This is a genomic window from Methylobacterium longum, from assembly GCF_022179385.1.
Classification (GTDB): Bacteria; Pseudomonadota; Alphaproteobacteria; order Rhizobiales; family Beijerinckiaceae; genus Methylobacterium; species Methylobacterium longum.
Genome location: NZ_BPQS01000016.1, coordinates 57,672 through 112,979 on the forward strand (window position 1 = coordinate 57,672; position 55,308 = coordinate 112,979).

The following is a 55,308-nucleotide window of genomic DNA, read 5'->3' on the forward strand; positions in this document are numbered from 1 at the left end:
GGGCCGCGCAGGACAGCACGCCGACCACCAGATGGGCGAGCGCGAGGGAGGCGAGGTTCGGGGCGAGGCCCACGGCCAGCAGGGCCAGGGCGAGGCCGAGGCACTGCCCGACGATCAGGGCGCGGCGCGGCAGAGCGTCGCCGAGCGGCACCAGCCCGACGATGCCGAGCCCGTAGCCGACCAGGGCCGTGGTCGGCACCCACAGGGCGGCGCGGTCGCCGAACTCGGCCACGATCAGGCCGAGCAGCGGCTGGTTGTAGTAGATGTTGGCCACGGCCCCGCCGGCGATCAGCGTGAGGCCGAGCCGGGCCTTCGCGTCGAGGCTCGTGCTCACGGCTGGATCGGGGGCAGGCCAGCGCGCCGCCGTGGGAGGGCCATGGTCGGGTCCATATGCGGGAGGGAACGGCAGGGCCCCGAGCGATACGGGCAGAGCGCGCCGCCCGGCAAGCTGCGGCGATGCATCCCTGCCGCCCCGGGCTGCGCCCCTTCACCGGCGTCGCCGCAGCACCATATGCCGTCGATGCGGTCCGCACCGGCCCCCATGCGGGCGGTGCCGAGACGTGCCGCAGGGCACGGACCCCGGGCGTCGGGGCGAGCGAGGTTCCGCCGGAGATACGGACGACGCGGCGGTTTCGTTCCGTGCGGACGCATCCGCCACCGTCGCAACAGGGAGTACGGAATGCCGAACTACCGCGTCGATTTCGCCAAGGAAATCCTCGGTGTGCCCTTCACGATCGGGTCCGTCGAGATCACCCGGGCCCGGGACCCCGAGCGCGCCCGTCGCGCGGCCGAGCTCCGTTTCGCCCGCCAGCACGGAATCGGCGATTGGCGGGAGCGGGCCGACCTCGCCACCGTGGCCGAGCGGCTCTGATCCGCACACGGCGCCGTCACACGCCCTTCGTGCCGGTCCCTTAGGCGAAGACCTGCGATCCGCGACCGGTCAAGCTCTGGTCGCGGCGGCCGCGCCGCCGTAGAGTGGCGGCGGAACCGGATCCGGCCTCCGCCCGCGGGCCGGTGGCTCCCGGAATCCGATCCAGCACGCTCCCGATCGACGAGCCGGCGTCGGGGAGCCGAAGGCGCTTCAGGTCCGGGCCGGCGGGGTCAGTGCAAGGGTCATGGCGGCGATCTCCTTCTTCGGCGACCTGCTTCAGACCATCAGCGAGCGCGGCCGCGACCTGATCGGCATCGGGCGCGGCGACATGGCCTCCCGGGCCAGCGCCAACGACCTCGTCAAGCTCTGCGAGGACCTGATCTCCCGGCGCGGCGAGGCCTCCGGGGTGGCGCTGGCCCGCCTGATCCTCGACCGCTACGCCAGCTTCGGCCAGGTCGAGCGCCACGTCTTCCTGCGGGCCATCGCCCTGGACTTCGACGCGGACCACGCGGCGGTCGACGCCGCGATCGCCGCCTACCGCGCCACCCCCTCCCGCGCCCGCCTCGGCACCCTGCACGAGGCCGCCGAGCCGCGCAGCCAGGAATTGATCCGCCGCCTCAACCTCGCCCGCGGCGGCACGCTCAGCCTCGTGCGGATGCGCGAGGACCTGTTCGACCTGCGCCGGTCGCTCCGGTCCGGCGAGACGGCAGATCCCGCCCTGCTCGACGCCGTCGACAGCCTGGACTGCGACTTCGAGCACCTGTTCGCCTCGTGGTTCAACCGGGGCTTCCTGGTGCTGCGCCACATCGACTGGACGACGCCGGCACACATCCTGGAGAAGATCATCCGCTACGAGGCGGTGCACGCCATCGCGGACTGGGACGACCTGCGCGCCCGGATCGAGCCGCCGGACCGGCGCTGCTTCGCGTTCTTCCACCCGGCTCTGGCCGACGAGCCGCTGATCTTCGTGGAGGTCGCGCTGACCGACCAGATCGCGCCGGCCATCGCTCCGATCCTGTCGCAGGCGCGCAAGCCCCTGCAGCCGCAGGCGGCCAACACGGCGGTGTTCTACTCGATTTCGAACTGCCAGAAGGGGCTCGCCGGCGTCACCTTCGGCAATTTCCTGATCAAGCAGGTGGTCGAGGATCTCACCCGCGAGATCCCCACGCTCAAGACCTTCGTGACGCTGTCGCCGGTGCCGGGCTTCTCCGCGTGGCTGGCGCGGGAGCGCCGGGCCGACAGCCCGCAGGGGCTCCTGCCCGAGGACATCGAGACCCTGCGGGCGCTGGACGATCCGGACTGGGCGGCCGACAAGACCCGGGCCGAGGCCGTGCGGAAGGCGCTGATCCCGGCCGCCGCGGCCTATTTCCTGCGCGCCAAGAACGAGCGCGGGCGCCCCCTCGACCCCGTGGCCCGGTTCCATCTGGGCAACGGCGCGCGCCTCGACCGCATCAACTTCCTGGGCGACACCTCGAAGAAAGGGCTGGGACAGTCGCATGGTCTGATGGTCAACTACCTCTACGACCTCGCGGCCATCGAGCGGAACCACGAGACCTACGCCAATCTCGGCACCGTCGTGGCCGCACCGGCCGTGACCCGGGAGTTGCGTGCCAAGCTGCCGCCGCCGCGGGCCGTGGTGCTCGCCGAGGCGTAGAAGCGGCGCCGGCCGGAATCGCGCCGTCGAGCCTTCACCGTCGAGACTTCGCCAGCCCGACTTCGCCGTCAGCCCTCCGCCGTCAGGCGGGCGGCGAAGGCCAGGGTGATGCGCCGGGCCAGGGCCTCGGCGGCCTCGCCCTCCAGGGGAACCCGACGGTCGAGGATCAGGGCCGCCAGCCCGTGCACCAGCGACCAGGCGGCGAGCGTCAGGTCCTCGGCCGGCATTCCCGAGCCGGCCAGCGCGGCCGCCCGCCGCTCCAGGATCCGGTAGGCCTCGGATCCGACCGGGTCCCGGCACGGCCTCGTGAACATGAGCCGGAACAGAGCCGGGTGCCGGCAGGCGAAGGTCACGTAGGCCGCCCCCTGCGCGGCCAGCGCCTGCGCGCCCTGCGCGCCGGCATCGGCCGCCCCCAGCACGGCCGCGAGGTCGGCGAAGCCCCGGGCGGCGACCGCCTCCAGCAGTTCCTCCTTGTCCGCGAAGTGGCGATAGGGGGCCATCGCCGAGACGCCGCAGGCGCGGGCGGCCGCGCGCAGCGACAAGGCCGCCGCGCCGCCGGTTTCCAGCAGGTCCAGGGCCGTCGAGACCAGGGCCGCCCGGAGGTCGCCGTGATGGTAGGCCCCGTCCCGATCGGATGTTGACACTGTAAGCATCCGGATTCATGTTTACGGTGCATACAAACCTGGGAGACCGCGTCATGCAAGGTGCCCCCGTCCGCCGGTCCGTGGATCTCTCCGCCTATCCCGATCTCGTGGTGATCTATCTCGGCTTCCGGGACTCCCGCTGGCGCGGCCTGCGCGCGCTGGTCGGCCTCGGGCGCGGCATTGCGGCCTCGGTTCGGTCGCGGCCGGACGGTCTCCTGGCCCACGAGACCCTGGTCTTTGGGCTGACCCATGTCGGCATGCGCCAGTACTGGCGCGACCTGGAAAGCCTGGAGCGCTTCACCCGCTCGGAGCCGCACCGCACGTGGTGGCAGGATTTTTCCCGGGATTCCAAGGGCTCCGGCTTCTGGCACGAAGCCTATGGCCGGGGCGGCATGGAGGCGATCTATGTCGGCATGGCGGCGCCGACCGGTCTCGGCCTGTTCGCCCCCGAACGGGTACCGGAGGGGGCCTTCCTGTCGTTGCGGCAGCGGCTCACCGCCTGAAAGGGCTCGCCGGATGGCCCCTCGGGCGGCTATGGGTGCGTGAGACCTAGGCCCGCGACAGCTTAAGCCTCACGATGACGAACCACCTCTTCTCCCTGATCCGGGACGGCGTGCCCGATCCCGCCAAGACCGCGATCGAGACGCCCGAGGGGCGCCGCTACACCTACGCGGACCTGATCGCCCGGTCCGGCGCCTACGCGGCGGCCCTGCGGGCAGCGGGCGTGCAGCCCGGCGACCGGGTGGCCGTGCAGGTGGAGAAGAGCCCCGAGGTCATCCTCCTGTATCTCGGCGTGGTCCGGGCCGGGGCCGTGTTCCTGCCGCTCAACACCGCCTACACGCCGGCCGAGATCGGCTACTTCCTGGGCGACGCCGAGCCCGCATTGTTCGTCTGCGACCCGGGCCGGCGCGACGCGCTGACCGAGGCCGCCGCGGGCGTCCGCACGATCTGGACCCTCGACGGGGCGGGCGGCGGCAGCGCGGCCGACGCGGCGGATCGGCAGGGTAGCGGCGGCGGCGCCTTCGCGGACGTGGTCCGGGGCCCGGAGGATCTGGCGGCGATCCTCTACACCTCGGGCACGACCGGGCGCTCGAAGGGCGCCATGCTGACGCACGACAACCTCGCGTCGAATGCCCGGACCCTCGTCGCGTATTGGCGCTTCACCGCCGACGACGTGCTGATCCACGCCCTGCCGGTGTTCCACACCCACGGCCTGTTCGTGGCGATCAACACGGTGCTGGCCAGCGGCGGCTCCATGCTGTTCCTGCCCCGCCTCGACCCCAAGCTGATCCTGAGCCTGATGCCCCGGGCCAGCGTGCTGATGGGCGTGCCGACCTTCTACACGCGGCTCCTCAAGGAGCCCGGCCTCACCCCGGAGGCGGCCAAGGGCATGCGCCTGTTCGTGTCGGGCTCCGCGCCGCTGCTCGCCGAGACGCACCGGGAATGGCAGGCCCGCACCGGCCACGCCATCCTCGAGCGCTACGGCATGACCGAGACCAACATGAGCACCTCGAACCCCTACGCGGGCGACCGGGTCGCCGGCACGGTGGGCTTCCCCCTGCCGGGGGTGTCGCTGCGGGTGGTCCCGCCCGAGGGCGGGCCGGCCCTGGGCCCGGACACGGTGGGCATGATCGAGGTGAAGGGCCCGAACGTGTTCCAGGGGTACTGGCGCATGCCCGAGAAGACCGCCGCCGAGTTTCGGGCCGACGGATTCTTCATCACGGGCGATCTCGGCAAGGTCGACGCGCGGGGCTACGTCCACATCGTCGGGCGCGGCAAGGACCTGATCATCTCGGGGGGCTTCAACGTCTACCCGAAGGAGGTCGAGACCGAGATCGACGCGCTGCCGGGGGTGATCGAATCCGCCGTAATCGGCCTGGGCCATCCGGATTTCGGCGAGGCCGTCACTGCCGTGGTGGTGGGCGGCGCGGGCTGCCCGGACGAGGCCGGCGTCCAGGCCGCCCTGGAAGGCCGGCTCGCCCGGTTCAAGTGCCCCAAGCGCGTGCTCTTCGTGGACGAACTGCCGCGCAACACCATGGGCAAGGTGCAGAAGAACCTCCTGCGGGAGGCGCATGCGGCGCTCTACCGGGACTGACCGGCCCGGTCCGCCGCAGGGTGCGCGAGCGCGCGGCGCAAGCCTGCGCCGCGCGACCCCGGATCGCGCGCACCGGCGTGACCGCGATGCGGACGTCCGGCGCCGAGCTCGGCCCTCAAATCAGAGGTTGTGCGCCGTCCGCTCGTCCTCCGGCGGCTTGTGGCCGTCCGGATCCGCCACCTTGCGGGCGGCGGCGTTGAGGTTGTCCGGATCGAGGGCGGTCTGGACGAACTCGCGACCGATGTTGGTCACTTCGCGGGCGTAGCGCAGGCCCTGGTCGCGGACCTCGTCGGCCCAGGGGCCGATGTTCTGGTCCTCCTGGCGGGTGCGCGGCAGCAGCGCGCCGAGCAGCAGTCCGGCCGCGACGCCGACAACGCCGACGAGGAGCGGGTTGTCATCCACGAAGCGCTCGACCGCGGTGCGGCCGCGGTTGAGGCCCTCGAGCCCCTGGCTCGTCAAGTCGTCCAGCGCCCGCATGTTGCGGCGGTGGAGGGCACTCCCGCGCTCCCGCGCGTCGTCGTAGACCGCGGAGGCGCGGTCCCGCGCCTGATCGGCCGCGCCGCCGAGACGGTCGCTGATGTCGTCGGCGAGATCCGACACGCTCCGGCGCGCCTGTCCGGCGAGGTCTGCGGCCCGGTCGCCCGCCGCCCGGACACCGTCCCTCGCGGCATCCCCCGTCCCGCCGCCCGACGAGCCGCCGGACGACAGCGGTGCGGTTCCCTGCGGAAGCGGGTCGTGCAGGCCGCGCGGGTCGGGACGGAGGGTGAAATCACCGGCCGCCGCGCCGGGCGCACCCGGATCGCCGAGGCCGGCCGCGTCCGGCCGCAGGCTCCTGTCGCTGGAACCGTGCGGCATCCCCGCCTCGGCGGCGAGCTGTTCGGGGATGCTGGAGGAGGGGGTGGTGCCCGGCTTGTCGGTCATGACGCTATCCTCGGATGTCGGTCGTCGGCGGCGCGCGGTCCGCGCGGGCGGCGCCGGTCTTCCCGGCCTGTGGGCCGGACTCAGGTCGTCGGTCTCAGATCCCGCGTGTCAGATCTCGGTCGTGTCGAGCGGATCCCGGGCCGGGCGCACGGTCGGGAGGTCGGGGTCGTATCCGCGGGCCGCGCCGGTGTTCAGGGTCGGCACGCGCTCGGCCGAGACCTGGGTGCGCCGGCGCTGGGCATCGCGCGCCATCCGGTTGAACAGCAGACCGACGCCGGCCGCGATCAGCAGCACCGGAACGGGGTTGCGGCGCACCGCGTCGAGGGCGCTGTCATAGGTGGTGTTCAGCGCCGGCACGCGCCGGGCATTGCCCAGCATCTCGTCCACGAGATTCGGCACGGAGAGCCGGCCCTGGATGCGGTCGATCGTATCGTCGAGCCGAGCGCGACTCTCCTCGATCTCCTTCTCGAGGTCGTTCATCGTACTCATCCGGATACGCGCTCCGAGAGGGCCTGGGCATCCTGACGGACCTGACGCGTGGTGCGCGTCGGGGCCAGGGTCGAGAGGGAGAGGACGCTGCGGGCCCACAGCGCCATCCCGAGGGCGAGAACCAGCAGCACGCCGCCCACGATCAGGGCCGAGAGCCACTCGGAGCCCACGATGGTGGCGAGCCACTTCACCAGGGCGCCGATCAGGACCAGCAGGGCGACCACGGCGAACACCGCCGAGCCGACCATGCAGGCGAGGCCGACGATGAGCTGGCGGACGTTGCCCGCCATCTCGGCGCGGAACAGCGCGATCTCCTTGCGGGCGAGTTCGTTGGTCTCCCGCAGGGCATCGCCGATCAGGCTCTGGATGCTGGAAGCACCGGGGGAGGCGCCGGCAGAGGTGCCCGCCTGCCGCGGATCAGGACCCTGGGCCATGGCGTCAGGCCCGGAAGCTGTCGCGGGCGTCGCCGTCCGCCGCTTCGGGCGGCAGGCTCGACGACTTGATGAAGCGGGCGGCGATCAGACCGGCCACGAAGGTGCCCACCGCCACCGCCACCGGTGCCCGCCGGGCGAAGGATTCGGCCTCGCTGTAGAACTCGCCGAGGCTGCGCCGCTCGATCGAGGAGCCGAGCTGCTCCAGCCCGTCGGCGGCGCTGTCGAAGAAGGCGCGCACGTTCGGCTTGTCGCCGAGGTCGCGGCCGGAACTGCGGATCGTCTGGGCCAGATCGTGAACCGACTGCGCGGCGTCGCTCTTGCGCTGCTCGACATAGGTCTGCGCCTGCAGCCGCGCCGCGTCGAGGAGCCCGCGCCCGCGCTCCGCTGCCACGTCGGCCAGCCCCTCGACGTCGCCCTGCAGGCCGCGCCACTGAGCGCGCTCGTCCGCAGCCCCGTGCGGCGTCTCGTGGAGCGGATCCGCGAGCGGGTCCTTGTGCGCGTCCTGCGGGAACTCGTTGCCGGCCATCTCGAAAGCACTCCTCGCGGCGCGGGGACGAAGCCGCTCGCGGCGACCGCGGCCCCCGCGATGGCTGAGTAACCGATTGGGCTGCCACCGGTTCCGGCACCGTCTGCGCCCTCGAAGACCGCGCGGCACGCCGCTCAGTCCACGTTCAGGCACGGTCCGGCAGAACTGCCAGGCTTGCGCGCCGCGCGCGCCCCGGATTTCCGTTCGGACCGATCGGAGGCCGCGGGCGCGCGGCGCCGGAACGGAGCCGAAGCGCCTGTCCCGGAACCGCAGGACCGCGACTTGACCCGCGCCCGGCTTCACGCTTGGGTTGCCCCGAGACACAACAAAGGATCGCGCAGGGTCCCCGCGCGTTCTGACATATAAGTGAAGTCCCGATGCAGGCGCGGCGAGATCCTCGACCAGACCCGCGCCCCTGATCCGGAGCCGACCCGAGTGGCACGCCTTGTGATCGTATCGAACCGCGTCGCCGTCCCGGAAGAGGGCGGCAAGGCGGTGGCGGCGGGCGGCCTGGCCGTCGCGGTCAAGGAAGCCTTCACGGCTTACGAGGGGCTGTGGTTCGGCTGGAGCGGCACCATCACGGAGGAGCCCTCGGAGGAGCCGACGCTGATCGACCGGGACCGGGTCCAGTATGCGGTCGTCGACCTCTCGCCGCAGGACCATCTGGAGTATTATGCCGGCTTCGCCAACCGGGCGCTGTGGCCGATCATGCACTACCGGCTCGGTCTCGGCGCCTTCTCGCGCTCGGATTACGCCGGCTACAGCCGCGTCAATCGGACCTTCGCGCGGGCGCTCGCCAAGCTGGTGGAGCCCGACGACATCATCTGGGTCCACGACTACCACCTGCTGCCGCTGGCCGCGGAGCTGCGCGGCCTCGGGCTCGACAACCCGATCGGCTATTTCCACCACATCCCGTGGCCGGCCGCCGACGTGTTCAACTCGCTGCCGGCGAGCGGCGAGCTGCTGCGCGCCATCGTCGACTACGACCTGATCGGCCTGCAGACCGAGGCCGACGTCCAGAACCTGCAGCGCAACCTCGTCGACACCCAGCGGGCGATCCCCCTCGGCGGCGGCTCGCTGATGGTCGACGGCCGCCGCACCCGGATCCGCGCGTTCCCGATCGGCATCGACGTCGCAGGTTTCAAGGAGGCCGCCGAGAGGGCCAACGCCAACAAGGTCGTGCGCGAGACCATCGCGGGCCTGCGCACCCGCAAGCTGCTGATCGGCGTCGACCGGCTCGATTATTCCAAGGGCGTGCCCGAGCGGATGGAGGCGGTGGAGAGCTTCTTCGCCTCCAATCCCGACCAGCGCGGCAACGTCACCTACATCCAGATCACGCCCAAATCCCGCAGCGAGGTGCCGGAATACGAGCAGCTCGCCCGCGACGTGAACGAGAAGGTCGGCGAGATCAACGGCTCGCTGGGCGACCCGGCCTGGACGCCGATCCAGTACATCACCAAGGCCTATCCCCGCCCCGTCCTCGCCGGCCTCTACCGGGCGGCCCGTGTCGGCCTCGTCACGCCCATGCGCGACGGCATGAACCTCGTCGCCAAGGAATACGTGGTCGCCCAGTCCGAGGACGATCCGGGGGTGCTGGTCCTGTCGAAATTCGCCGGCGCCGCCCGGCAGCTGCCCGAGGCGCTGCTGATCAACCCCTACGACCGGTTCGAGGTCGCCGAGGCGATCCGCGCCGCGCTCTACATGCCGAAGGCGGAGCGGCTGGCGCGCTGGAAGCCGATGGTCGAGCGCATGACCCGCGAGGATGTCGACTGGTGGGCCCGCAACTTCCTGGCGGAACTCGAGAATTTCCGCACGGTCGAGCGCGAGCCCCCCGCCGCCGCCGCGGCCGCCGAATAGCCGGCGCCGCCCGCTGCTTCCGCCCGCCGCCACCCGCGTGACCGGACGCCCCGCATGATCGCCGTCGATGACGGGGTGCCGGCGCCCCTCGGCGCCCATTTCGACGGGCGCGGCGTCAACTTCGCCCTGTTCTCCGAGCACGCCACTGCGGTCGACATCTGCCTGTTCGAGCCGGGGGAGCGGCACGAGACCCGCACGGTCCGGCTGCCCTGCCGGACCGACGACGTCTGGCACGGGTACCTGCGCGGGGTGCTGCCGGGCCAGCTCTACGGCTACCGGGTGCACGGCCCCTGGGATCCGGCCTCCGGCCACCGGTTCAACGCCTCGAAGCTCGTCCTCGACCCCTACGCCCGGGAGATCCGCGGCAGGATCCGCTGGCACGACGCGCTCTACGGGCACCGCCGGGGCCGGGAGGACCGGATCGACCGGCGCGACAGCGCCGTCTACATGCCGAAAGGCGTGGTCACCGCCCCCGAGGTGCCCGACCTCGCCCTCAATCCGGTGCGCCGGCCGCTCGCCGAGACGGTGGTGTACGAGGCGCACGTCAAGGCGCTGACCCGCACGCATCCCGACATCCCCGAGGCGGAGCGCGGCACCTACGCGGCGCTCGCCCACCCGGCGATCATCGAGCACCTCGTCAAGCTCGGCGTCACCGCCCTGGAACTCCTGCCGATCCAGGCCTTCGCGGACGACCGCTTCCTGGTGGAGAAGGGGCTCGTCAATTTCTGGGGATATCAGCCCGTCGGCTATTTCGCGCCGGATCCACGCTACCTGGGGGAGGGCGGCCTCGGCGGCCTCAAGGCGGCGGTCCGGGAGCTGAACGCCGCCGGGATCGAGACCTGGCTCGACGTGGTCTACAACCACACTGCCGAGGGCGACCATACCGGTCCGACCCTGTCGTTCCGCGGCATCGACAATGCCAGCTACTACAAGCTGGACCCCGCCGATCCGCGCCGCAACCTCGACTGCACCGGCTGCGGCAACACCTTCGACGCGAGCCACCCGCGGGTGATGCAGCTCGTCCTCGATTCCCTGCGCCACTGGGTCACCGCCTACGGCATCGCGGGCTTCCGCTTCGATCTCGCCTCGAGCCTCGGGCGGGCGCCGATCGCCTTCACGCCGCAGGCGGCCTTCTTCCAGGCGGTGGCGCAGGATCCGGTCCTCGCCCGGATCAAGATGGTGGCCGAGCCCTGGGACATCGGGGAGGGCGGCTACCAGCTCGGCGGCTACCCGCGGGGCTGGAGCGAGTGGAACGACAAGTTCCGCGACGCCACGCGCGGGTTCTGGAAAGGCGATGCCGGCACCCTCGCCAAGGTCACCCAGGGCCTGACCGGCTCGCGGGAGGTCTTCGCCCCGTCGGGGCGCTCGCCGCTGGCCAGCGTCAACTTCATCGCCAGCCACGACGGCTACACGCTGGCCGACACGGTGTCGTACGAGGCGAAGCACAACGCGGCCAACGGCGAGGACAACCGCGACGGGCATAACCACAACGTCAGCCGCAACTACGGGGTCGAGGGCGACACCGACGATCCGGCGATCCTGGCGCTCCGCGCCCGCCAGACGCGCAACATGCTGGCCACCGTGATGCTGGCCCAGGGCGTCCCGATGCTGCTGATGGGCGACGAGCGCTCCCGCAGCCAGGGCGGCAACAACAACGCCTACGCCCAGGACAACCCGACGAGCTGGATGGACTGGGACACCGATCCGGATCCGCGTCTCACGGACTTCGTCGCCAACCTGCTGGCCCTGCGCCGGGCCCAACCGGCCCTGCGGCGGCGGCGCTTCTTCACCGGCGCGCTGATCGATCCGGACGAACCCCTGCGCGACGTGCACTGGCTCGCGCCGGAAGGCACCGAGATGGAGGGGCGCCACTGGTCCGACGACGGGCTCCAGGTGTTCGGGATGCAGATCGGCAACGACGGCGATCCGGGCGACCGGCTGCTGATGCTGTTCAACGCCGGAGAGGGGGCCTGCACGTTCCGCCTCGCCCCGGTGATCGGCGGGCCGTGGATGCCGGTCTTCGGCACGGGGGCGCCCGACGGCGCGCTCCCGCCGGATGGGGCCTCGGCCTGCGCGGCCGGCGCCGCCGTGCCGCTGCCCGGCCGGACGGTGCTGGTGCTCACGGCCCCCGGGACCGAGCACGGGAGCCGGGGCGGGTAGGGGCCCGGGCCGGGAGGACCGTCGTCGGAGCGCGCGCAGGTCCGGCGCGGGCATCGGCCGCGCCTTCGGGGCACGATCCCTCCCCATCCCGGGATGCCCGCCTCAGCGGGACCCGATGGCATCCCACAGGCACCGCCCGCGGCCGGAGGGCTCCGTCAAAACCTCCTCCGAGGTCTCCTTCGAGGTCTCCTTCGGGGTCGCGGCCGCGCTTCGGCCCGTCGGGTGGGCCGTCGAGGGCGCGCGTGCACGCGACGCGGGTTCCCGGCGGATGGCCGGACCGGGGGCTCTCGCGTCCCCGGCGAGGGAGATCGCGCGCGCAGATCCCGTCGCCCCCGCCGCGTCCCCATTGCCACACGCCCATCCCGCCATAGCTGCGCTGCGGGAACCGGAACGAGCCCGGGGCCTTCTCCCACCACTGGTAGATCCTGCCGCGCTTGCGCCCCGGTGCGCGCGGCCAATGACGAGGACGGTGGCCCGATGCGGCGCGCCCACAGCATGGAATTCGGGGCCGAGATGGTCGAGGGCGGCGTCCGCTTCGCCCTCTGGGCGCCCACCGCCAAGAGCGTCGACCTCGTCGTCGACGGCATCGACCATCCCCTGCCCGAATCCGGCGGCGGCTGGCGTCGCACCGCCCTGCCCGGGGTGAAGCCCGGCGCCCGCTACGGCTTCCGCATCGACGGCGACCTCGTCGCCCCCGACCCCGCCTCGCGCTTCCAGCCGGAGGACGTCTCGGGCCTCAGCGAGGTCATCGACCCGCGCGCCTTCGAATGGTCCGACGAGACCTGGGCCGGGCGGCCGTTCGAGGAGGCGGTGATCTACGAGTGCCATGTCGGCACCGCGACGCCGGAGGGCACCTATGCCGGCCTGCAGGCGCGGCTGCCCGACCTCAAGGCGCTCGGCGTCACCGCCATCGAGCTGCTGCCGCTCGCCGACTTCAAGGGCTCGCGCAACTGGGGCTACGACGGCGTGCAGCCCTACGCCCCCGACGGCGCCTACGGCCGCCCGGACGATCTCAAGCGCCTGGTCGACGCCGCCCACGGGCTCGGGCTGATGGTCTATCTCGACGCGGTCTACAACCACTTCGGACCGGCCGGGAACTATCTCCACGCCTACGCCAAGACCTTCTTCACCGAGCGCCACCAGACCCCCTGGGGCGCGGGCATCAACTTCGACGGCAAGGAGAGCGGCGCCACGGTGCGGCAGTTCTTCATCCAGAACGCCCTGTACTGGCTGGAGGAGTACCGCTTCGACGGCCTGCGCTTCGACGCCGTCCACGCGATCCTCGACGATTCGCCCCGTCACTTCCTGGCCGAACTCGGCGAGACGGTCCGGAAGGTCTTCCCGGACCGCCAGATCCACCTGATGCTGGAGAACGAGGCCAACCAGGCCCGCTGGCTGGAGCGCGACGCCGCCGGCCGGCCGAAGATGCACGACGCCCAGTGGGCCGACGACCTGCACCATTGCTGGCACGTCCTGCTGACCGGCGAGGATGCCGGCTACTATAAAAGCTTCGCCGACAAACCGGTCGCGCACCTCGCCCGCTGCCTCGCCGAGGGGTTCGCCTACCAGGGCGAGCCGTTCGCGACCCTCGATAACCACCCGCGCGGCGAGCCCTCCGGGCACCTGCCGCCCTCCGCCTTCGTGACCTTCCTGCAGAACCACGATCAGGTCGGCAACCGCGCCTTGGGCGAGCGGCTCAACCATCTGGCCGATCCGAAGAAACTCGACCTCGCCCGGGCCGGCCTCCTGCTGGCGCCGCAGATCCCGATGCTCTGGATGGGCGAGGAATGGTCGGCCTCGGCGCCGTTCCTGTTCTTCGTCGACTTCGCGCCGGACGAGGACCTGAACAAGGCGGTGCGCGACGGCCGGCGCCGGGAGTTCAAGAGCTTCGCGGCGTTCGCGGACGACACGTCGAAGATCCCCGATCCCACCGAGCGGGAGACCTTCGAGGCCTCGAAGCTCGACTGGTCCGAGCGGGGGCGCTCGCCCCACCGGGAGGTGCTGGCCGAGACGACGCGGCTCCTCGGGCTGCGCCGCGACGTGGTCGTGCCCCTGGCGAAATCCGGCTACGACGGCGCCGCCGCCACGATGCCGCGCGCGGACGTGGTCGACTGCACGTGGCGCTTCGGCGCCGGCACCCTGCGCTTCGTCGCCAATGTCGGGGCGGAGCCGTTCGCCCTCGATTCCAACGGCGCCCGGGTGGTCTGGACCAACGCGCCTGACGGGACCGGACGCGACCTGCCCCCCTGGACCGGCCTGTTCCTGACGGAGTCCCGCTCGTGAGCGCCCTGGAACAGCTCGCCGACTTGGTCGGCGTCGCGGCCGGCTACACCGACGCCTTCGGCAAGCCCGTCGAGACGCCGCTGGAGGTCCGTGGCGGCCTGCTCGCGGCGCTCGGCTTCGCGGTCGATGACGCGGCGGCGGTGGCCGAGAGCCTCGAACGGGTCGAGAGCCTGCGCCGCGGCCTGATCCCGCCGCTCCTGCCCGTGGAGGCCCGCCGCGCCGCGCGCGTCCCGGTGCGCCTCCGCGACGGCGCGCCCCACACCCTGGTCTGGCGCCTCGTGGACGAGCGCGGCACCGCCCGCGAGGGGCGGGCCAACCCGCACGGGTCCGAGCCCGGCTTCGAGCTGCCGCCGCTGACCCCGGGCTACCACCGCCTCACCGTGCAGGCCGGCCAGACCCGCACGGAATCCTGGGTGATCGCCGCGCCGCAGCGCTGCTGGCGCCCGCGCCCCTACACGGAGGAGGGCGCCTCCGACTGGGGCATGGCCGCCCAGCTCTACGGCCTGCGCTCGGGCACCAATATCGGCATCGGCACCTACGCGGATGCCGGCGAGGCCGCCCGGGAGGCGGCCTTGCGCGGGGCGGCGTTCCTGGGCCTCAGCCCGGTCCACGCCCTGTTCGGCTCCGACCGGACCAAGATCTCGCCCTACTCGCCGTCCTCGCGCCTGTTCCTCGAGACGCTGTTCATCGCCCCGCGCAACCTGCCGGGGCTCGCCGGGTCCCGGGCCGAGGCGCTGCTGGACGAGCGCGCCGACGCGATCACGGCGCTCCGCGAGGCGGCGCTGGTCGACCACCAGGGCGTGCACGACGTGCTCGACCCGGTGCTGCGCGCCCTCTGGGCGGAGTCCCCGGCGCGGGCCGGCACCGACGCGGGCTTCGAGCGCTTCCGCCAGGAAGGCGGCCAGGATCTCGAAGCCCACGCCGTGTTCGAGGCGCTGTCCGAGCATTTCCGCCAGCAGGGCGCCCAGTGGCTGGGCGACTGGCCGGAGGCGTTCCGTCGCGCCGGCACCGGGGCGGTGCGGAGCTTCGCGGCGGAGAACGCGGAACTGGTCGGCTACCACGCGTGGCTGCAATACCTCGCCGACCGGCAGCTCGCCGAGGCCTCCGCGGCGGCGCTCGGCGCCGGCATGCGGGTCGGGCTATACCGCGACCTCGCGGTCGGCGCCGACCGGGGCGGCTCCGAGATCTGGTCCCATCCCGAGCGCTTCGCCGACCGGGTGTCGATCGGCGCGCCGCCGGACCTGCTGGCCCCCAAGGGTCAGAACTGGGGCCTGCCGGCCTTCGACCCGCTGGCGATGGAGCGTGACGGGCTCGCGGCCTTCCGCGCCCTGGTCCAGGCCAACATGCGCCACGCCGGCGCGATCCGCATCGACCACGCCTTCCAGCTCGCCCGCCTGTTCCTGATCCCGCTGGGCGCGGGCGCCCAGGCCGGCGCCTACGTGGCCATGCCGTTCGAGCCGATGCTGGCGGTGCTGCGGCTGGAGAGCCACCGCAACAAGTGCCTCGTCATCGCGGAGGATCTCGGCACCGCCCCGGAGGGCTTCTCCGACGCGCTGATGCGGGCCGGGGTGCTGAGCTACCGGATCCTCGCCTTCGAGCGCGAGGCCGAGGGCCGGTTCAAGCCGCCCTCCGCCTATCCGCGGGACGCGCTGACCGCCATCACCACCCACGACCTGCCGACCTTCGTGGGCTGGTGGCGCGGCGTCGACACCGACACCCGCCAGTCGCTCGGCCTCTACGACCAGGATCGGGCCGAGACCGAGCGGGCCGAGCGCGTGGTCGAGCGCCGCCGCCTCGCCGAGGCACTGGCGGCTGAGCAGCTGCTCCCCTCCGCCGAGCCGCCGGATGCCGCGCCCTTCGAGGCCGCCGCCCGCTACCTCGCCCGCGCGCCCTCGATGCTCACCGCCGTCCAGTACGAGGACGTGGTCTCCGAACTCGCGCAGGCGAACGTGCCGGGCTCGACGGAGGGCTACCCGAACTGGCGGCGCAAGCTCGACCGGGACCTCGTGGACATCGCCACCCCCGGCGGCCCGCTGGCGAAGCTCGCGGCTTCCCTCTCGGCGGAGGCGCGGGGTCCGCGCTCGGGCGCCGCGCGGCTCGCCTCGCCGCCGCCGCGCTCGACCTACCGGCTGCAGTTCCACAAGGACTTCACCTTCGCGGATGCGGGCCGGATCGTCCCCTACCTGCACCGGCTCGGGATCAGCCACGTCTACGCCTCGCCCCTCCAGAAGGCGCGACCCGGCTCGACCCACGGCTACGACATCGTCGACCACGGCGCGATCAACCCGGAGCTCGGCGGCGAGGACGGCTTCATCCGCCTCTCCGAGACGCTCCACGCCCACGGGATCAAGCTCCTCCTCGACATCGTCCCGAACCACATGGGGGTCGGCGGCGCCGACAACCCGTGGTGGCTCTCGGTCCTGGAATGGGGCTCCCTGTCCCCGTTCGCCGACGCCTTCGACATCGACTGGCAGCGGCTCGGGGCCGGGCGCAACCTCGTGATCCCGTTCCTCGGCGACCGCTACGGCGAGGCCCTGGAGAAGGGCACGCTGGAGCTGAGGTTCGACCCCGAGACGGGCGCCTTCAGCGTCTGGCACTACGAGCACCAGCTACCGATCCGGCCGCTCAGCTACCCGACCATCCTCAACCGGGTCATCGCCGCCATCGGGGCCGTGGACGACGACACCACCGCGGAGCTGCTCGCGATCTCCGAGCGCCTGCGGGCCATGTCGATCGACACCGACGAGACCCGGAGACGGGGCTTCCCCGAGGAGGCCGAGGGTCTGAAGCGCCGCCTGGCCGAGATCTACGGCGTGTCGCCGCTGATCCAGGAGGCCACCGCCAGCACGCTGGCCCTGCTCAACGGCTTCAAGGGCCGCCCGGACAGCTTCGGGCCGCTGCACCGGCTCCTGGAGGCGCAGGCCTACCGGCTGGCCCATTGGCGGGTGGCGTCGAGCGACATCAACTACCGCCGCTTCTTCGACGTGAACTCCCTGGCCGGCCTACGGGTCGAGCTGTCCGACATCTTCCACCGCTCGCACGAGACCGTGTTCCGGCACGTCCGCGAGGGCCGGATCGACGGCTTGCGCATCGACCACATCGACGGGCTCGCCGACCCGCTGGGCTACGCGCGGGCGCTGCAGGCGGCCGTCGGGCCGGGCTTCTACGTGGTGGTGGAGAAGATCCTCGAGCCCGGGGAGCGGCTGCGGCCCTGGCCGGTGGCCGGGACCACGGGCTACGACGTGCTCAACCAGCTCGACGGGATCCTGGTCGACAAGACCCGGCGCGGGAAGGTCGAGCGCCTCTACACCTGGGCGACGGGCTTCGACGAGCCCTACGGCTTCCAGCTCCGGGCCGCCAAGGCCGAGATCCTGGAGATCAGCTTCGCCAGCGAGCTGGAGGTGCTGACCACCGACCTCAAGGAGGTCGCCGACGCCGACCGGCGCACCCGCGACTTCACCGTCAACGCGCTCCGCCGGGCGCTGATCGAGGTCATCGCGCGCTTCCCGACCTACCGGAGCTACCTGCCGCCGGAGCTGGAGGATGGGGATGTCGAGCCCGAGGACGTGCGCCTCATCGAGGGCGCGGTCGCCAAGGCCAAGCGCTGGTCGAGCCTGCCGGACCGCTCGGTCCACGACTTCGCCGCCGACGTCCTGCTCGGGCGCATCGAGACGGTGGGTCCGGGCCGGCCGGACCCGCGGGTGGTCCTGCGCTTCCGCCGCCGGTTCCAGCAGCTCACCGGCCCGGTCATGGCCAAGAGCCTGGAGGACACGCTGTTCTACCGGTACAGTTGCCTGCTCGGTCTCAACGAGGTCGGCGGCGATCCGGGCGAGTACGGCATCGACGCGGAGCATTTCCACGACCTGCAGACCGCCCGCGCCCGCGACTGGCCGAGCGCCATGATCACCACGGCGACCCACGACACCAAGCGCGGCGAGGATGCCCGCACCCGGCTGCTGGCCCTGTCGGAGATCCCGGAGGAATGGGCCAAGGCCTGGGACCTGTGGCAGCGCACCGCCGGTCCGCATCTCGCCCGCATCGACGGCGAGCCGGCCCCCGACGCCAACGACCAGTGGATGTTCTTCCAGGCGATCCTGGGCGCTTGGCCGCTGGACCTGCTGGAGCGGGGGGAATCCGGTGCGATCGCGGAGTTCCGCGACCGGCTCATCGCCTACGGCGAGAAGGCCATGCGCGAGGGCAAACGCCGGTCGAGCTGGGTCAACGTCGACGAGGTCTACGAGGGCGCGGTCCGGAAGCTGTTCACCGCCCTGATCGCCCCGGGCTCGGAGTTCCTGACCGAACTCCGGCCCTTCGCCCGGCGGCTCGCCCATCTCGGCATGCTGGCGAGCCTCGGCCGGACGGTCCTGAAATGCACTCTGCCGGGCCTGCCTGACACCTACCAGGGCACGGAGGTGTGGGACTTCTCCTTCGTGGACCCCGACAACCGCCGCCCGGTGGACTACCCGGCGCTGGAGCGGATGCTGGAGACGGGCGGGGCGCCCGCGGCGCTGCTGGCGCACTGGCCGGACGGGCGGGTCAAGCAGGCGACCCTCGCGCGGCTGCTCGCCGAGCGGGCCGAGCGCCCGGACTTCTACGCCAGCGCCGCCTACGAGCCGGTCACGGCGACGGGGATGCGGGCCGCCCACGTCATCGCCTACCGGCGGACCGATCCCGTCCAGGAGGGTGGCGACCTGTTCGTGGCGGTGCCGCGCCTGGTGGCCGGCTTCGTCGGCGAGGCGGGCTGGTCGGGGGAGGCCTTCGCGGGCACCCGGGTCGAGTTCGGGGCGGGCACGCGCTGGCGGGACCTCGTCTCGGGGCGGATTGTGGCGGGGGAGGGCGCCGATCTCGGCGAACTCCTGCGCGACCTGCCCTACGCGGTGCTGCGGCGGGACCTTTGAGGGCAGCCGGATCCGCCTCTCCCTCCCACCCCCGGTTGGGGGTGGCGGCCCTCGCCTCCGCGCGGGTCAGCAGAGGAGGGGGCGGGTTCAGGAAGGGGCGCGATCCGCAGGGAAGGCACAGCCCCAGCCTGCGCCGTCGCTCCCCGTGCCCGGCCCGCGTCGCGGGCCATCCGCCCCCGGAGAGGGGGGAGGCCGGGCACGGGGCAAGCGCGCCCCTCCGCAGGCTTGTCATGCAACGCTGCTGAGACAAGTCGGACCGCACCGCGAGGCACGCCCGGGCTGTTCGGGCGTTACGACACAGGAACGGGAGCCAGAAGCCAGCATGAACGCACCGACCAAAGCCGCTGCGACGACCGGGGCCGAGGCCGTCCTGCCGGCCGGGCTGGCGCCCCGCGCCGCGGGGCCGCGGATCTACAACCTGTTCCCGCTCCTGGTCGGGCGCGTCTCGGACTGGACGGCCGAGCTGCCGCGGATCGCCAGCCTCGGCTTCGATTGGATCTACCTCAATCCGTTCCACCAGACCGGCGGCTCGCGCAGCCTCTACGCGGTGGCCGATCCGGAGCGCCTCGACGAGCGCTTCCGCGATCCTGACGGCACGCCGGACGACGATCAGATCCGCGGCTTCTGCGCCGCCGCCCAGGCGGCCGGCCTGTCGGTGATGACCGACCTCGTCATCAACCACACCGCCGACAACGCGCGGCTGGCCACCGAGCGGCCCGACCTGTTCATGAAGGAGCCCGACGGCTCGATCATGCACCCGGCGGCGGTCGACCCGGACGACCCGTCGATCCGCACCGTCTGGGGCGATCTGGCCGAGCTCGACTACCACACGCCGGCCGCCCGGGATGAGCTGACCCGGATCTGGGGCGCCTACGTCGCCCGGCTCCAGGGGCTCGGCGTGGCCGGGTTCCGCTGCGATGCCGCCTACAAGGTGCCGCCGGAGACCTGGCGCGTCCTGATCGGGGAGGCCAAGGGGCGCGCTCCCGCCTGCCTGTTCGCCGCCGAGACCCTGGGCTGCACCTTCGAGGAGGCCCGCGCCACGGCGGGGGCCGGCTTCGACTACCTGTTCAACTCCTTCGCGTGGTGGGACCTGAAGAAGCCCTGGGCGCTCGAGCAGTACGAGCGCCTGCGGGTGCTGGCGCCCTCCATCGCCTTCCCGGAAAACCACGACATGACGCGGCTCGCCGCCGAGATCGGCGGCGGCCCGGAAGCGGTGGCGGCGCATCTGCGCACCCGCTACGCGCTCGCCGCCTTCTTCTCGGCCGGCGTGCTGATGCCGATCGGCTACGAGTGGGGCTACCGCCGGGCGCTGCACGTGGTCGAGACCACCCCGCGCGACCGCGAGACCGAGACCGGCATCGACATCTCCGGCTATGTCCGGGCGATCAACGCCCTGCGGGCGGAGCTGCCGGCCGCCAATGTCGAGGGCGCGCAGATCCGCCTCTCGGCCCCCGACAGCGACTGCGTGGCGCTCGGCCGCTTCGATACCGGCCATCCGGCCTCGGCCCGGCACGGGCTGATCGTGCTCTACAACCCCACCGGCAAGCCGGTGCCGGTGGATGCGGGCGCGCTGATCGCCCGCACCGGCGGCATGCTCGGCGCCTTCGTCGACCGGACGCCCGAGGCCGAGCCGATCGCCTTCCATCCCGGCAGCGCCATCGACCTGCGCCCCGGAGAGCTGCGCATCCTGGCGGCCGGCGCCCAGCAGGTCGCCCGGCAGCCGGAGCGCGGCACCCCGGACGGCGAGGGGCGGGTGGTGATCGAGGCGGTCAGCCCCGAGCTCGACGGCGGCCGCTCGGCGGTGAAGCGGATCGTCGGCGAATCCCTGCGGGTCGAGGCCGACATCTTCTCCGACGGCCACGAGATCATCGCCGCCGCGATCCTGTCGCGGGTCGCCGGCGGCGAGGCGTGGCGCGAGGACCCGATGGTCTTCGTCGACAACGACCGCTGGGCCGGGCACTTCCCCCTGGAGCGCAACGCCCGCTACGAGTTCACCCTGATCGCGTGGCGCGACGCCTTCTCGTCCTGGGTGCGCGACACCCTCAAGAAGCGCGCTGCCGGGATCGACGTGCGCCTCGAGACGATCGAGGGCGTGGCGTTGGTCGGGACCGCCGCGTCCCTCGCCCGCACCCGCGGCGGCCGCGACGCCGAGCGCCTCGCCGCCCTGGTGGCGGCGCTCGCCGCCGAGGAGACGGGCTCGGCCGCCCAGCTCGACCGGATCCTGGCCCCCGACGCGTCGGGCCTCGTGCGCAGGAACGCCGAGCGGGTGAACCTCACCCGCTATCCCGTGACCCTGCCGGTGATCGCCGACCGCCTCGCGGCCCGGTTCTCCGCCTGGTACGAGATCTTTCCGCGGTCCCAGTCGATGGACGTGAACCGCCACGGCACCTTCGACGACGTGATCCGGCGCCTGCCGGAGATCCGCGAGCTCGGCTTCGACGTCCTCTACTTCACGCCGATCCACCCCGTGGGCCGCACCAACCGCAAGGGCAAGAACAACACCCTCAAGGCCGAGCCCGGCGATGTCGGCTCGGTCTACGCGGTGGGCGCCGAGGAGGGCGGCCACGAGGCCGTGCATCCCGACCTCGGCACCCTCGCGGATTTCGAGCGGCTGGTGGCGGCGAGCCACGCCTACGGGATGGAGATCGCCCTCGACTTCGCGATCCAGTGCTCGCCGGACCATCCCTGGATCAAGAACCACCCCGAATGGTTCGAGTGGCGCCCCGACGGCACGCTCAAGTTCGCCGAGAACCCCCCGAAGAAGTACGAGGACATCTCGAACGTCCACTTCTACGGTGGCGCCCTGCCCTCGCTGTGGATCGAATTGCGCGACATCCTCCTCGGCTGGTGCGCGCGGGGCGTGCGCATCTTCCGGGTCGACAACCCGCACACCAAGCCGATCCCGTTCTGGGAATGGGTGATCGGCGAGGTCAACGGCCGGTATCCGGACGCGATCTTCCTCGCCGAGGCCTTCACCCGGCCGAAGATGATGATGAAGCTCGCCAAGGCCGGCTACCAGCAGAGCTACACCTACTTCACGTGGCGCAACACCAAGCAGGAGCTGACCGACTACGCCCTGGAGTTGGCCGGCCCGATGGGCGAATACTACCGCCCCAATTTCTTTGCGAACACCCCCGACATCAATCCTTACTTCCTTCAGACCAGCGGACGCGCGGGCTTCGTCATCCGCGGCACGCTCGCCGCAACCCTCTCGTCGGTCTACGGCATCTACAACGGCTTCGAATTGTGCGAGGCCGCGCCGTATCCCGGCAAGGAGGAGTATCTGAATTCCGAGAAATACGAGCTGAAGGCCTGGGACTACGACCGGCCCGGCAACATCCGCGACCACATCGTCAAGCTGAACAAGATCCGGCGCGAGAACCCCGCCCTCTGGGACTTCCGCAACGTCACCTTCACGGGCGCCTGGAACGACAACATCATCGCCTACGCCAAGACGACGCCGGAGGGCGACAACTGCGTCTTCACCATGGTGAACCTCGATCCGAAGAACCGCCAGGAATGCACCTACGAGGTGCCGCTCTGGCTGCTGGGCCTGCCCGACGACGGCGCCGTGGAGGTTGAGGATCTGCTCCAGGGCTACACGTTCGAGCTGCGGGGCAAATCCCACCGCATCGCCCTCGATCCGGCCGAGCGATCCTGCGTCATCTGGCGCCTCCGGGCGCCGCGGCGGGTTGCGGGCTGAGGCTGCCCGTGGCACTCGACCATGATTCCTGATCCCGACGACGGGCCCGCCCGTCGCCGACCATGGCTCCGCGCGGCCGACCGCCCGCGCCCCGGCCGGTCCCGACCGCCGGTCCCAGTCCCTTCGACCGATGAGGCAGCGACGCGATGATCGATCGCAGCGACCCGCAATGGTACCGTGACGCCATCATCTACCAGATCCACGTCAAGTCGTTCTTCGACTCGAACAACGACGGGATCGGCGATTTCGTGGGCCTGACCCAGCGCCTCGACTACGTGCGCGACCTCGGCGTCACGGCGATCTGGCTGATGCCGTTCTACCCCTCGCCGCTCCGCGACGACGGCTACGACATCGCCGATTACGAGGGCATCAACCCGTCCTACGGGACCATGGAGGATTTCAGGGCCTTCGTGGCGGCGGCGCACGAGCGCGGCCTGCGGGTGATCACCGAACTCGTGATCAACCACACCTCGGACCAGCACCCCTGGTTCCAGGCCGCCCGGGAAGCCCCGCCCGGCTCGCCCGAGCGCGACTTCTACGTCTGGTCGGACACCGACGAGCCGTACCGGGACACGCGGATCATCTTCCTCGACACCGAGGCCTCGAACTGGACCTGGGACCCGGTCGCCAAGCAGTATTTCTGGCACCGGTTCTACAGCCACCAGCCCGACCTGAACTTCGACAACCCGAAGGTGCTGGACGCGGTCATCGCCACGATGCGCTACTGGCTCGACATGGGTGTCGACGGGCTGCGCCTCGACGCGATCCCCTACCTGATCGAGCGCGACGGCACGAATTGCGAGAACCTCTCCGAAACGCATGACGTCATCAAGAAGATCCGGGCGGCGCTGGATGCCAGCTACCCCGACCGGATGCTTCTGGCCGAGGCCAACCAGTGGCCCGAGGAGACGGCGCAGTATTTCGGCGACGGCGACGAATGCCACATGGCGTTCCACTTCCCGCTGATGCCGCGGATGTACATGGCGATCGCCCGGGAGGACCGGCACCCGATCACCGACATCATGCGCCAGACCCCGGAGATCCCCGAGGGCTGCCAGTGGGCGATCTTCCTGCGCAACCACGACGAGCTGACGCTCGAGATGGTCACGGCGGAAGAGCGCGACTACCTCTGGTCGTTCTACGCCGCCGAGCGCCGCGCCCGGATCAACCTCGGCATCCGCCGCCGCCTCGCGCCGCTCCTGGAGAACGACCGGCGCAAGATCGAATTGATGAAGTCCCTCGTCCTGTCGATGCCCGGCACGCCGGTGCTCTACTACGGCGACGAGATCGGCATGGGCGACAACATCTACCTCGGCGACCGCGACGGCGTGCGCACGCCGATGCAATGGTCGCCCGACCGCAACGGCGGCTTCTCCCGGTCGAACCCGCAGCGGCTGTTCCTGCCGGCGATCCAGGATCCGATCTACGGCTTCGACGCCATCAACGTCGAGGCGCAGACCCAGGCGCAGACCAGCCTGCTGAACTGGACGCGGCGCATGATCGCGATCCGCAACAACAGCGTCGCCCTCGGCCGCGGCACGATCCAGTTCCTCTATCCGTCGAACCGGAAGGTGCTGGCCTGGATCCGCGAGCACGAGGACGAGCGGATCCTGTGCGTGGCCAACCTGTCCCGGGCGCCCCAGGCCGTGCAGCTCGACCTGTCGGAGCTGCGCACCGCGGTGCCGATCGAGCTGACCGGCGGCACCGAGTTCCCGCCGATCGGCGACCTGCCCTACCTGCTGACCCTGCCGTCCTACGGCTTCTACTGGTTCTCGCTCAGCGCCGCGCGCTCCGGCGTGGTCGGCCCGCAGCAGGAGCCGCCGGAGCTGTTCACCCTGGTGCTCACCGGCGGCATCGAGAGCCTGATGTCGGGCCGCGAGCGCGTCGCCTTCGAGCGCACGGTGGTGCCGTCGTTCCTGATGAGCCGGCGCTGGTTCGGCGCCAAGGGCTCGCGGATCCGGGCCGTGAAGGTCATCGACTGCGCCGCCCTGAAGGACGGGGACGGGAGCGCGCGCTTCCTGCTGCCGCGGCTGCAGGTGCAGCTCGCCACCGGCGAGACCCAGGACTACTTCGTGCCGGTGGGGGTCGAGGAGGGCCGCGAGGACGAGACGCTCCTGCCCTTCGCGGTCGCCCGGGTCCGGCGCGGCCCGCGCACCGGCCTGCTCTACGGCGCGGCCGGCTCCAACAGCTTCGCGGCCTGCCTGATCGAGGACATGCGCCGGGGCACCGAGCTGCCCACGGAGAGCGGACGGCTGGTCTTCTCCACCACCTCGGCCTTCGACCCGGAGGTCACGGTCGACGTGGCCGACATCCGCCGGCTCTCGGCCGAGCAGAGCAACACCTCGATCGCCATCGGGTCGAAGATGATGCTCAAGCTGCTGCGCCGCCTGCAGCCGGGCACGCACCCGGAGATCGAGGTCGGGCGCTTCCTCACCGAGGAGGCGGGCTTTTCCAATACGCCCGCGCTGCTCGGCACGCTCGAGCACGTCGCCGAGGATGGCACCCGGACGGCCCTCGCCGTCCTCCAGAAGTTCGTCATGAACCAGGGCGACGCCTGGACCCTGATGCTGGAGGGCCTGCGCCGGGACTTCGAGACCGTGGTGCTCACCCCGGAGAGCGAGGCCGCCACCCCCGCGGAGGCGTTCCAGGCCCACGGGCCCTGGGCGGACCTGCTCGGGCGGCGCACCGCCGAGATGCACGCGGCGCTGGCGATCGAGACCGACGATCCGGCCTTCGCGGCCGAGCCCTTCACGGAGGACGATCTCGCGGTGCTGGCGCGCGACGCCCGCCACCAGGCCGAGCGCGCCTTCCGGGCGCTCAAGGGCCTGGCCGACCGGGGCCTCGACGCCGGCAAGCCGGCCTGCGCGGAGCTCGGCCAGCGCCGTCAGCAGGTCGAGGCGCTGATCGACGTGCTCACCGCCGAGCCGCCGCTGGGAGCCCACAAGACCCGCATCCACGGCGACTACCATCTCGGGCAGGTGCTGGTCGCCGAGAGCGACCTGATCATCGTCGACTTCGAGGGCGAGCCCTCGCGCCCGGCCGACGAGCGCCGGGCCAAGTCCATGCCGCTGCGCGACGTGGCCGGGCTGATGCGCTCCTTCGCGTACGGGGCCGAGACCGTGACCCGCGAGATCGCCGCCCGGTTCGGCGACACCGAGGAGCGGGCGCGGGACGCCGCCGCCGCGTGGCGGGGCATGATCGAGGCGGCGTTCCTGACCGGCTACCAGTCGGCCGTGGCGGGGTCGCGGGCGGCGGTGACCGACCCGGATACCGGGGCCCGGCTGCTGCGCCTCTGCCTGCTGACCAAGGCCCTGTACGAGGTCGATTACGAAGCCAACAACCGGCCGGACTGGATCGAAATCCCCGCCCGTGGGGTTCTCACCATTCTGGACACGGACGGACACGAGCCCGGAGCAACTGAATGACGGCGATCGACGAGACCTTCGCAAGGCGGGCCGATCCGGAAGTGGGAGCGGCATCGCACGCGGATGTCCCGGGCTCCGGCGGCACCGCGCAGCCGCCGAGCGTCCACCCGGACGCGATCACCGCGCTGATGGACGCCCGCCACGGCGATCCCTTCGCGGTGCTCGGTCCCCACCGGGTCGGACCCGGGGCCTGGGAGGTGCGCGCCGTGCTGCCGGAGGCACGCTCCGCCGCCCTGGTGATGGACGGCCGCACCGTGCCGTTCGAGAAGCGCCACCCGGACGGGTTCTACGTCGCCCGGGTCGAGGGCGAGGGCCGGCCGCTCTACGAGATCGAGGTCGAGTCCTGGGACGGAACCAAGCGCCGCCGCTACGACCCCTACGGCTTCGGCTCGTCGATCGAGCAGTACGACGTCGCCTCCCTGCGCGAGGTCGGCACCAACCTCGTCTACCGGATGCTGGGCGCCCAGTCGGGCCAGCTCGACGGCATCGACGGCTTCCGCTTCGCCGTCTGGGCTCCGAACGCCCGCAAGGTCAGCGTGGTGGGCGACTTCAACGACTGGGACGGGCGGCGCCACCCGATGCGGCTCTGGCAGGATGGCGGCATCTGGGAGCTGTTCGTGCCGGGCCTCAAGGCCGGCGTGCGCTACAAGTTCGAGATCCGCGGGCCCGACGGCGCCCTGGTGCCGCTGAAGGCCGATCCCGTGGCCTTCGCGGCCCAGCACCCGCCGGAGACCGCCTCGGTCACCCACGGGACCAGCGAGTTCGACTGGCGCGATTCCGGCTGGATGACCACCCGGGGTGCCAAGGATCCGCGCCACGCGGCGATCTCGGTCTACGAGGTCCATCTCGGCTCCTGGGCGCGGGTGCCCGAGGAGGGCAACCGCTACCTCACCTACAAGGAGCTCGGCGACCGGCTGATCCCCTACGTCAAGGATATGGGCTTCACCCATATCGAGATGCTGCCAATCACCGAGTTCCCCTTCGACGGGTCCTGGGGCTACCAGCCGGTCTCGCTGTTCGCGCCGACGAGCCGCTTCGGCACGCCGGACGACTTCGCGGCCTTCGTGGACGCCGCCCACGAGGCCGGCATCGGCGTCCTGCTCGACTGGGTGCCGGGCCATTTCCCGCTGGATGCCCACGGGCTCGGCCTGTTCGACGGGACCCACCTCTACGAGCATGCCGACCCGCGCCAGGGCTTCCACCAGGATTGGGGCACCTACATCTACAATTTCGGGCGCACGGAGGTCGCGACGTTCCTGGCCGCCAACGCCCGGTTCTGGCTGGAGCATTACCACCTCGACGGCCTGCGCGTGGATGCCGTCGCGTCGATGCTCTACCTCGACTACTCCCGCCGCCAGGGCGAGTGGATCCCGAACCGGTACGGCGGCAACGAGAACCTCGACGCCATCGACTTCCTGCGCAAGACCAACGAGGCGACCTACAGCCACGCCCCGGGGACGATCACGGTGGCGGAGGAATCGACCTCGTGGCCCGGCGTCTCCCATCCGACCTACACGGGCGGCCTGGGCTTCGGCTTCAAGTGGAACATGGGCTGGATGCACGACACCCTGCATTTCATGCAGGAGGATCCGATCCATCGCCGCTACCACCACCACAACCTGACCTTCGGGCTGCTCTACGCCTTCTCGGAGAATTTCATCCTGCCGCTCTCCCACGACGAGGTGGTGCACGGGAAGGGATCGCTCCTCGGCAAGATGCCGGGCGACCGCTGGCAGAAATTCGCGAATCTCCGGGCCTATTACGGCTTCATGTGGGGGCATCCCGGCAAGAAGTTGCTGTTCATGGGCGGCGAGTTCGGCCAGGAGCGCGAGTGGAACCACGACAACAGCCTGGACTGGCACCTGCTGGAGGATCCCCTGCACAAGGGCGTCCAGAGCGTGGTCCGTGACCTGAACCGGCTCTACGTCGCGACCCCGGCCCTCCACAGCCGCGACGTCGAGCATACCGGCTTCCAGTGGCTGGTGGCGGACGATCAGGACAACAGCGTCATCGCCTGGGCCCGCAAGGGCGCCAAGCCCGGCGAGGTCGCGATCGTGGTGTCGAACTTCACGCCGGTCCCGCGGGAGGGCTACCGGATCGGCGTCCCGCAGGCGGGCTTCTACCGGGAGGCGTTCAACTCGGATGCCGGGGTCTATGGCGGCACGAACCTGGGCAACCAGGGTGGCCGCCACACCGACGCGGAGGCGAGCCACGGCCAGGGGCAGAGCCTGTCGCTGACCCTGCCGCCGCTCGCCACGATGATCTTCCTGCTGGACGGCTGAGCCGCGTCATCCGGAGGGCGCGGGGATCGGCGCCCTCCGGGAATGGACCTGCGCGGCTTGAGACGACGGCGTGCCGGTCGCGCGACAAAGCCCCTTCACCGATCTGGCGGAGGGGCGTCTCGCGATCCCGGCCCGCGTGCCGCTGCCGGCCATCCCGAGCACCGCGTCGGCGCATGCCGACGCCGCTGCCGGGATCGGGCGCGGCATCCCCGACAAGGTCGACGAGGTGCGCCGACGAGATGCAAAGCGCCGAGACGCTCGCGGCCCGGGAGAACACCCCCGGGACGGAGCGGGAAGCCTGCACGGCGCTCGCCCGGTGGGGCGTCGCCTCAGGCCGCCCGCCAGCGCAGCGCCGTGCTGTTGCCGATCGCGCGGCCGTAGAGGCCGGCGTAATTGTCGGCCGCCTGGTCCCAGCCGAAACGGGCCGACATGGCCCGCCGCCGCATGGCGTTGAGGCGCTTCTTCTGGCCGAAGGCCTCCAGCGCCCGCCGGACCGCCGCCCCGAAGGACGCGGCCGAGGCTTCCCCGAAGGTGAAGCCCGTCACCCCGTCCTCGACGGTGTCGGCGAGGCCCCCGGTCCGGCGCACGATCGGCAGGGAGCCGAAGCGCTGCGCGTACATCTGGGCGAGGCCGCAGGGCTCGAAGCGCGAGGGCATCAGCAGGAAGTCGCTGCCCGCGAACATCCGCCGGGCCTGTGCCTCCTCGAAGCCGACATGCACGCCGACCGCGTCGGGATGGCGCTTGGCCAGCCCGCGGAGCGCCTGCTCGAACCGGCCCTCGCCCTGGCCGATCACCACGAGCTGGCCGCCCTCGGCCACGATCGCCTCGGCGGCCTGCAGGCTGAGGTCGATGCCCTTCTGGTGCACGAGGCGCGATACGATGGCGAAGAGCGGGCCGCGGGAGACCGCCAGCCCGAACTGCTGGCGCACCGCCTCGGCGTTGGCGCGCTTGCCCTTCCAGTCGTCGACCTCGAAGCGCGTAGCGAGGTGCGAATCGGTGCTCGGGTCCCAGGTCTCGTCGATGCCGTTGAGGATGCCGGCGAGCCGGCCCTGGCCGGCGCGGGTGCGCAGGAGCCCGTCGAGGCCGCAGCCCATCTCGGGGGTCTGGATCTCCCGCGCGTAGGTCTCGCTCACCGTGGTGACCTGCGAGGCGTAGAAGATGCCGGCCTTCAGGAAGGAGAGCTGGCCGTAGAACTCGGCCCCGTCCACCTGGAAGGCCGTCTCGGGAACGCCGAGCCGGGGCAGGGCGTCCCGGGGAAACAGGCCCTGATAGGCGAGGTTGTGGATCGTCAGCACGCTCGGCACCCGCCGGCCGCGCCAGGCGAGGTAGGCCGGCGCCAGGGCCGCCTGCCAGTCGTTGAGGTGCAGGAGATCGGCGGCCCAATCGGGATCGGCGCCGGCGGCGAGTTCCGCCGCCGCGAGGCTGAGGCGGGCGAAGCGCAGGTCGTTGTCGCCGAAATCGCCGTGCTGGTCGCCGTAGGGGGTGCCGTCGCGCTCGTAGAGCTCGGGGTTCAGGAGGACGTAGATGCGCAGCCCGTCGGCCGCCTCGATCAGCCCGAGGTCGCAGGGCGGCACGCCCGCGAACCCGTCGAGGCGGGCGACCACCGGAATCTCCGGGAAGGCGGCGCGGACCTGCCGGTAGCCGGGAATCAGGACGCGGATGTCGTAGTGCGGCACCAGGGCCCGGGGCAGGGCGGCCGACACCTCGCCGAGCCCGCCGGTCTTCACGAAATCGGCCATCTCGGGGGTGGCGTAGAGGATGCGGCGGCGCAGCGAGGTGGGGCGGGCCGGAATCGTCGGGCGGGCCTCGTCCCCCGCGCCGGATGTCCAGCCGGCGTAGGAACCACCGCGACGCGCATCGAGCATGGGGATCGACCCTGGCCGAGCGGAATGCCCCGATCTGGCAGCGGATCGGGCAGGCAGGGCTGTCGCGACCTCAACCACGTTGAATGCTCCTCCACCGCAACGGTTCCGTTGCGACGCACAAACTAGGCCATCGGCAACCTTAAGCTGAGGTTACCCATACCGCAGTGCGGCGAGAAAGCACTTGGAAAAATCGGCCCGGGTTCGCCGAAGACGCCCTCAGGACCGCCGCAGGATCAGCCCCTCGTCGGGGCCCAGGGTCAGGGCGGCGTCGGCGGTGTCGCCCGCCCGCCCCGCGCGGGTCGAGAGCAGCACCGTCCAGCCGCCCGCGGGCAGCGGCAGGTCCCGCGCCGCGGCACCGAAGTTCAGGATCACCCGCAGGACCTGGTCGTCGGCGAAGCGCTCGTAGGCGAAGACCTCCCCTTCACCCAGCGGCACCGCCCGGTAACCGCCCACGGAGAGGGCCGCGTGGTCGCGCCGCAGGGCCAGCAGGCGCCGGTGCAGGGTGAGCATCGAGCCCGGGTCCGAGCGCTGCGCCTCGACGTTGCGGGTCGCCCAATCCTCAGCCAGCGGCAGCCAGGGCTCGGCCGTGGAGAAGCCGGCCTGCGGGCTGTCGTCCCACTGCATCGGCGTGCGCTCCGGGTCGCGGCCGTGGCCGGGCTCGTTGTGCTCCCACGGGTCGCGGGCGCGGTCCGGCGGAATCGGCACGTGGCCGAGCCCGATCTCGTCGCCGTAATAGAGGGTCGGGGTCCCCCGCAGGGTGAGGAGCAGCATCGCGGCGATGCGGGCCTGCGCCGGCCCGACCCGGGCGGCGATGCGCGGCTGGTCGTGGTTGCCCAGGACCCAGTTCGGCCAGCCGCCCTCGGGCAGGGCCGCCTCGTACTGCGCCACGAGATCGGCCACCGCATCGGCGCGCCACGGGGTCTGGATCAGCTGGAAGTTGAACGGCAGGTCGGCGCCCGTCAGGTCCGGGCCGTAATAGGCCACCAGCCGCTCCACCGGCAGGTAGATCTCGCCGATCAGGACACGCGCGCCGTAGTCGCGCAGCACCGACCGCATGCCGGCGATCACGTCGAAGATCTCGGGCCGGTCGGCGGAGTAGACCTGGGTGAAGCGGTTGATCTCCGGCGCGCCCGGCGCGTAGTCGGGATTGGCCGGGTTGTCGCGGAATCCGGCATCCTTCATCAGGTGCCAGATCACGTCGACCCGGAAGCCGTCGACCCCGCGCTCCAGCCAGAAGCGGAGCACGTCGTGCATGGCCGCGCGCACCGCGGGGTTGCGCCAGTTCAGATCCGGCTGTGCGGCCAGGAAAGCATGGTAGTAGTATTGGCCGGTGGCCGCATCGCGCGTCCAGGCCGGGCCGCCGAAATTCGACAGCCAGTTGTTCGGCGGGCCGCCATCGGGGGCGGGATCGCGCCAGATGTACCAGTCCCGCTTCGGGCTCGACCGCGACGACCGGCTCTCCGCGAACCACGGATGCGCGATCGAGGAGTGGTTGGGCACGAAATCGAGGATCACCTTCAGCCGGCGCCGATGGGCTTCCGCCACCAGGGCATCGAAGTCGGCCAGCGAGCCGAACAGCGGGTCGATCCCGCAGTAATCCGCCACGTCGTAGCCGAAATCCGCCATGGGCGAGGGGTAGACCGGTGAGATCCACACGGCGTCGACTCCGAGCCAGGCGAGGTAGTCGAGCCGCGCCGTGATGCCGGGCAGGTCGCCGACCCCGTCGCCGTTCGTGTCCTGAAAGGAGCGGGGATAGACTTGGTAGACGGTCCCGCGCTTCCACCAGACGGTGTCGGTCATGCTTCCCCTCTCGCGTTGCCGGCCGAGGCCTCACCTGCAGCCCGACCCGGTGACGACCACCGGTGAAGGCCGGTGGATTCCTGAGGCCCGGCCCCCGGTTCGGGCCTGTCCCGCGGGTGTGCCCGACCCGTGTGTCTAGAATGTCACGTTCACACGCTATATGTTTCCCGGCATGCCCATGCCCTCCGCCAAGGCATCGCTGCCACGACTTCGCCGGAAGCCGACCGCATCGTCGGACGCTTCGGGGCACGGATCGCCCGTCCGTTCATGCGGCGGCAATCCATCAAGAGAGATAATCCGCCCACGAAATGCCCGGGCTGAGAATCCGGGGGGACGACTTTGGGGGACCTGCACGTGCTGAACGACGTTCTGATCCGGCCAGTGCCGCATGAGGCCGCGCGCGACGAGCGCCCGTCCGAGGTCCCGGCCACGGCCTCATGGACCGCCCCGGCGCTGTCCGCAAGTGGCGACGCGGTGGTGGACCTGCGGGAATCGATCCGCGCCAAGCTCACCTTCGCGCTCGGCCGGACCCCCGAGACCGCCCGCCCCCGCGACTGGTTCGCGGCGACCGCCCTGGCCCTGCGCGAGCGGATCGTGGCGGCCGCGCTGGCCGCCGAGCGCGGCGTCCCGAACAAGCGCGTCTACTACCTGTCGCTGGAATTCCTGATCGGCCGGCTGATGTCGGACGCGATGAACAACCTCGGCCTCACCGACACCACCCGGGCCGCGCTCCGGGAACTCGGGGTCGAGCTCGACGCCGTGCAGGAGGCCGAGCCCGATGCCGCGCTCGGCAATGGCGGCCTCGGACGGCTGGCCGCCTGCTTCATGGAGAGCATGGCCAGCATCGGCCTCCCGGCCATGGGCTACGGCATCCGCTACGATCACGGCCTGTTCCGCCAGTCCTTCGAGGACGGTTGGCAGCGCGAGGCGCCGGAGACCTGGCTCGCCGAGGGTAACCCCTGGGAATTCCCCCGGCCCGAGGCGACCTACGCCATCGGATTCGGTGGGACCGTCACGCTGTCCTCCGCGGAGCAGGGGGTGATCCGGCGCCACTGGCAGCCGGCCGAGACCGTGCGGGCGGTGGCCCACGACGTGCCGGTGGTCGGCTGGCGCGGGCGCCACGTCAACGCCCTGCGCCTGTGGAAGGCCGAGGCCGGCGAGCCCGTGGACCTCGCCCGGTTCAACGGTGGCGACCATGTCGGCGCGGTCGCGGCGCGGATGCGCGCCGAGGCGATCTCCCGGGTGCTCTATCCGAGCGATTCCTCGGCCGAGGGCCAGGAGCTGCGCCTGCGCCAGGAATACTTCTTCACCGCGGCCTCGATCCAGGATCTCGTGGCCCGCCACGTGGCCGAGCGCGGCGACGTGCGGTCCCTGCCGGACCACGCGGCGATCCAGCTCAACGACACGCACCCGGCGATCGCGGTGCCGGAGCTGATGCGCCTCCTGCTGGACGTGTACGGCCTGTCCTGGGAGGATGCCTGGCACGTCACCACCCACACGCTGCACTACACCAACCACACCCTCCTGCCCGAGGCGCTGGAGACCTGGCCGGTGGAGCTGATGGAGCGGCTGCTGCCGCGCCACATGCAGATCATCTACCTGATCAACTGGATGCATCTGGAGGAGCAGGCCAAGCACGGCCGGCAGGGGCCGGCGGATGCCGCGGCCTACCTCGCGTCGATCTCGCTGATCGAGGAGTCGCACGGGCGGCGGGTGCGCATGGGGCACCTCGCCTTCCACGGCGCCCGCCGGGTCAACGGCGTCTCGGCGCTGCACACCGACCTGATGCGCTCGACGGTCTTCTCCGACCTGCACGCGCTGGATCCCGACAAGATCGTCAACAAGACCAACGGCATCACCTTCCGCCGCTGGTTCCACAACGCCAATCCGGGCCTCACCCGGCTCGCCGTGGAGACCGTGGGGACGGGGGTGCTCGACAACCCCGAGTTGCTCCGCGGCCTGGAGGTCCATGCCGAGGATCCGGCCTTCGTGGCGCGCTACGCGGCCGTGCGCCGGGAGCGCAAGGAGGCGCTGGCGGCGCTCATCGCCGAGCGCACCGGCATCGACGTCGATCCGGCCGCGCTGTTCGACGTCCAGGTCAAGCGCATCCACGAGTACAAGCGCCAGCTCCTCAACATCATCGAGACCGTGGCGCTCTACCAGGCGATCAAGGCCGAGCCGCACCGGGACTGGACGCCCCGGGTCAAGATCTTCGCCGGCAAGGCGGCGCCGAGCTACGTGCAGGCCAAGCTGATCATCAAGCTCGCCTGCGACGTTGCCAAGGCGGTGAACGACGATCCCGAGGTCGCGGACCGGCTGAAGGTGGTGTTCCTGCCGAACTACTCGGTGAGCCTCGCCGAAGCGATCATCCCGGCCGCCGACCTGTCCGAGCAGATCTCCACGGCCGGCATGGAGGCGTCGGGCACCGGCAACATGAAGTTCGCCCTCAACGGCGCGCTCACGGTGGGCACCCTCGACGGGGCCAACATCGAGATCCGCGACCATGTCGGGGCGGACAACATCTTCATCTTCGGCCTGGAGGCGGACGGCGTCCGCGCCCGCCAGGCCGAGCCGGACTACGCGGCCAAGGCGATCCAGGCCTCGCCGCGGCTGGCCGCGGCCCTCGACATGATCGCCGCCGGGCGGTTCTCGCCGGAGGAGCCGGGCCGGTTCCGGCCGCTCACCGACGACCTGCGCCGCCGCGACCAGTACCTGCTCACCGCCGATTTCGACGATTACTGGCGGGTGCAGCGCGCCATCGACGCCGCGTGGCGCGACCCGCGCGGCTGGTGGGCCACGGCGATCCGCAACACCGCCCGCATGGCGTGGTTCTCCTCCGACCGGGCGATGCGCGAATACGCCGAGGAGATCTGGCGGGTGCGGCTGAGCTGAGCCCTCGACCCGCTCCCGCGCGGGAGCGGGTCGCCGGTGCGCATGCGGAGGCCGCCCGCACGCGAAGATCATCCGCACGCGGAGGCCGCCTGAGGGCGGCCGCGGCTCTCAGGCGGCGCGAACGCCGACCAGGAAGCGGCCCACCTCCGCCGAGAGCCGCTCGGACTGGCGCGACAGGGCGGTGGCGGCCGCGAGCACGTGATCGGCCGCCACCCCCGTCCGCCCTGAGGCCTCGGCCACCCCGGCGATGGTGCCGGTCACCTCCGTGGCGCCCCGCGTCGCCTGGGCGATGGTGCGCGCGATCTCCTGCGTCGCCGCGCCCTGCTCCTCCACGGCCGACGCGATCGCGACCGCGACCCCGTTGATCTCGCGGATCCGCGCGGTGATCGTGCCGATCGCGCCGACCGCGGCACCGGTCACGCCCTGAATCCGGCCGATCTGCTCGGCGATCCCGTCGGTCGCCCGGGCGGTCTTCTCGGCGAGGTCCTTCACCTCGCCCGCCACGACCGCGAAGCCGCGGCCGGCCTCGCCGGCGCGCGCCGCCTCGATGGCGGCGTTCAGCGCCAGCAGGTTGGTCTGGCCGGCGATGGACGAGATCAGCCGCACCACGTCGCCGATCTCGGAGGCCGCATTCTGCAATTCTGAGACGAGGCCGGCGGTCTGGTCGGCCTCGCCGACCGCCTGCTGGGCGAGGTCGGATGAGCCGCTCGCCTGGCGGCCGATCGCCCGGATGGCGCTGCCGAGCCGCTCGGTCGAGGCCGCGACGGCGTTGATGTCGGCGGAGGCCGCCTCCGCGGCCGACGCCACCGCGCCGGACTGGCTGGCCGTCTCCTGGGCGGTCTCGGTCATCTGGTGGGCGGTGCCCTCGAGTTCGTTCGCCGAGGACGAGACGCGGTCCACGATCTTGGCCACCGCCTCCTCGAAGGTCCGGGCCAGGTCCATCATGGCGCCCTTGCGCGCGGCGGCGGCCGCGGCCTCCGCGAGGTGCTTGCGCGCGGCTTCCGCCTCGGCGTTGCGGGCCACCATGGACTTGATCGCCTCCACCGCCCGGCCGACCATCCCGATCTCGTCGCCCCGTCGCGCCTCCGCGATCGTGGCCTCGGTATCGCCCCGCGCCATGCGCTGCAGCACGGCGACGAGACGGTGGAGGGGTCGCGTGACGCCGAGCACCACGATCGCGGCGGAAAGGCCCAGGGCGGCGAGCAGGCCCGCCAGGGCGGAGCCGATCAGCACCATCCGGGCCTGCCCGGTCTCCCGCCGCGTCGCGATCTTCGCCTCGCCGAGACGGGCCGCCGCCAGCGCCTCGTAATCCTGGGCCGCCCTGTCGAACCGGGCCCGGATGTCGCGCGCCTCGACGAGGCCGACCTGGATCGCCGCGGGCCGATCGTTCCGGAGGGCGAGGTCGTTGGAACGGTCGAGCCGATCGAAATAGTCCCGGGCTATCTTGCCGATGGTGCGCTGGATGTCCTGAACCTCCTGTCGCCGGGAGCCCGCAGCCAGCGTCTCGATGCTGTCGGCCACCGCCTTCACGGATTCGTCGTAGCGCCTGCGATAGAGGGGGAGATCGCTCTCCGGCCGGCCGATGAGGAGGTTGCGGTTCATGAGGGCCGCGTTGAGGAAATGCTCGCGGACCTGCGCAAATGTTTCCAGGCGAACGAAGTAATAATCGACCAGATAATCATTCCTCCGCTCCATCAGATCGAGCGCAGATATCGAGTAGTATATCAGCATCGCGCTGACCAGCACCATGATCGAGATCGGCGCCGACATCTTCACCGACAACCTCATTTTTCTGAGAAAGTCCATCAGCGATTGTCCCCAATTGGAATCGAATGACGGTTTAACACATCGCTTTTGCTTGGATCCAGTCTCGATCGAATGAATTTTTACTCAGAACATCTCGAATGATCTTCGCCTGAGCCGGGTTCCCGATCGACACGGCGCGTCCGGCAGGCATATGTCGAGACGATCCCGGGCGCCCGGATCCGCAGGGCAGGGGCAGGCCGCGGCCCGAGGCGCGCGCCGACGGGGTCCCCGCCTCCGGATCGGATCGCGGCCCGTCCCGTGCGACTGCCGAACCCGGACTTTCCGGCTCCGGCGCCGCCGGGATCCCGGAGGGCCGCCGGAAGGCTGCGGAGGACGGCGGAGGACGGCGGTCCGGCGCGCGCCGTCGTCCGCCCCATCACCCGCCCCGTCATCCCCGCCCCGTGAGGACCGGATTCACGCCCCCCCGATACGCCTGAGCCGCAGCGCGACGCGGCGCAGGTCGCGCCGGAGCCGGTGGCGCAGGCGCGCGGCGCGCGCGGCGAGGCCCAGGGGGCGCCGGCAGAAGAGATGCGACACGCGCCCCAGCCGCGGCCCCGGATCCGGCACGCCCTTGCGCAGGGCGATGTCGGGCCGCTCCGCCGATTGGGCGAGGCGCACCGCGCGCGCGGCCCGGAGGGTGACGCTGCGGAACATCGCGCGCGTGTAGTAGGAGAAGGCATCGTAGGCGACGAGGTCGTGCGCCCGCCCGGTCGCCGGGTCCTGGACCGTCAGCGTGCCCGCCCGCGGCCCGTAGGTCACGAGGATCCCGATCACGTCGCGGGGGCGGTCGAGGGGGATGTCGACGCGCGCGCCCTCGGGAATCTCCAGGAAATCCAGCGGGATGCCGTTACGCTGCACGGCGAACCCGCAGGTCAGGCCGGGGAGGGTCCGCAGCGGCAGGGACTCGAACCGGCCCGGCAGCCCCCGGAACTGGGCGACGTAGGCGCGGCCCGGCTGCGGCGCGCGCAGGAAGCTGTAGACCAGGGTGCCGTAGAGGTCGGCGCCGGCCGGTGTGACGTGGGTCCCGTCGGTCAGGAGGTAGGTGATGTCGCCGGCACCCGCCGCCGCCACCGGGGCGGCGATGTCGAGATACGGGATGCCGTAGAGGGCGCGGTACTCCGCCAGCAGGCCGGCGACGGGCTCGGCCGCGTAGTCGACCCCGCCCTGGTGGAGATTCAGGAAGGCGACGGGCAGGTTCCGCCGGGCGGTCGCCGCGAGGATGTCGTCGAGATAGGCCCGCATGGTCGCGCCGTCGAAGTAGCGGACGTTGCCGGTGAACAGCTCCAGGAGGACGAAGTCGCAGGGGTGTGCGTCCAGGATCTCGTCGATCAGGCAGGCGATGGAGGGCAGGGAATGGCCGCCCCAGCCGCTCCGCAGGACGGTGAGGGGGCGCCCCTCGGCCTCGGCCAGGGCATTGGCCCGCTCGACGTAGCCCGGCAGCTCCGTGACGCTGTAGCCGAGACAGAGGACGCGGACCATCGGGACTCGGGCTCGGGGCCGGCCATGCACGCCGACCCGGCGCGGGTATCAGCCGATCGCCGCCGCGTCGAGGCGGCCACAGTCAGTCGAGCACGATCGGGTAGCAGCGGGCGCCCACCGAGGCGGCGAGCACCTGGACGGCGCCCACGGTCGAGACGTCGCCCGCCACGTGGACCACGTCGGTGGCGCGCAGGCTCGGCAGATGGGCGGTGAGCGGGCCGGAGCGCACGTCCGGCGGGCGCTGGCGGCCGCGGTCGGCGCAGAGCACGATCCGGGCGACGCCGGTGCGGCGCAGCCAATCCAGGCTCTCGCGCATGTAGAGGTCCAGCGCGTCCCGGGCCCCGACGGCGAGCGCCATCTCGCGGGCGGGCTCGACGTAGCGGGCCGCCCGGGCGATCGCCCAGATCGCGCCGAATCCGGCACCGGCCGCCACCAGCACGAGGCGCCCGCCCCCGGGTCGGTAGTGACCCCGGCCGACGGGCCCCTTCAGGCGCACCGGCTGGTCGAGCCGGAGGGCGTCGAGGGGGTCGCCCTCGGGGTCGCGGGCGACGTGGAACACGGCCTCGTTGATCTCGGTCGCGCCGTCGACCCGCTGGGTCGGGGACAGCGTCATCGTGGGCAGCCCCGCGAAGGTCACCAGCGCCTGATGGCCGGGCTCGCAGGTCGGGCGCCGGGTCAGGGTCGCCACGACCTCGACGATACCGGGGCTGAGCCGGCGGATCTCCGTGACCGTGCCCTTGCGGACGGCCACGGGCGGCGGCGGCGCCTCCTCGTGAGCCTGGATCGGGGCGCCCGGAAGGGGCGGCCGCAGGATCTCGGCCCGGGCCCGGCGGGCCGGGTGGCGGCGGCCGGACGGCGCCGCGCTCCCTTGCGCGACGCCCTGGCCGGCGATCAGGTTGCCCGACTGGGCTTGCAGCGGCGCGATCATGCCCTCGGCGAGCGCCGCCTCCAGCGGCGTGTCGCCGGTCGAGACGCGCACCGACCGGCCGTTGACGACGAGCGAGCAGCGCGCGCCCATAGTCTGCCCCCCCATAGTCTGCCCCCCCACGGCCTGACCCCGCATGACTTCGGCGGATCAGCGGGGCCGAACCAGGAGCGTGTCGACGAGGGCCGCCCAGCGCTCCCGGGTCGCGCGGACATCGTCGGTCGGGGCGGATTCCGTGAGGAGCTGGCGCTGCGCCCGCAGCGACTCGACCTCCCGACGCTGGGCCCGGAGCACCGCCTTGACCACCTGGAGCTCGGTCTCGAGCCGGGCGATCTCCTCGGCCTCGTCCGGGTCCTCCGCGAGATCCTCGGCCGCCGCGTCGGCGCGGAGCGGATCGCGGCCCGACAGGGGCAGGCGGGTGCGGGCCTGCTGCTCCATCCGGACCGGCCGGGCCATCAGGCGGCGCACGAGATCGGAGCTGCCTGACTGCTGGTTACGCCTCGCCGCCTCGGCCATCCGACCATCCCCATCGCGGGCGAAGCGCCCGTCCATCAACAGGAGCTTGATCGGACATGGTTAAGGGCGGCTTAAGCCGCCTCCGTGGCCGCCCGCTTCGTGACCCCGGCGACGAGCCCGCAGGTCTCGATCCGGGCCGCCCGCACCTCCGGGGGGAGATCCGGGCCCAGCCCCTGCTCCAGGGCCCACAGCGGGGCGTCGCCCACCGGCGCGCCATGGGCGGCCTGCGTGCCGTAGGCGCAGTGCTTGCGCCCGAGATCCTGGAGCGCCGGGACCATCGTCTCCGGCTGGTTCAGGTTGGCCACCACGAGGCCGAGCATGGCCATCAGCTTCTGCTTCTGCGCGGTCATGTCGTCGGGGAAGAGGCCCCGCAGCTGAGGGGCGATCTCGAACAGCCGGCCGTCGAACAGGTCGGCCGCCGTCCCGGCGATCGGCCGCACCGTCGCGAACTGTCCCGGACGAGCTTGACCTGTTCGGGCGTCCTCGCATCACCGGCCGGAGGAATCCCGCCCCGGCCCATACACCCGGTCGAAGCCTTCAAAATCACCAGACCCGACGATCAGGCCGCTTCCGGCGCCGCTCCGACGATCTGGCGGGCCTGCAGCAGGGTCATCGGCTCGCCGAAGGCCGGTCCGAGGGCGTATTCGCAGCCGAGCCCGGCGAGCGCCTGGGCGTCGGCCTCGGACTCGCAGCCCTCCGCCACGATGGCGAGCTTCAGCTCGCTGGCCATCCGGACGATGGAGCGCAGGATCGCGGTCTGGCCGGTGCCGATCTGGCGCACGAAGGTCGCGTCGACCTTGATCGTGTCGAAGGGGAAGCGCTGGAGGTAGGACAGGGCCGAGTAGCCGGTGCCGAAATCCGACAGGCACAGGCCCGCCCCGAGATCGTGGATCCGCGCCAGCATCTGGGCGGCGTATTCCGGGTTCTCCATCACGAGGCTCTCGCTGAATTCCAGCTTGAGCGAGCCGGGGAGCGCCCCGGAGCGGGCCAGGACGGTCTTCACGTCGTGCAGCAGGTCGTGGCGCAGGAGCTGGCGCGAGGACAGGTTGCAGGCCGCGAAGATCGGCGGCTCGACCTCCAGGGAGCGCTGCCACGCCGCGAGTTCGAGGGCGGTGCGCTCCAGGGCGAAGATGCCGAGATTGACGATGAAGCCGCTCTCCTCGGCGAGCGGCAGGAAGGTCGAGGCGGGCACGCGCCCGAGCTTCGGGTGGTCCCAGCGCAGCACGGTCTCGAACCCCGCCACCGTGCGGTCCTCGAGCCGCACCACCGGCAGGAACAGCACCCGCATCTCGTTGCGCTCGATCGCCTTGCGCAGGTCGCCCTCCAGCATCAGCCGGTCCGAGCGGTCGGTGCGCATGTGGGCGCGGAACACCTCGATCCGGTCGCCGCCGTTGCGCTTGGCCTGGATCATGGCGATCTCGGCGCTCTTGAACACCTCGTCGCGCTTCAGGTTGGCGCCGGCCTCGTAGAGGGCGAGCCCGATCGAGACGGTGAGGAAGATCTCCCGGTCGGCGTAGGTGATGGGGGTGGCGATCGCCCGGCGGATCATTTCGGCGAAGGCCAGGATCCGGTCGGGGTCGCGCTCGGAGAGGAGGATCACCGCGAACTCGTCGCCCGCGACCCGGGCGAGGGTGTCCTGCGGGCGCAGCAGGCGTCCGAGCCGGCGCGACAGGGTCAGCAGGATCGAATCGCCCGCCGAGAGGCCGATGGCGTCGTTGATGCCCTTGAACCGGTCGACGTCCAGCACGATCACGGTGGGCTTGAGGCGCGGGTCCTGGCCGGCGAAGGCGAGCGCGGCGTCGAGGCGGTCGCCGAACAATTCGCGGTTCGGCAGGCCGGTCAGGCTGTCGTGCACGGCGTCGTGGAGCAGGCGCTCCTCGGCGGTCTTCACCTCGGTGACGTCCGCGATGGTGCCGACCACGCGGATCACCTCGCCGTCGGCGCCGATCACGGGCCGCGCCTTCAGCCGGTACCAGAAGAACGTGCCGGCGGCCGAGCGCAGGCGGAAATCGTGGACGATGCGGCCGCGCCGCTCCTCGATCACCGTGTCGAGGGCCGCCGAGTAGCGCTCCACGTCGAAGGGGTGGAGCGCGCCGAGCCAGTTGGTCGCCGGCCCCTCCAGGGTGCCCCGGGCGAGGCCGAGCTGGCCCTCGATCTCCGGGCCGACGAAGACTCGGTCGGCCGGCACGTCCCAGTCGAACACCACGTCGCCGGCCCCGGTGAGCGCCAGCGCCCGCCGCTCCGTGTCGGACACGAGGGCGTGGCTGAGGCCGCCGCCCGCGAAGGCGTGCTGGAGCACCGTGAAGCCGATCAGCATCACGATCAGCACGAGGCCGCCGATGAGGGCCGGCTGCACGAGGTCGCTGCCGATCTGGCCGGTGACCGCGAAGCCCGCCGCCGTCACCCAGACGACGAGCAGCAGCCAGGTCGGCACCAGCAGGATCGCCCGGTCGTAGCCGTTATGGGCGGCGAGGTAGACGATCAGCAGCAGGCCGATGCCGGCCACCGCCGCGATGGAGATGCGCGCCACGCCGGCCGCCACCGGCGGGTCGAACACCGCGAGCCCGACGAGGCCCGCCAGGAAGGCGAGCCAGAAGAACGCCACGTGGCTGTAGCGCACGTGCCAGCGGGCGAGGTTGAGATAGGCGAACAGGAAGACCAGCAGGGTCGCCCCGAGCACCGCCTCTGCGGAGGCCCGGTAGACCCGCTCGGCGAGTTCGGTGACCGGGAAGACCCGCTGCAGGAAGCCGAAATCGATGCAGGCATAGGTCAGCACCGACCACGCGAGCGCGGCGGCGGCCGGGAAGATGATCGCGCCCTTGACCACGAACACGATGGTCAGGAACAGCGCCAGCAGCCCGCTGATGCCGATGATGATGCCCTTGTAGAGGGTGAGGCCCGCGGCCTTCCGGCGATAGGCGTCCTGATCCCAGAGATGGAGCTGGGGGACGTTGGGGCCGCGCAGCTCGGCCACGTAGGTGATGGTGGTGCCGGGATCGAGGGTGATGGTGAACTGGTCGGCCTCGGGGTTCTCGTCGCGCTCCGGGCGGATGCCCTGGCTCGCCGTGATGGCGGCGATGCGCGAGCCGCCGAGATCGGGCCAGATCACCCCGGAATCGACCAGCCGGAAATGGGGCGCGACCAGGATGCGGTCGATCTGCTCGTCGGTATCGTTCGTGAGCGCGAACACGATCCAGTCGGGCCGGGCGCCGGCGTCGCGGGCCTTCACGACGATGCGGCGGACGATCCCGTCCTTGCCGGGTGCGGTCGAGATCTGGATCAGGTCGCCGTCCGAGCGGTAGCGCTCGATCGCGGTGGTCAGGTCAATCACCGGCGCGTCGAGGGTGACGCGGACCGCCTCGACGGCCCGGGCCGGCCCGCTGAGCGCGAGGGCACCGACGAGACCGCCGACCAGGGTCAGGAGGAGGGCGAGGATGCGCAAGGGTGTCTTGGTGTCCGGCCGTGCGAGAAGCGGCGTCGGCCGCCCGGGCGGCCTCGATCGATAGGTGCGGGCCTGACCGGGGGCAAGATCCCCCGGGATCGGTCCACATGCCGCGGATCGCGCCCTTTTGCGGCCAAATCAAGTTGGGCGGGGCGGGGGCGGACGTTCCGGGACGTCTCAGGGCCGGTCCGGCCCGGATTTTCCCGCCCGCGCCTTCAGCCCCCGAGGCTGACGGATGCCCGCACCGCCGCTTGCGCGGGGACGAGCGTCCCCCCGGCTGATCCCCGCCTCCGCGGGGGACGGAGGGGGCGCCACGCAGGTCCGGGCGATCGAATCGGGACTCAGGACGCCCGGAGCGCGGCCGCGATCTTGTCGAGGGTCGGCAGCTTGCGGATCGGGCCGATCGCCGCCAGCGTCGGCGTGCCCCGCAGCATCGCGGCGGCGGCGGCGCGCACGTCCGCGACCGTGACGGCGTCGACCTTGTCGATCACCTCCCCGGCGGGGATCACCCGGCCCCAGGCCAGGATCTGGCGGGCGTTGCGCTCGATGCGGCCGCCCGGCGTCTCCAGGGCCGAGAGCAGCGACACCTTCAGCTGCGCCTTGGCGCGGGCGATCTCGGGGGCGTCGAGGTCGCGGGCGGCCCGGGCGGTGGCGGCGAGCGTCACGTCGACGAGTTCGGGCAGGTCCGCCCCGGCGGTGCCGGCCCCGATGCCGAACAGGCCGCAATCCGAGAAGGGCCAGTGGAAGGCCTGGATCTCGTAGGCGAGGCCGCGGGTCTCGCGCACCTCCTGCCAGAGCCGCGAGGTCAGGCCGCCGCCCAGCACCTGCGCGAACATGTGCAGCGCGTAGTAACCCTCGTCCCGGAAGGAGAGGCCCGGCAGGCCGATCACCACGTTGGCCTGCTCGAGCTTGCGCGGCATCCGCCGCTCGCCGCCGCGGTAGAGGCCCGGCACCGCCTCGGGCGCGGCCTTCGCCGGCAGGGCGCCGAAATGGCGCTCGGCCGCGTCCACGATCGCCTCGTGGGTCACGGCGCCGGCGCCGGCCACGACGATCCGGTCCGGGGTGTATTCCCGGTCGAGATACGCGCGGATCCCGGCCTCGTCGAAGCTCCGGATCGTCTCCGGCCGCCCGAGGATCGGCCGGCCGACCGGCTGGTCCGGGAAGGCGGCCTCCGTGAAGGCGTCGTAGACCACGTCGTCGGGGGTGTCCTCGACGGCGGCGTATTCCTGCAGGATGACGCCCTTCTCCCGGGCGAGTTCGCCCGTGTCGAACACCGAATCGGTGAGGATGTCGCCGATCACGCCGAGGGCGAGGCCGGCATCCTCGCCGAGCACCCGGGCGGTGTAGCTCGTCCCCTCGGTCGAGGTGGCGGCGTTGATCTCGCCGCCGACATTCTCGATCTCCTCGGCGATGTCCTTCGCGGACCGGGTGCGGGTGCCCTTGAACGCCATGTGCTCGATGAGGTGCGACAGGCCGGCCTCGTCGGCGCGCTCGTTGCGCGAGCCGGCCCCGACCCAGACGCCGAGGCTGGCGGTGGCGACCCCCGGCATCGGCTCGGTGACCACCGTGACGCCGTTCGCGAGCCGCGTGGTGCGTAAGGACGGGGAGGCGGCGTGGGTGGAGAAATGCTGGTTCATCGACGGCTCGTCGCGCGGGGGGCCGGATCGGACGCGGAGGCCCTCCCCGCTCTGCGGGGGCGGGTGGACCCGGACGGGGATCGGGTCGGGACGGGGTCCGGCGCGGGGCGAACCCGGCTTCCGGACGGGGCGACAGCCGTCACGAGGGTCGAGCGATGTCCTGCACCGCCGCCCCCCGCTCCCGGCCGTGCTGCCGATTGCCCCACGCTCACGCCCCCCTCGCGATGCGGGCGCGCTCGCGGATCAGCGCCTCCACGGCGGCCTGGTCGTTCCCCACCCGGGTCAGGCGCTCGGGCCGGTCCATCAGGTCGGCGAGGTGCGGGGGCAGGGGCGGGCGCAGGCCGCCCGTGGCCTTGGCGACCGCGTCCGGGAACTTCGCCGGATGGGCGGTGGCGAGCGCCACCACCGGGGTCGCCGGGGCCTTCTCCAGCAGCCGCCGCCCGGCATGCACGCCGATGGCGCTGTGGGGGTCGAGCACCACGCCGGTGGCGGCCTGGGTCAGGGCGATCTCCGCCATGACCTCGGCCTCCGGGACCGCGACGGCGTCGAACTCCGAGCGGATGGTGGCCAGCACCTCCGGGCTCAGCGAGAAGCCGCCGGACTGCCTCAGCCCGGCCATCAGCCGCGACAGGGACGACGCGTCCCGCCCGAGGGCCTCGAACAGCAGCCGCTCGAAGTTCGAGGAGATCTGGATGTCCATGGAGGGCGAGGTGGTGGGCACCACGCCGCGCAGGTCGTAGGCGCCGTGCTCCAGGGTCCGGACCAGGATGTCGTTGGCGTTGGTGCCGATCATCAGCCGCTCGATCGGCAGGCCCATCTGCTTGGCGACCCAGCCGGCGAGGACGTCGCCGAAATTGCCGGTCGGCACCGCGAAGGAGACCGGCCGGCGGGGGCTCCCCAGCGCCACCGCGCTGGTGAAGTAGTACACGGCCTGCGCGGCCACCCGGGCCCAGTTGATCGAATTGACCCCCGACAGCCGCACCGAATCGGCGAAATCGGCGTGCTGGAACAGGGCTTTGACGAGATTCTGGCAATCGTCGAAGGTGCCGTCGACCGCGAGCGCGTGGACGTTGTCGGCCGGCACCGAGGTCATCTGCCGCCGCTGCACCTCCGAGACCCGCCCGTGCGGATAGAGGATGAACACGTCCACCCGGTCGAGGCCGCCGAAGGCCTCGACCGCCGCCGAGCCGGTATCCCCCGAGGTCGCACCCACGATGGTGGCGCGGGCGCCGCGCTGGGCGAGCACGTGGTCCATCAGCCGCCCGAGCAGTTGCATCGCCACGTCCTTGAAGGCGAGCGTCGGGCCGTGGAAGAGTTCCAGCAGGAACAGGTTGTCGTCGAGTTGGGTCAGCGGGCAGACCGCCGGATGGCGGAACGTCGCGTAGGACGCGTCGATCATCCGGTCGAGGTCCGGGCCGGCGACGTCGCCGTCGATCAGCGGGCGCAGCACCCGCTTGGCGGCTTCCGCGTAGGGCCGGCCGGCGAGCGCGGCGATCTCCGAGTGGCCGATCTGCGGCCAGGTCTGCGGCACGTAGAGCCCGCCGTCGCGGGCCAAGCCCGCGAGGAGCGCATCCGAGAACGAGAGCGGCGCGGCCTCGCCGCGGGTCGAGACGTGGAGCACAGGGGCCTCCGAGGGGAAGGCGCTCCCTCTACACGATGCGGACGGCCCTGTCGAAAGCCCTGGCGGCGCGTCGAGCCCTGGCGGCGTGCCGGCCCACCCCTCGGCGGGGCCGGCGGTCTTTACCGGGGCCGAACCGCCCGGTTCAGGGCCGGTTTCGCGGCCGCGCCGGTGAGCCGGACCGGCCCCGCGGCCTCCGTGCCGGCGGGGCGGAGCGCGTCTCGGAGCGCGTCGACGGGATCCGAATCCGCGCCCGCGCCAGCGACGCGGCGCTGCTGGCCGGCACCGCAGACGACGGGCGCGCACGTCACCTTCGGGCGCGAGGATGCCCGCATCGACGTGAAATGCGACGACGAACCGGTGCGGGCCTGCGCCGACATCACCCTGCAGAGGCGCGACAAGCCGGCGACGCCGCGGCCCGAAGCCCGATAGGCCGCCCCCGCCCCGGACCGGATCCGTCGCATCCGGCACCGGTCCCGGTCGATCGCTGCGGAAGCCCCGTCGCCCCGGGCGGTGCCGGTCGGGGCGGCGCCGCGCTCGGCGACGTCGGCCCCGTCCTGGGCCGCTCGGCCGCGCCCGCGGTGAGGCACACTGCGCCTCCGCCGAGCCCTCCGAAGGCCTCCAGCCGGGGACCGCACGGATCCGCGACCGATCCGCGGAAGCCGCAGGCCCGCGCGGGGCTTGCGCTGCGACGCGCGCGCCTGCGCCGAGGGCGCTCCGCCGGCGGACGCCCTCAGGCGCTGGTGCCCGGCGCCTTGGTCAGGCGGCAGCCGGTGATGCGCCATTGCCCGTCCGCCTCCTGGGCGAGGCTGTACTCGGCGGTCCAGTCGACGCCGTACTCGTCCTGGATCGCCACCGACTGGATCACGCCCGCCTCCTCGGTGTCCCGCGCCTCGCCGAACACGAAGCTGCGGTGGCGGTAGACCGGCCGGTACTGGTTCCGGACCATGCCGATGAACAGGTCGGCGTTCGGGAAGAGCGCCCGAATCCCCGGGCCGGCCTGCGCGTAGGCGGTCTGCGCGTCGTCGCGGCCGAGGGCCTGCTCCTGCTTGGCGATCACCGCCCGGGCCGCCATGCGCCCGGCCTCGTCGGCCGCCGCCGGTCCCGCGGGGCCGAGGCCGAGGACGAAGCCGAGGAGGAGGGCGGGCCACGCGCGCATCGACGGTCACTCCGGCTGGACGGATCCAAGATCTATCATCGCCCTACGGACATGGTCTTCGGTTCGGCGACGACAATCGCCACGCGACGTTCCTGGCAGATTAGCGGAACGGAAATCCGTGTTCACCGCGGCGCGCGCGATCCCGCGGGGCGCGCACGGGTTGAGCAGCCATCGCGTTCCGGTTGTGCAAGCCGCTGGAAAGATGGGCATTTCCCCTCCGCGGCGGCGCCGCGGGTTTGACCCCCCGCCGTGCTTTTGCGAGCCTTTGCGCGCCGAGTCGGTTCGGGGGACCGGCCGGGCGAGCCAGGACGATGATGCAGAGCCACGCGGACGACGATGCTGCCGCCCGGGCAGTTCCCGCTCCGGACCTCGCCGCCGGCCGGGTATCCGCCGACGGCGCGCCGGCCATGAGCGTCGGGGTGTTCATCCCGATCGGCAACAACGGCTGGCTCCTGTCGGAGAACGCCCCGCAGTACCGCCCGAGCTTCGCGCTCAACAAGGCGATCACCCTGAAGGCGGAGGGCTACGGGCTCGATTTCGCCCTGTCGATGATCAAGCTGCGCGGCTTCGGCGGCAAGACCGAGTTCTGGGACCACAACCTCGAATCGTTCACCCTGATGGCCGGGCTCGCGGCCGTCACCACCCGGATCAGGCTGTTCGCCACCGCGGCGACCCTGTGCCTGCCGCCCGCCATCGTCGCCCGCATGGCCGCGACCATCGACTCGATCTCCGACGGGCGCTTCGGCGTGAACCTCGTCACCGGCTGGCAGAAGCCGGAATACGACCAGATGGGCCTATGGCCCGGCGACGCGTATTTCGCGAAGCGATACGACTACTTGGCAGAGTATGCTCAGATCCTGCGCGAGCTGTGGGAAACCGGGGTGAGCGACCGGAAGGGCACGTTCTTCCAGATGAACGATTGCCGGTTGAGCCCCCGGCCGCAGGTGCCCGTGAAGATCATATGCGCCGGCCAGAGCGGGGCGGGCCTCGCCTTCACGGCCCGCTACGCCGACTACAATTTCTGCCTCGGCAAGGGCCTCAACACGCCCACCGCCTTCGCGCCCGTGGTGGAGAAGCTCGCCGAGGCCCGCGCGCAGACCGGACGGCGTGTGACCGCGTTCGCCCTGTTCATGATCATCGCCGACGAGACCGACGGCGCCGCGCTGGCGACCTGGGAGCACTACCGGGCGGGGGCCGACGCCGAGGCGATCGCGTGGCTCGGCCTCCAGGGCGCGGCCGACACCCAGTCCGGCGGCGATACCAACGTGCGCCAGCTCGCCGACCCGACCTCGGCGGTGAACCTCAACATGGGCACCCTCGTGGGCAGCTACGCCAGCGTCGCCGCGATGCTCGACGCCATCATGACCATCGACGGGGTGGAGGGCGTGCTCCTGGTGTTCGACGACTTCCTGAAAGGCCTCGACGCCTTCGGGACGCGGATCCAGCCGCTGATGCGCACGCGCCGGCACGCCGCCGCAGCGCTCGCCGAGGTCGCCTGATGGACGCGCCCGCAGGCCACCGCGACCCGCACGGCCGCCACGGCGGCGTCGTCCTGCCGGCCCGGCCCGAGCCCATCGCCTTCGACCCCGCCACGACCGTGCTGATCGTGGTGGACGTCCAGAACGCCTACGCGAGCCCGGACGGCTACCTCGACCGCGCGGGCTTCGACGTGTCGGGCACCGGTCCGGTGATCGCGCGGATCGCCCGGGCGGTGGCGGCCGCGCGGGCGGCCGGCATCGGGATCCTGTGGTTCCAGAACGGCTGGGATCCGGCCTATGCCGAGGCCGGCGGCCCGGGCTCGCCGAACTGGCATAAATCCAACGCTCTCAAGACCATGCGTCGGAATCCTGAGGTGAACGCGCAGCTCCTGGCCAAGGGTTCCTGGGACTACGCCCTGGTGGATGCCCTCGCGCCGGAGCCCGGCGACATCGTGATGGGCAAGCCGCGCTACAGCGGCTTCTACAACACTCCCCTCGACAGCACCCTCAGGGCCCGGGGCGCGACCACGCTGGTGTTCACCGGCATCGCCACCAACGTCTGCGTGGAATCGACCCTGCGGGACGGATTCCACCGGGAATACTTCGGGATCGTCCTGGCCGACGCCACCCACCAGGCCGGCCCGGAGAGCCTGCAGCACGGGGCGCTCGCCAACATCGAGACCTTCTTCGGCTGGGTCTCGGACGTGGCGTCGTTCGAGGCGGCGCTCGCAGCAGGCCCGCACGCGGCGGTTGATGCGGTCGGGGTCGATATGGCCGGATAAGTGCATTGCGTGCCCCGCCGGTCACCGGCAGGGTGCACGAACGCCGCCGCGACGCGGCGCCTCCCGCGCGGCCTGTCCGAGCCCGGACGACAGGTCGAACGCGGGAGGCGTCGGGAGCATGCCGAAGCAGGTCGTGATACCGCCGGGGACCGGCAAGCCGCTGGCCCCCTACGTGCCGGGCACGCTGGCCGACGGGGTGCTGTACGTCTCGGGCACGCTGCCGCTGGATGCCGACGCCCACGTCGTCCATGCCGGCGACGCGGCGGCCCAGACCCGCCACGTGCTGGAGACCATCAAGGGCGTCGTCGAGGCCGCGGGCGGCACGATGGACGACGTGACCTTCAACCACGTCTTCCTGGCGGACTGGGCCGACTACGCGGCGATCAACGCCGTCTACGCTGCGTATTTTCCGGGCGACAAGCCGGCGCGCTACTGCATCCAGTGCGGCCTCGTGAAGCCCGACGCCCGCGTGGAGATCGCCTCGATCGCCCATATCGGCCGCTGATGGGACCGCTCCACCACGCGGTGGCCGGCCCGGCGGCGGGGCGGCCGGTGCTGCTGTCGCCGGGGCTGGGCGGCGCGGCGGGCTATTTCGCGCCGCAGATGGCGGCACTGACCGGGCGGTTCCGGGTCGTCACCTACGACCATCGCGGCACCGGGCGCTCGCCCGGCCCGGTCGAGCCCGGCCACGACATCCCCGCCATGGCGCGGGACGCGCTGGCGGTGCTGGACGCGGCCGGGCTCGACCGGGCCGACGTGGTCGGCCACGCGCTGGGCGGCCTGATCGCCCTCCAGATGGCGCTGGACGCCCCCGACCGGGTCGGGCGGATCGTGGTGATCAACGGCTGGGACGTCCTGGACCCGGCCACGCGCCGCTGCTTCGCGGCCCGCCGGGCGATCCTGGCCGGGGGCGGGCCGGAAGCCTTCGTGCGGGCGCAGGCGCTGTTCCTGTACCCGGCGCCCTGGCTGTCGGCCGAGGCCGAGCGGGTCGCCCGCGACGAGGCGCAGGCCCTGGCGCATTTCCCCGGCGCCGAGACCGTGCTGACGCGGATCGGCGCCCTGGAGCGCTTCCGGATCGCGGACCGCCTCGGAACGATCGGTCACGAGACCCTGGTGATGGCCGCCCGGGACGACGTGCTCGTGCCCTACACGCGCTCCGAGCGGCTGGCGGCGGCTTTGCCCAACGCCCGCCTCGCCCTCGCCACCGAGGGCGGCCACGCCCACAGCGTCACCCGGCCCGAGCCTTTCAACCGGGCGCTGCTGGATTTCCTCGGCCGGGCCTGAGGCGCCTCACGGCCGCAGGACCAGGAGCGGCAGCGCGACCGCGTCGACGGCGGCGGCCAGGACCGGGAGCAGCGCCGGCCAGCGCAGGGCCGCCGCCGTGCCGATCCGCCCCCGGGCGAAGGCCAGCACCAGCGGCGGCATCAGGGGCAGCAGGTCGCGCAGCTGCAGGTCGCGGGCGGTCCCGGCCGGGGCCAGGGCCTGTGGCAGGACCGTGAGCCACAGACCCATCAGGATGCAGCCCGCGAGCCAGATCCGCTCCGCGGACGGGGGCAGGGGGCCGCGCCGCAGGGCGAGGGGGGGCACCAGCAGGGCCGCGGCCCAGAGCCCGTAGAGGGGCCAGGGCAGCGGGACGGTCGGGGCCGGATCGGATCCGCCGACGGCGGGTGCCCCCAGGACGGCGGGCGCCCCGAGGAGGGCGGGCGACACGAGGAGGGCGGGCAGCAGCGCGAGGGCGGCGAGCGGCAGCCGCTCCCGGCCGAAGCGGGCGAGCCGCTCCGGCGGCGGGACCGGCACCAGCAGCATCCCGGCAAGCGGCGCGCAGGCCGGCCGCGCCAGCACCGCGAGGGCGATCGCCAGCGCCGCCCCCGCGAGGCGCCAGGGCCGGCCGCGGCCCGTCAGTGGCCGGGGCGTGAGCAGCGCCGCCGCGAGCGCCGTCAGCCCGAGGACCGGTCCGAGGACCAGCCCGTCCGGCTCGGACGCGGCCGCCAGGGCGGACGGCAGGCCGAGGAGCGCGAACAGGGCCTCCCGCCCCCGGACGGCCACCGACAGGGCGGTGACGCCCAGGGCCAGGAAGGCGGCGATGGCGACGCCCTGCCCGAGCCGGGCGGCACCCGCGGGGTCGAGGCCGAGCATCGTGCCGGTCCGCAGGCCGAGGGCGCCGGGGAGGAAGCGGCCGGCCGCGAGGGCGTGGCCCGCCGCGTCGGCAGGAACGCGCAGCGCCAGCGCGATGCAGACCGGCAGGCCGAGGCCGAGCAGGGCGAGGCTCCAGAACCGGGCGTCCCCGGCGACCGGGGGGCTCACCGTCGCGTCCGGGACGCGCCCGGGCGGCCTGGCAGGCGGCGCGAGAGGCGGCGCGACAGGCGGCCCTGCAGAAGGCCCGGCAGCAGGTCGGGCAGCGCCGCGGCCAGAAGCGCCGCGGCGCGCAGGACCTCCGCGGCCTCCCCGGTAGAGCGCCCGGTGGCGTGCCCAGGGGAGTGCCCGGTGGAGCGCCCGGTGGAGCGGCGGGCGAGCGCCAGGACGAGCCGCAGGGGGACCTGCGCGCCGAAGCTCGCGGCCGTGAGGGCGAGAGCCGCCGCGGCGCCGTGGTGTTTGCCGGCGTAGAGGATCTGGCTGCGCAGGAAGTAGAACAGCCGCCGCGCCCGCACCTGCCGCGTGGTGCCCTGGCCTTCGTGGCGGGCGGCCGCCCCGGCCACGTGCCGCACGGAGAAACCCGCCGCCCTGGCGCGGGCGCAGAGGTCGACATCCTCCCAGTACACGAAGAAGCGCGGGTCGAATCCGTCGAGGGCGGCGAACAGGTCGCGGCGGATCATCAGGAAGGCGCCCATCACCTGATCGACGGCTCGGTCTTCCTCGTGGTCCCAGTCGAGGAGGAAGTGCGGCCGCACGAGGCCCAGCCGGTCCAGCGCCAGGGCGCGGCCGAGGAGGCCGCGGGCGGAGGGGGCCCGGGCGCAGGAGCGCGCGGTCCGCCCGTCCGGATCGACGAGCCGCGCCCCGACGATCCCGGTCCGGGAATCGGCCGTCAGGGCGGCCCGGGCGAGGCCGAGGGCGTCGGCCGCGACCTGCGTGTCCGGGTTGAGGAACAGGATCGCGGGGGCATCGCCCGCGGCGGCGCCCTGGTTGCAGGCGAGGCCGAAGCCGAGATTCTCGGCGTTCCGGATCAGCCGGAGCGGGCGGGGCAGGGCGGGCAGGTCCTCGGTGGAGCCATCCGTCGAGGCGTTGTCGACCACCGTGACCTGCACGGAAGCGGCGTCCCGCCCGGCCGCGAGGCTCGCGAGGCAGGCGCGCAGCAGGGCGCCCCCGTTCCAGTTGACGATCACCACGTCGAGGGCAGGGCGGTCGGTCACGGCGGGTCTTTCGGTGGATCTTGCGGCGGATCTTGCGGCGGATCTTGCGGCGGATCTTGCGGCGGATCTTGCGGCGCGTCTTGCGGCAGGTCGTGCGGCGGACCGAGGCGCCCGAGGGCGCCGTCCCGGGCGGCCGCGAGGAGCCGCAGCACCACGGCGGGACGGAAGCCCGCATCCGCCCAGTAGAGCCCGGCCTGGAGCGGGAGATAGGCGAGCTGGGCGAGCTTCCAGCGGCGCGGCACGTGCGGCAGACGCCACGCGTAGACCGCGTTGCGCAGGTAGGTCGCCATCCGGAACAGGGGCTGGCGCGGCATCGTGACTCCGCAGGCGCGGATCACCCCGCCGCCGACCCGGTGCGGAATCGCGGCGTCGCGGGCGAGGTAGCAGCCGTGGCCGCGGCTCCAGGCGCGGAAGCACCATTCGAGCTCGACCCCGTCGATGAAGAAGTCGGCGCGGAACGGCCCGACCTGCGCGAACGCCGCGAGGTCGATGAGCGAGCCCGAGGTCGCCAGGAACTGCACCGGGGCGAGGCCGTCCCGCGCCGGAGCGCCGGGGCGGGGCGGGTAGGCGGGGGGCTTGTGGCCGGCGGCGGGCGCCGGGGCCGGTCCCACCACCGCCACCGGGCATCCGGCGCCCCGCAGCCGGTCCAGCGCCGCCAGCAGCGTCACGGCGAGGTCCGCGGGCGGCTCGGAATCCTGGTCGAGGAGCAGGAGGGTGTCGGCCCCCGCGTCGCGGGCGGCCCCGGCGATCCGGTTGAGCGCCTCGGCGATGCCGAGGTTCGTCCCCGCCGACAGCAGGGTCACGCCGGCCCGGGCGAGGCGTTCCGCCGCCTCGGCCGCGAGGCCGCCGTTGTCGAAGGCGATCACCGCGGCGAACCCGGACCCGGCCTGCGCCCGGACGCGCGCCACCTGGTCCGGATCCGGCCGGAACAGGGTGACCCCGAGGGCGAGGCGGCTCAGCCGCGGATCGGGCACCGGCCCGGGCCGCGCTCCGACCCCCACCCCGCCCCCCGCTTCGGGTCCCCGGCTCCTCACGCCTGCTCCACCGCGGCGGTCGCCGCCTCCAGGGCGGCCGTGACGGCGGCGGCCTGCTCGGCGCTCAGCGGGCCGCGGGCGAGCCGCATCTGCAGGGCGAGCTTCAGGCCCTCCTTGGCGCGCACGACCGAGGGCGGCGGGCCGTCGCCCCGGGCGGCCTCCGCCTCGGCCATGCGGGCCAGGATCGCCTCGAGGGTCGGGCGGTTGCCGTCCAGGAACGCCTGTCCCTCCGGGGTGAGCGTGTGCAGCCGCTTGGTGCCCTCCCCGGGGGTCACGGTCACGTGGCCGAGTTCCTCGAGGAGCGTGAGCGTCGGGTAGACCGTGCCGGGGCTCGGGCTGTAGGCGCCGCCGACCCGCTCCTCGATGGCCTTGATGATCTCGTAGCCGTGCCGGGGCTTCTCGGCGATGAGGTGGAGGATGACGAGGCGCAGGTCGCCGTGGGCGAAGAAGCGCGCCAGGTCGCCGCGGCCGCCGCGGCCGAACATCCGGCGGTCGCCCGGCCCGCGGCCGTGACGGCCGTGGGGACCGTGATGCCCGCGCGGATCGCCCCCCGGCGGACCGCTATGGGCGCGGAACCGGTAGGGGTCGAAGGGATCGGCCTGGACGCCATCGGGTGGATAGGCATGCATGGATGCGACTCGATTTCGATATGACGAAATTCTAGATATATCGAAACTGGATCGTCATCAAGGCCGGGGATCGCGGCCGGACCGTCCCGTCGGGGACCGGACCGGCGGCTCAGGGGACGATCCGGACGCGCGGCCCATGGTTTACGGGCTCCGCCGGTTCCGTTAGTGCGACGGGTAACCAGACCCATGCCCCTCTCGCGCCGCCTCGCGTCCCCGACGCTGCCCGCCAGCTGCCGCCCATGAACCGATCCGCGAACCGCGCGTCGACCGCGCCCGACCCGAGGGCGGCCGACCGAGGCCACGCCCCGTGATGGCCCGCGGCGAACGCTCCTGCGCAGAGGCCTGAGATGCGCCTCGGCTCCGACGGCACCGGCCGGACCTCCCCCCTGACGCAGCTCACGCGCCGCCTCGTCCGCCTGCGCGATCCGCTGGCGCGACCCGCGGCGCTGCACCGGTTCTGGGGCGGGACGGGGGCGTCGGACGGCCCGGAGCTCGAAGGGCGCCTGGTCGCCGCGCTGGCGCCGTACTTCGACGCGGATTTCTACTCGAGCTGGTACGGGATCACGGCCGATCCGGTGCGCGACTACCTCGTCCACGGCTGGCGCGAGGGCCGGGACCCGCGGCCCGACTTCTCCTCGGCCGCCTACCTCGCCGAGC

38 protein-coding genes and 1 pseudogene (1 of these 39 cut by a window edge) are annotated in these 55,308 nt (G+C 72.4%); 17 read left to right on the forward strand and 22 right to left on the reverse strand.

Features of this window, described 5'->3' with window-relative positions:
- Nucleotides 1-334 carry the beginning of an MFS transporter gene (locus MFF58_RS15755; RefSeq protein ID WP_238289611.1) on the reverse strand. Its footprint begins 854 nt before the window's first position, so the window shows 334 of its 1,188 coding nt (coding positions 1-334); it begins with the start codon at nt 332-334; the stop codon falls past the left edge of the window.
- Nucleotides 335-679: 345 nt separating this feature from the next.
- Between MFF58_RS15755 and MFF58_RS15760 the strand changes: the two genes are divergently transcribed.
- Together MFF58_RS15760 and MFF58_RS15765 are read left to right on the forward strand one after the other, a co-directional pair.
- Nucleotides 680-871, forward strand: coding sequence for a hypothetical protein (locus tag MFF58_RS15760; protein WP_238289613.1), 192 nt, complete (start codon nt 680-682; stop codon nt 869-871).
- Nucleotides 872-1,115: 244 nt separating this feature from the next.
- Entirely contained in the window at nt 1,116-2,525 is a 1,410-nt protein-coding gene (locus tag MFF58_RS15765; RefSeq protein WP_238289615.1) for a malonyl-CoA decarboxylase, read from the forward strand.
- Nucleotides 2,526-2,593: 68 nt separating this feature from the next.
- Here MFF58_RS15765 and MFF58_RS15770 read toward each other — a convergent pair whose 3' ends face one another.
- Nucleotides 2,594-3,178, reverse strand: coding sequence for a TetR/AcrR family transcriptional regulator (locus MFF58_RS15770; RefSeq protein WP_238289617.1), 585 nt, complete (start codon nt 3,176-3,178; stop codon nt 2,594-2,596).
- Nucleotides 3,179-3,222: 44 nt separating this feature from the next.
- Between MFF58_RS15770 and MFF58_RS15775 the strand changes: the two genes are divergently transcribed.
- Together MFF58_RS15775 and MFF58_RS15780 are read left to right on the forward strand one after the other, a co-directional pair.
- On the forward strand, nt 3,223-3,672 hold the full coding sequence (locus MFF58_RS15775) for a monooxygenase family protein (RefSeq protein WP_238289620.1): 450 nt from the start codon (nt 3,223-3,225) through the stop codon (nt 3,670-3,672).
- A gap of 74 nt (nt 3,673-3,746) precedes the next feature.
- Complete coding sequence (locus tag MFF58_RS15780; RefSeq protein ID WP_238289621.1) at nt 3,747-5,264, forward strand: malonate--CoA ligase; 1,518 nt, start codon at nt 3,747-3,749, stop codon at nt 5,262-5,264.
- Between the two features lie 120 nt (nt 5,265-5,384).
- On the opposite strand, the gene MFF58_RS15785 is transcribed toward MFF58_RS15780, so the two are convergent.
- The 4 genes from MFF58_RS15785 to MFF58_RS15800 form a co-directional block, all read right to left on the reverse strand.
- A complete protein-coding gene (locus MFF58_RS15785) occupies nt 5,385-6,185 on the reverse strand; it encodes a hypothetical protein (RefSeq protein ID WP_238289622.1) in 801 nt (266 codons plus the stop codon).
- Between the two features lie 108 nt (nt 6,186-6,293).
- Nucleotides 6,294-6,665: a DUF3618 domain-containing protein gene (locus MFF58_RS15790; protein ID WP_238289623.1), complete on the reverse strand. Its 372-nt coding sequence runs from the start codon at nt 6,663-6,665 to the stop codon at nt 6,294-6,296.
- 5 nt (nt 6,666-6,670) lie between these two features.
- Complete coding sequence (locus MFF58_RS15795; RefSeq protein ID WP_238289624.1) at nt 6,671-7,108, reverse strand: phage holin family protein; 438 nt, start codon at nt 7,106-7,108, stop codon at nt 6,671-6,673.
- Nucleotides 7,109-7,112: 4 nt separating this feature from the next.
- Nucleotides 7,113-7,634 (reverse strand): hypothetical protein, encoded by a 522-nt coding sequence (locus MFF58_RS15800; RefSeq protein WP_238289625.1) that lies wholly within the window; start codon nt 7,632-7,634, stop codon nt 7,113-7,115.
- Nucleotides 7,635-8,069: 435 nt separating this feature from the next.
- Here MFF58_RS15800 and MFF58_RS15805 point away from each other — a divergent pair, with 435 nt between their 5' ends.
- From MFF58_RS15805 to glgB, 7 genes are all read left to right on the forward strand, one after another.
- Entirely contained in the window at nt 8,070-9,491 is a 1,422-nt protein-coding gene (locus MFF58_RS15805) for an alpha,alpha-trehalose-phosphate synthase (UDP-forming) (RefSeq protein WP_238289626.1), read from the forward strand.
- A 54-nt stretch (nt 9,492-9,545) separates the two neighbouring features.
- Nucleotides 9,546-11,651: a glycogen debranching protein GlgX gene (gene glgX / locus MFF58_RS15810; RefSeq protein WP_238289628.1), complete on the forward strand. Its 2,106-nt coding sequence runs from the start codon at nt 9,546-9,548 to the stop codon at nt 11,649-11,651.
- A 477-nt stretch (nt 11,652-12,128) separates the two neighbouring features.
- The gene (gene treZ / locus MFF58_RS15815) at nt 12,129-13,934 is read left to right on the forward strand and encodes a malto-oligosyltrehalose trehalohydrolase (RefSeq protein ID WP_238289630.1); all 1,806 of its coding nucleotides are present in this window, start codon (nt 12,129-12,131) and stop codon (nt 13,932-13,934) included.
- Entirely contained in the window at nt 13,931-18,832 is a 4,902-nt protein-coding gene (locus MFF58_RS15820) for a malto-oligosyltrehalose synthase (RefSeq protein ID WP_238289633.1), read from the forward strand. Before treZ ends, MFF58_RS15820 begins: the two co-directional genes overlap by 4 nt.
- A 322-nt stretch (nt 18,833-19,154) precedes the next feature.
- Nucleotides 19,155-22,535, forward strand: coding sequence for a maltotransferase domain-containing protein (locus MFF58_RS15825; protein ID WP_238289635.1), 3,381 nt, complete (start codon nt 19,155-19,157; stop codon nt 22,533-22,535).
- Between the two features lie 146 nt (nt 22,536-22,681).
- Complete coding sequence (treS, locus tag MFF58_RS15830; protein ID WP_238289637.1) at nt 22,682-25,960, forward strand: maltose alpha-D-glucosyltransferase; 3,279 nt, start codon at nt 22,682-22,684, stop codon at nt 25,958-25,960.
- A complete protein-coding gene (gene glgB / locus MFF58_RS15835; RefSeq protein WP_238289638.1) occupies nt 25,957-28,242 on the forward strand; it encodes a 1,4-alpha-glucan branching protein GlgB in 2,286 nt (761 codons plus the stop codon). Before treS ends, glgB begins: the two co-directional genes overlap by 4 nt.
- Before the next feature lie 329 nt (nt 28,243-28,571).
- Here the strand turns inward: glgB and glgA are convergent, their stop codons facing one another.
- Nucleotides 28,572-30,107, reverse strand: a complete 1,536-nt coding sequence (gene glgA, locus MFF58_RS15840) for a glycogen synthase GlgA (RefSeq protein WP_238289640.1) — start codon at nt 30,105-30,107, stop codon at nt 28,572-28,574.
- Between the two features lie 216 nt (nt 30,108-30,323).
- Nucleotides 30,324-31,907 carry an alpha-amylase family glycosyl hydrolase gene (locus MFF58_RS15845; protein WP_238289642.1) on the reverse strand — a complete coding sequence of 528 codons (1,584 nt, stop codon included), beginning with the start codon at nt 31,905-31,907 and terminating at the stop codon, nt 30,324-30,326.
- A gap of 453 nt (nt 31,908-32,360) precedes the next feature.
- Here MFF58_RS15845 and MFF58_RS15850 point away from each other — a divergent pair, with 453 nt between their 5' ends.
- Entirely contained in the window at nt 32,361-34,799 is a 2,439-nt protein-coding gene (locus tag MFF58_RS15850) for a glycogen/starch/alpha-glucan phosphorylase (protein WP_238289680.1), read from the forward strand.
- A gap of 108 nt (nt 34,800-34,907) precedes the next feature.
- On the opposite strand, the gene MFF58_RS15855 is transcribed toward MFF58_RS15850, so the two are convergent.
- The 10 genes from MFF58_RS15855 to MFF58_RS15900 form a co-directional block, all read right to left on the reverse strand.
- Nucleotides 34,908-36,494, reverse strand: coding sequence for a methyl-accepting chemotaxis protein (locus MFF58_RS15855; protein ID WP_238289682.1), 1,587 nt, complete (start codon nt 36,492-36,494; stop codon nt 34,908-34,910).
- 525 nt (nt 36,495-37,019) lie between these two features.
- On the reverse strand, nt 37,020-38,084 hold the full coding sequence (locus MFF58_RS15860; protein ID WP_238289644.1) for an SGNH/GDSL hydrolase family protein: 1,065 nt from the start codon (nt 38,082-38,084) through the stop codon (nt 37,020-37,022).
- An 82-nt stretch (nt 38,085-38,166) separates the two neighbouring features.
- Nucleotides 38,167-39,102, reverse strand: coding sequence for a ferredoxin reductase domain-containing protein (locus MFF58_RS15865; RefSeq protein ID WP_238289684.1), 936 nt, complete (start codon nt 39,100-39,102; stop codon nt 38,167-38,169).
- 57 nt (nt 39,103-39,159) lie between these two features.
- Nucleotides 39,160-39,525, reverse strand: coding sequence for a hypothetical protein (locus MFF58_RS15870; protein ID WP_238289646.1), 366 nt, complete (start codon nt 39,523-39,525; stop codon nt 39,160-39,162).
- 71 nt (nt 39,526-39,596) lie between these two features.
- The gene (locus MFF58_RS15875) at nt 39,597-39,965 is read right to left on the reverse strand and encodes a globin domain-containing protein (protein WP_238289648.1); all 369 of its coding nucleotides are present in this window, start codon (nt 39,963-39,965) and stop codon (nt 39,597-39,599) included.
- A 119-nt stretch (nt 39,966-40,084) separates the two neighbouring features.
- Entirely contained in the window at nt 40,085-42,961 is a 2,877-nt protein-coding gene (locus MFF58_RS15880) for an EAL domain-containing protein (RefSeq protein WP_373323348.1), read from the reverse strand.
- Between the two features lie 347 nt (nt 42,962-43,308).
- Entirely contained in the window at nt 43,309-44,604 is a 1,296-nt protein-coding gene (locus MFF58_RS15885; RefSeq protein ID WP_238289653.1) for a M16 family metallopeptidase, read from the reverse strand.
- Between the two features lie 208 nt (nt 44,605-44,812).
- A complete protein-coding gene (thrC, locus tag MFF58_RS15890; protein ID WP_238289654.1) occupies nt 44,813-46,225 on the reverse strand; it encodes a threonine synthase in 1,413 nt (470 codons plus the stop codon).
- Nucleotides 46,226-46,344: 119 nt separating this feature from the next.
- Nucleotides 46,345-46,812, reverse strand: a complete 468-nt coding sequence (locus tag MFF58_RS15895) for a hypothetical protein (RefSeq protein WP_238289656.1) — start codon at nt 46,810-46,812, stop codon at nt 46,345-46,347.
- A 143-nt stretch (nt 46,813-46,955) separates the two neighbouring features.
- A complete protein-coding gene (locus MFF58_RS15900; protein ID WP_238289659.1) occupies nt 46,956-47,381 on the reverse strand; it encodes a DUF4864 domain-containing protein in 426 nt (141 codons plus the stop codon).
- Nucleotides 47,382-47,788: 407 nt separating this feature from the next.
- Here MFF58_RS15900 and rutA point away from each other — a divergent pair, with 407 nt between their 5' ends.
- The 4 genes from rutA to rutD all read left to right on the forward strand — a co-directional run bounded on the left by rutA (nt 47,789) and on the right by rutD (nt 50,925).
- Nucleotides 47,789-48,880, forward strand: a complete 1,092-nt coding sequence (rutA, locus tag MFF58_RS15905; protein WP_238289686.1) for a pyrimidine utilization protein A — start codon at nt 47,789-47,791, stop codon at nt 48,878-48,880.
- Complete coding sequence (gene rutB, locus MFF58_RS15910) at nt 48,880-49,641, forward strand: pyrimidine utilization protein B (RefSeq protein WP_238289661.1); 762 nt, start codon at nt 48,880-48,882, stop codon at nt 49,639-49,641. Before rutA ends, rutB begins: the two co-directional genes overlap by 1 nt.
- A 118-nt stretch (nt 49,642-49,759) precedes the next feature.
- The gene (gene rutC, locus MFF58_RS15915) at nt 49,760-50,146 is read left to right on the forward strand and encodes a pyrimidine utilization protein C (RefSeq protein WP_238289663.1); all 387 of its coding nucleotides are present in this window, start codon (nt 49,760-49,762) and stop codon (nt 50,144-50,146) included.
- Nucleotides 50,143-50,925, forward strand: coding sequence for a pyrimidine utilization protein D (rutD, locus tag MFF58_RS15920; protein ID WP_238289688.1), 783 nt, complete (start codon nt 50,143-50,145; stop codon nt 50,923-50,925). The genes rutC and rutD overlap by 4 nt, the downstream gene beginning before the upstream one ends.
- A gap of 6 nt (nt 50,926-50,931) precedes the next feature.
- On the opposite strand, the gene MFF58_RS15925 is transcribed toward rutD, so the two are convergent.
- Genes MFF58_RS15925 through MFF58_RS15940 form a run of 4 tightly spaced genes read right to left on the reverse strand, consistent with a single transcriptional unit; the run spans nt 50,932 to nt 54,651 of the window.
- On the reverse strand, nt 50,932-51,945 hold the full coding sequence (locus MFF58_RS15925) for a hypothetical protein (protein WP_238289665.1): 1,014 nt from the start codon (nt 51,943-51,945) through the stop codon (nt 50,932-50,934).
- Nucleotides 51,942-52,988, reverse strand: a complete 1,047-nt coding sequence (locus MFF58_RS15930) for a glycosyltransferase family 2 protein (protein ID WP_238289667.1) — start codon at nt 52,986-52,988, stop codon at nt 51,942-51,944. Before MFF58_RS15930 ends, MFF58_RS15925 begins: the two co-directional genes overlap by 4 nt.
- Complete coding sequence (locus MFF58_RS15935; protein WP_238289669.1) at nt 52,985-53,962, reverse strand: glycosyltransferase family protein; 978 nt, start codon at nt 53,960-53,962, stop codon at nt 52,985-52,987. The genes MFF58_RS15930 and MFF58_RS15935 overlap by 4 nt, the downstream gene beginning before the upstream one ends.
- Nucleotides 53,963-54,018: 56 nt before the next feature.
- The gene (locus MFF58_RS15940) at nt 54,019-54,651 is read right to left on the reverse strand and encodes a PadR family transcriptional regulator (RefSeq protein ID WP_238289671.1); all 633 of its coding nucleotides are present in this window, start codon (nt 54,649-54,651) and stop codon (nt 54,019-54,021) included.
- A gap of 347 nt (nt 54,652-54,998) precedes the next feature.
- Between MFF58_RS15940 and MFF58_RS15945 the strand changes: the two are divergent.
- Nucleotides 54,999-55,308: pseudogene (locus MFF58_RS15945) on the forward strand (hypothetical protein); the annotation flags it as partial.

Coding starts and splice junctions, on each gene's coding strand:
- MFF58_RS15760 (WP_238289613.1), top strand. CDS start 680: ATGCCGAACTACCGCGTCGATTTCGCCAAGGAAATCCTCGGTGTGCCC.
- MFF58_RS15765 (WP_238289615.1), top strand. CDS start 1,116: ATGGCGGCGATCTCCTTCTTCGGCGACCTGCTTCAGACCATCAGCGAG.
- MFF58_RS15770 (WP_238289617.1), bottom strand. CDS start 3,178: ATGCTTACAGTGTCAACATCCGATCGGGACGGGGCCTACCATCACGGC.
- MFF58_RS15775 (WP_238289620.1), top strand. CDS start 3,223: ATGCAAGGTGCCCCCGTCCGCCGGTCCGTGGATCTCTCCGCCTATCCC.
- MFF58_RS15780 (WP_238289621.1), top strand. CDS start 3,747: ATGACGAACCACCTCTTCTCCCTGATCCGGGACGGCGTGCCCGATCCC.
- MFF58_RS15785 (WP_238289622.1), bottom strand. CDS start 6,185: ATGACCGACAAGCCGGGCACCACCCCCTCCTCCAGCATCCCCGAACAG.
- MFF58_RS15790 (WP_238289623.1), bottom strand. CDS start 6,665: ATGAACGACCTCGAGAAGGAGATCGAGGAGAGTCGCGCTCGGCTCGAC.
- MFF58_RS15795 (WP_238289624.1), bottom strand. CDS start 7,108: ATGGCCCAGGGTCCTGATCCGCGGCAGGCGGGCACCTCTGCCGGCGCC.
- MFF58_RS15800 (WP_238289625.1), bottom strand. CDS start 7,634: ATGGCCGGCAACGAGTTCCCGCAGGACGCGCACAAGGACCCGCTCGCG.
- glgX (WP_238289628.1), top strand. CDS start 9,546: ATGATCGCCGTCGATGACGGGGTGCCGGCGCCCCTCGGCGCCCATTTC.
- treZ (WP_238289630.1), top strand. CDS start 12,129: ATGCGGCGCGCCCACAGCATGGAATTCGGGGCCGAGATGGTCGAGGGC.
- MFF58_RS15825 (WP_238289635.1), top strand. CDS start 19,155: ATGAACGCACCGACCAAAGCCGCTGCGACGACCGGGGCCGAGGCCGTC.
- treS (WP_238289637.1), top strand. CDS start 22,682: ATGATCGATCGCAGCGACCCGCAATGGTACCGTGACGCCATCATCTAC.
- glgB (WP_238289638.1), top strand. CDS start 25,957: ATGACGGCGATCGACGAGACCTTCGCAAGGCGGGCCGATCCGGAAGTG.
- glgA (WP_238289640.1), bottom strand. CDS start 30,107: ATGCTCGATGCGCGTCGCGGTGGTTCCTACGCCGGCTGGACATCCGGC.
- MFF58_RS15845 (WP_238289642.1), bottom strand. CDS start 31,907: ATGACCGACACCGTCTGGTGGAAGCGCGGGACCGTCTACCAAGTCTAT.
- MFF58_RS15855 (WP_238289682.1), bottom strand. CDS start 36,494: ATGGAGCGGAGGAATGATTATCTGGTCGATTATTACTTCGTTCGCCTG.
- MFF58_RS15860 (WP_238289644.1), bottom strand. CDS start 38,084: ATGGTCCGCGTCCTCTGTCTCGGCTACAGCGTCACGGAGCTGCCGGGC.
- MFF58_RS15865 (WP_238289684.1), bottom strand. CDS start 39,102: ATGGGCGCGCGCTGCTCGCTCGTCGTCAACGGCCGGTCGGTGCGCGTC.
- MFF58_RS15870 (WP_238289646.1), bottom strand. CDS start 39,525: ATGGCCGAGGCGGCGAGGCGTAACCAGCAGTCAGGCAGCTCCGATCTC.
- MFF58_RS15885 (WP_238289653.1), bottom strand. CDS start 44,604: ATGAACCAGCATTTCTCCACCCACGCCGCCTCCCCGTCCTTACGCACC.
- MFF58_RS15900 (WP_238289659.1), bottom strand. CDS start 47,381: ATGCGCGCGTGGCCCGCCCTCCTCCTCGGCTTCGTCCTCGGCCTCGGC.
- rutA (WP_238289686.1), top strand. CDS start 47,789: ATGAGCGTCGGGGTGTTCATCCCGATCGGCAACAACGGCTGGCTCCTG.
- rutB (WP_238289661.1), top strand. CDS start 48,880: ATGGACGCGCCCGCAGGCCACCGCGACCCGCACGGCCGCCACGGCGGC.
- rutC (WP_238289663.1), top strand. CDS start 49,760: ATGCCGAAGCAGGTCGTGATACCGCCGGGGACCGGCAAGCCGCTGGCC.
- MFF58_RS15940 (WP_238289671.1), bottom strand. CDS start 54,651: ATGCATGCCTATCCACCCGATGGCGTCCAGGCCGATCCCTTCGACCCC.